This is a genomic window from Actinomadura rugatobispora, from assembly GCF_042656285.1.
GTDB classification, from domain to species: domain Bacteria; phylum Actinomycetota; class Actinomycetes; order Streptosporangiales; family Streptosporangiaceae; genus Spirillospora; species Spirillospora rugatobispora.
Genome location: NZ_JBHSON010000018.1, coordinates 1 through 55,467, shown reverse-complemented (window position 1 = coordinate 55,467; position 55,467 = coordinate 1). Strand labels below are relative to the sequence as shown.

The 55,467-nt window shown below is 72.3% G+C and carries 54 protein-coding genes and 2 riboswitches (1 of these 56 only partly in view); of the genes, 31 read left to right on the top strand and 23 right to left on the bottom strand.

The genetic code is table 11. The features are described from left to right. The 4 genes from ACFPZN_RS15150 to ACFPZN_RS15135 form a co-directional block, all read right to left on the bottom strand. Window positions 1–1,059, bottom strand: the 5' portion of a protein-coding gene (locus ACFPZN_RS15150; protein ID WP_378282583.1) for a cobyrinate a,c-diamide synthase. It extends 318 nt beyond the left edge of the window; 1,059 of the gene's 1,377 nt are visible here — the first part of the coding sequence; its start codon is at window positions 1,057–1,059; its stop codon lies beyond the left edge, outside the window. Next, window positions 1,056–1,658 (bottom strand): cob(I)yrinic acid a,c-diamide adenosyltransferase, encoded by a 603-nt coding sequence (gene cobO, locus ACFPZN_RS15145; protein ID WP_378282582.1) that lies wholly within the window; start codon window positions 1,656–1,658, stop codon window positions 1,056–1,058. Before cobO ends, ACFPZN_RS15150 begins: the two co-directional genes overlap by 4 nt. Window positions 1,659–1,665: 7 nt before the next feature. Continuing rightward, window positions 1,666–3,948, bottom strand: a complete 2,283-nt coding sequence (locus ACFPZN_RS15140; protein WP_378282581.1) for a magnesium chelatase subunit D family protein — start codon at window positions 3,946–3,948, stop codon at window positions 1,666–1,668. Between the two features lie 153 nt (window positions 3,949–4,101). Continuing rightward, a riboswitch (cobalamin riboswitch) is annotated at window positions 4,102–4,227 on the bottom strand. A 171-nt stretch (window positions 4,228–4,398) separates the two neighbouring features. After that, window positions 4,399–5,184 (bottom strand): ATP-binding protein, encoded by a 786-nt coding sequence (locus ACFPZN_RS15135; RefSeq protein WP_378282580.1) that lies wholly within the window; start codon window positions 5,182–5,184, stop codon window positions 4,399–4,401. Between the two features lie 219 nt (window positions 5,185–5,403). On the opposite strand from ACFPZN_RS15135, the gene ACFPZN_RS15130 reads away from it, so the two are divergent. The 5 genes from ACFPZN_RS15130 (at window position 5,404) to ACFPZN_RS15110 (ending at window position 9,381) form a co-directional block, all read left to right on the top strand. Then, window positions 5,404–6,246 (top strand): helix-turn-helix domain-containing protein, encoded by an 843-nt coding sequence (locus ACFPZN_RS15130; RefSeq protein ID WP_378282579.1) that lies wholly within the window; start codon window positions 5,404–5,406, stop codon window positions 6,244–6,246. Beyond that, complete coding sequence (locus tag ACFPZN_RS15125; RefSeq protein ID WP_378282578.1) at window positions 6,237–6,443, top strand: DUF397 domain-containing protein; 207 nt, start codon at window positions 6,237–6,239, stop codon at window positions 6,441–6,443. The genes ACFPZN_RS15130 and ACFPZN_RS15125 overlap by 10 nt, the downstream gene beginning before the upstream one ends. Before the next feature lie 312 nt (window positions 6,444–6,755). Next, a complete protein-coding gene (locus tag ACFPZN_RS15120; protein ID WP_378282577.1) occupies window positions 6,756–7,775 on the top strand; it encodes an LLM class F420-dependent oxidoreductase in 1,020 nt (339 codons plus the stop codon). A gap of 109 nt (window positions 7,776–7,884) precedes the next feature. Then, complete coding sequence (locus ACFPZN_RS15115) at window positions 7,885–8,565, top strand: thiamine pyrophosphate-binding protein (protein WP_378282576.1); 681 nt, start codon at window positions 7,885–7,887, stop codon at window positions 8,563–8,565. Window positions 8,566–8,655: 90 nt separating this feature from the next. Beyond that, window positions 8,656–9,381, top strand: coding sequence for a thiamine pyrophosphate-dependent enzyme (locus ACFPZN_RS15110; protein ID WP_378282575.1), 726 nt, complete (start codon window positions 8,656–8,658; stop codon window positions 9,379–9,381). A 31-nt stretch (window positions 9,382–9,412) separates the two neighbouring features. On the opposite strand, the gene ACFPZN_RS15105 is transcribed toward ACFPZN_RS15110, so the two are convergent. The 3 genes from ACFPZN_RS15105 to ACFPZN_RS15095 all read right to left on the bottom strand — a co-directional run bounded on the left by ACFPZN_RS15105 (window position 9,413) and on the right by ACFPZN_RS15095 (window position 11,536). Then, window positions 9,413–10,210, bottom strand: a complete 798-nt coding sequence (locus ACFPZN_RS15105; protein ID WP_378282574.1) for an alpha/beta fold hydrolase — start codon at window positions 10,208–10,210, stop codon at window positions 9,413–9,415. A gap of 143 nt (window positions 10,211–10,353) precedes the next feature. Further along, a complete protein-coding gene (locus ACFPZN_RS15100; RefSeq protein WP_378282573.1) occupies window positions 10,354–11,148 on the bottom strand; it encodes a class I SAM-dependent methyltransferase in 795 nt (264 codons plus the stop codon). Window positions 11,149–11,293: 145 nt separating this feature from the next. Then, window positions 11,294–11,536, bottom strand: coding sequence for a hypothetical protein (locus ACFPZN_RS15095; RefSeq protein WP_378282572.1), 243 nt, complete (start codon window positions 11,534–11,536; stop codon window positions 11,294–11,296). A 261-nt stretch (window positions 11,537–11,797) separates the two neighbouring features. Here ACFPZN_RS15095 and ACFPZN_RS15090 point away from each other — a divergent pair, with 261 nt between their 5' ends. The 4 genes from ACFPZN_RS15090 (at window position 11,798) to ACFPZN_RS15075 (ending at window position 14,876) form a co-directional block, all read left to right on the top strand. Continuing rightward, window positions 11,798–13,033 (top strand): sensor histidine kinase, encoded by a 1,236-nt coding sequence (locus ACFPZN_RS15090; RefSeq protein WP_378282571.1) that lies wholly within the window; start codon window positions 11,798–11,800, stop codon window positions 13,031–13,033. A gap of 13 nt (window positions 13,034–13,046) precedes the next feature. After that, window positions 13,047–13,700, top strand: a complete 654-nt coding sequence (locus ACFPZN_RS15085; protein ID WP_378282570.1) for a response regulator — start codon at window positions 13,047–13,049, stop codon at window positions 13,698–13,700. Between the two features lie 44 nt (window positions 13,701–13,744). After that, on the top strand, window positions 13,745–14,077 hold the full coding sequence (locus tag ACFPZN_RS15080; protein WP_378282569.1) for a hypothetical protein: 333 nt from the start codon (window positions 13,745–13,747) through the stop codon (window positions 14,075–14,077). A 118-nt stretch (window positions 14,078–14,195) separates the two neighbouring features. Beyond that, window positions 14,196–14,876, top strand: a complete 681-nt coding sequence (locus ACFPZN_RS15075; RefSeq protein WP_378282568.1) for a DUF4328 domain-containing protein — start codon at window positions 14,196–14,198, stop codon at window positions 14,874–14,876. Window positions 14,877–14,898: 22 nt separating this feature from the next. Here ACFPZN_RS15075 and ACFPZN_RS15070 read toward each other — a convergent pair whose 3' ends face one another. From ACFPZN_RS15070 to ACFPZN_RS15060, 3 genes are all read right to left on the bottom strand, one after another. Beyond that, on the bottom strand, window positions 14,899–18,315 hold the full coding sequence (locus ACFPZN_RS15070) for a DNA polymerase III subunit alpha (protein ID WP_378282567.1): 3,417 nt from the start codon (window positions 18,313–18,315) through the stop codon (window positions 14,899–14,901). Window positions 18,316–18,321: 6 nt separating this feature from the next. Continuing rightward, a complete protein-coding gene (locus ACFPZN_RS15065) occupies window positions 18,322–18,597 on the bottom strand; it encodes a DUF6504 family protein (protein WP_378282566.1) in 276 nt (91 codons plus the stop codon). A 228-nt stretch (window positions 18,598–18,825) separates the two neighbouring features. Next, on the bottom strand, window positions 18,826–19,098 hold the full coding sequence (locus ACFPZN_RS15060; RefSeq protein ID WP_378282565.1) for a hypothetical protein: 273 nt from the start codon (window positions 19,096–19,098) through the stop codon (window positions 18,826–18,828). 270 nt (window positions 19,099–19,368) lie between these two features. Here ACFPZN_RS15060 and ACFPZN_RS15055 point away from each other — a divergent pair, with 270 nt between their 5' ends. Continuing rightward, on the top strand, window positions 19,369–19,974 hold the full coding sequence (locus ACFPZN_RS15055) for a TetR family transcriptional regulator (protein WP_378282564.1): 606 nt from the start codon (window positions 19,369–19,371) through the stop codon (window positions 19,972–19,974). A 65-nt stretch (window positions 19,975–20,039) separates the two neighbouring features. Continuing rightward, window positions 20,040–21,740, top strand: a complete 1,701-nt coding sequence (locus ACFPZN_RS15050) for a serine/threonine-protein kinase (protein ID WP_378282563.1) — start codon at window positions 20,040–20,042, stop codon at window positions 21,738–21,740. A gap of 10 nt (window positions 21,741–21,750) precedes the next feature. Here ACFPZN_RS15050 and ACFPZN_RS15045 read toward each other — a convergent pair whose 3' ends face one another. Further along, window positions 21,751–22,701 (bottom strand): alpha/beta hydrolase, encoded by a 951-nt coding sequence (locus ACFPZN_RS15045; protein ID WP_378282562.1) that lies wholly within the window; start codon window positions 22,699–22,701, stop codon window positions 21,751–21,753. A gap of 85 nt (window positions 22,702–22,786) precedes the next feature. Here ACFPZN_RS15045 and ACFPZN_RS15040 point away from each other — a divergent pair, with 85 nt between their 5' ends. Next, a complete protein-coding gene (locus tag ACFPZN_RS15040; protein ID WP_378282561.1) occupies window positions 22,787–24,394 on the top strand; it encodes a serine/threonine-protein kinase in 1,608 nt (535 codons plus the stop codon). 2 nt (window positions 24,395–24,396) lie between these two features. Here ACFPZN_RS15040 and ACFPZN_RS15035 read toward each other — a convergent pair whose 3' ends face one another. Next, window positions 24,397–25,998 carry an FtsW/RodA/SpoVE family cell cycle protein gene (locus tag ACFPZN_RS15035; protein WP_378282560.1) on the bottom strand — a complete coding sequence of 534 codons (1,602 nt, stop codon included), beginning with the start codon at window positions 25,996–25,998 and terminating at the stop codon, window positions 24,397–24,399. Between the two features lie 93 nt (window positions 25,999–26,091). Here ACFPZN_RS15035 and ACFPZN_RS15030 point away from each other — a divergent pair, with 93 nt between their 5' ends. Then, complete coding sequence (locus tag ACFPZN_RS15030; RefSeq protein ID WP_378282559.1) at window positions 26,092–27,417, top strand: tetratricopeptide repeat protein; 1,326 nt, start codon at window positions 26,092–26,094, stop codon at window positions 27,415–27,417. Window positions 27,418–27,473: 56 nt separating this feature from the next. On the opposite strand, the gene ACFPZN_RS15025 is transcribed toward ACFPZN_RS15030, so the two are convergent. Continuing rightward, window positions 27,474–27,890 (bottom strand): ATP-binding protein, encoded by a 417-nt coding sequence (locus tag ACFPZN_RS15025; protein ID WP_378282558.1) that lies wholly within the window; start codon window positions 27,888–27,890, stop codon window positions 27,474–27,476. A gap of 124 nt (window positions 27,891–28,014) precedes the next feature. Here ACFPZN_RS15025 and ACFPZN_RS15020 point away from each other — a divergent pair, with 124 nt between their 5' ends. The 5 genes from ACFPZN_RS15020 to ACFPZN_RS15000 all read left to right on the top strand — a co-directional run bounded on the left by ACFPZN_RS15020 (window position 28,015) and on the right by ACFPZN_RS15000 (window position 31,193). After that, window positions 28,015–28,845, top strand: a complete 831-nt coding sequence (locus tag ACFPZN_RS15020; RefSeq protein WP_378282557.1) for a helix-turn-helix domain-containing protein — start codon at window positions 28,015–28,017, stop codon at window positions 28,843–28,845. Continuing rightward, window positions 28,823–29,017 (top strand): DUF397 domain-containing protein, encoded by a 195-nt coding sequence (locus ACFPZN_RS15015; protein ID WP_378282556.1) that lies wholly within the window; start codon window positions 28,823–28,825, stop codon window positions 29,015–29,017. The genes ACFPZN_RS15020 and ACFPZN_RS15015 overlap by 23 nt, the downstream gene beginning before the upstream one ends. A gap of 133 nt (window positions 29,018–29,150) precedes the next feature. Further along, the gene (locus ACFPZN_RS15010; protein ID WP_378282555.1) at window positions 29,151–30,377 is read left to right on the top strand and encodes an ISAs1 family transposase; all 1,227 of its coding nucleotides are present in this window, start codon (window positions 29,151–29,153) and stop codon (window positions 30,375–30,377) included. Window positions 30,378–30,480: 103 nt separating this feature from the next. After that, window positions 30,481–30,885: a hypothetical protein gene (locus tag ACFPZN_RS15005; RefSeq protein ID WP_378282554.1), complete on the top strand. Its 405-nt coding sequence runs from the start codon at window positions 30,481–30,483 to the stop codon at window positions 30,883–30,885. A 116-nt stretch (window positions 30,886–31,001) separates the two neighbouring features. Further along, window positions 31,002–31,193 carry a DUF397 domain-containing protein gene (locus ACFPZN_RS15000; protein WP_378282553.1) on the top strand — a complete coding sequence of 64 codons (192 nt, stop codon included), beginning with the start codon at window positions 31,002–31,004 and terminating at the stop codon, window positions 31,191–31,193. 115 nt (window positions 31,194–31,308) lie between these two features. On the opposite strand, the gene ACFPZN_RS14995 is transcribed toward ACFPZN_RS15000, so the two are convergent. The 3 genes from ACFPZN_RS14995 to ACFPZN_RS14985 all read right to left on the bottom strand — a co-directional run bounded on the left by ACFPZN_RS14995 (window position 31,309) and on the right by ACFPZN_RS14985 (window position 34,319). Beyond that, the gene (locus ACFPZN_RS14995; protein WP_378282552.1) at window positions 31,309–32,688 is read right to left on the bottom strand and encodes a carotenoid oxygenase family protein; all 1,380 of its coding nucleotides are present in this window, start codon (window positions 32,686–32,688) and stop codon (window positions 31,309–31,311) included. Window positions 32,689–32,927: 239 nt separating this feature from the next. Next, on the bottom strand, window positions 32,928–33,170 hold the full coding sequence (locus tag ACFPZN_RS14990) for a hypothetical protein (protein ID WP_378282551.1): 243 nt from the start codon (window positions 33,168–33,170) through the stop codon (window positions 32,928–32,930). Window positions 33,171–33,548: 378 nt separating this feature from the next. After that, window positions 33,549–34,319 (bottom strand): hypothetical protein, encoded by a 771-nt coding sequence (locus ACFPZN_RS14985; protein WP_378282550.1) that lies wholly within the window; start codon window positions 34,317–34,319, stop codon window positions 33,549–33,551. Between the two features lie 274 nt (window positions 34,320–34,593). Here ACFPZN_RS14985 and ACFPZN_RS14980 point away from each other — a divergent pair, with 274 nt between their 5' ends. After that, window positions 34,594–35,706 carry a hypothetical protein gene (locus ACFPZN_RS14980; protein ID WP_378282549.1) on the top strand — a complete coding sequence of 371 codons (1,113 nt, stop codon included), beginning with the start codon at window positions 34,594–34,596 and terminating at the stop codon, window positions 35,704–35,706. A gap of 182 nt (window positions 35,707–35,888) precedes the next feature. On the opposite strand, the gene ACFPZN_RS14975 is transcribed toward ACFPZN_RS14980, so the two are convergent. Further along, on the bottom strand, window positions 35,889–36,407 hold the full coding sequence (locus tag ACFPZN_RS14975) for a hypothetical protein (RefSeq protein ID WP_378282548.1): 519 nt from the start codon (window positions 36,405–36,407) through the stop codon (window positions 35,889–35,891). A 211-nt stretch (window positions 36,408–36,618) separates the two neighbouring features. On the opposite strand from ACFPZN_RS14975, the gene ACFPZN_RS14970 reads away from it, so the two are divergent. After that, window positions 36,619–36,969, top strand: a complete 351-nt coding sequence (locus ACFPZN_RS14970) for a DUF1622 domain-containing protein (protein ID WP_378282547.1) — start codon at window positions 36,619–36,621, stop codon at window positions 36,967–36,969. Between the two features lie 47 nt (window positions 36,970–37,016). On the opposite strand, the gene ACFPZN_RS14965 is transcribed toward ACFPZN_RS14970, so the two are convergent. Next, window positions 37,017–37,991, bottom strand: a complete 975-nt coding sequence (locus ACFPZN_RS14965; protein WP_378282546.1) for a hypothetical protein — start codon at window positions 37,989–37,991, stop codon at window positions 37,017–37,019. Window positions 37,992–38,109: 118 nt separating this feature from the next. On the opposite strand from ACFPZN_RS14965, the gene ACFPZN_RS14960 reads away from it, so the two are divergent. Further along, the gene (locus ACFPZN_RS14960; protein WP_378282545.1) at window positions 38,110–38,577 is read left to right on the top strand and encodes a hypothetical protein; all 468 of its coding nucleotides are present in this window, start codon (window positions 38,110–38,112) and stop codon (window positions 38,575–38,577) included. On the opposite strand, the gene ACFPZN_RS14955 is transcribed toward ACFPZN_RS14960, so the two are convergent. Beyond that, window positions 38,578–39,216, bottom strand: a complete 639-nt coding sequence (locus tag ACFPZN_RS14955) for a hypothetical protein (RefSeq protein ID WP_378282544.1) — start codon at window positions 39,214–39,216, stop codon at window positions 38,578–38,580. Window positions 39,217–39,397: 181 nt separating this feature from the next. Between ACFPZN_RS14955 and ACFPZN_RS14950 the strand changes: the two genes are divergently transcribed. Continuing rightward, window positions 39,398–40,414, top strand: a complete 1,017-nt coding sequence (locus ACFPZN_RS14950) for a hypothetical protein (protein ID WP_378282543.1) — start codon at window positions 39,398–39,400, stop codon at window positions 40,412–40,414. On the opposite strand, the gene ACFPZN_RS14945 is transcribed toward ACFPZN_RS14950, so the two are convergent. Together ACFPZN_RS14945 and ACFPZN_RS14940 are read right to left on the bottom strand one after the other, a co-directional pair. After that, the gene (locus ACFPZN_RS14945) at window positions 40,411–41,565 is read right to left on the bottom strand and encodes a methyltransferase domain-containing protein (RefSeq protein ID WP_378282542.1); all 1,155 of its coding nucleotides are present in this window, start codon (window positions 41,563–41,565) and stop codon (window positions 40,411–40,413) included. The genes ACFPZN_RS14950 and ACFPZN_RS14945 overlap by 4 nt on opposite strands. A gap of 213 nt (window positions 41,566–41,778) precedes the next feature. Next, window positions 41,779–42,561, bottom strand: a complete 783-nt coding sequence (locus ACFPZN_RS14940) for a phytanoyl-CoA dioxygenase family protein (RefSeq protein WP_378282541.1) — start codon at window positions 42,559–42,561, stop codon at window positions 41,779–41,781. 103 nt (window positions 42,562–42,664) lie between these two features. Here ACFPZN_RS14940 and ACFPZN_RS14935 point away from each other — a divergent pair, with 103 nt between their 5' ends. From ACFPZN_RS14935 to ACFPZN_RS14905, 7 genes are all read left to right on the top strand, one after another. Continuing rightward, entirely contained in the window at window positions 42,665–43,498 is an 834-nt protein-coding gene (locus ACFPZN_RS14935) for an alpha/beta fold hydrolase (RefSeq protein ID WP_378282540.1), read from the top strand. A gap of 87 nt (window positions 43,499–43,585) precedes the next feature. After that, window positions 43,586–44,158 carry an RNA polymerase sigma factor gene (locus ACFPZN_RS14930; RefSeq protein WP_378282539.1) on the top strand — a complete coding sequence of 191 codons (573 nt, stop codon included), beginning with the start codon at window positions 43,586–43,588 and terminating at the stop codon, window positions 44,156–44,158. Continuing rightward, window positions 44,151–45,062, top strand: a complete 912-nt coding sequence (locus ACFPZN_RS14925) for a CU044_5270 family protein (protein ID WP_378282538.1) — start codon at window positions 44,151–44,153, stop codon at window positions 45,060–45,062. Before ACFPZN_RS14930 ends, ACFPZN_RS14925 begins: the two co-directional genes overlap by 8 nt. Before the next feature lie 429 nt (window positions 45,063–45,491). Then, a complete protein-coding gene (locus ACFPZN_RS14920; RefSeq protein WP_378282537.1) occupies window positions 45,492–46,157 on the top strand; it encodes a GAF domain-containing protein in 666 nt (221 codons plus the stop codon). Then, the gene (locus tag ACFPZN_RS14915) at window positions 46,132–47,202 is read left to right on the top strand and encodes an AIR synthase related protein (RefSeq protein ID WP_378282536.1); all 1,071 of its coding nucleotides are present in this window, start codon (window positions 46,132–46,134) and stop codon (window positions 47,200–47,202) included. Before ACFPZN_RS14920 ends, ACFPZN_RS14915 begins: the two co-directional genes overlap by 26 nt. Further along, window positions 47,199–48,122 (top strand): radical SAM protein, encoded by a 924-nt coding sequence (locus ACFPZN_RS14910; RefSeq protein ID WP_378282535.1) that lies wholly within the window; start codon window positions 47,199–47,201, stop codon window positions 48,120–48,122. Before ACFPZN_RS14915 ends, ACFPZN_RS14910 begins: the two co-directional genes overlap by 4 nt. Then, a complete protein-coding gene (locus ACFPZN_RS14905) occupies window positions 48,115–49,137 on the top strand; it encodes a cytidine deaminase (RefSeq protein WP_378282534.1) in 1,023 nt (340 codons plus the stop codon). Before ACFPZN_RS14910 ends, ACFPZN_RS14905 begins: the two co-directional genes overlap by 8 nt. A 4-nt stretch (window positions 49,138–49,141) precedes the next feature. Here ACFPZN_RS14905 and cobN read toward each other — a convergent pair whose 3' ends face one another. Beyond that, a complete protein-coding gene (gene cobN, locus ACFPZN_RS14900) occupies window positions 49,142–52,810 on the bottom strand; it encodes a cobaltochelatase subunit CobN (protein ID WP_378282533.1) in 3,669 nt (1,222 codons plus the stop codon). Window positions 52,811–52,847: 37 nt separating this feature from the next. Beyond that, a riboswitch (cobalamin riboswitch) is annotated at window positions 52,848–53,019 on the bottom strand. A 28-nt stretch (window positions 53,020–53,047) separates the two neighbouring features. Continuing rightward, window positions 53,048–53,947 carry an Asp23/Gls24 family envelope stress response protein gene (locus tag ACFPZN_RS14895; RefSeq protein ID WP_378282532.1) on the bottom strand — a complete coding sequence of 300 codons (900 nt, stop codon included), beginning with the start codon at window positions 53,945–53,947 and terminating at the stop codon, window positions 53,048–53,050. 119 nt (window positions 53,948–54,066) lie between these two features. Here ACFPZN_RS14895 and ACFPZN_RS14890 point away from each other — a divergent pair, with 119 nt between their 5' ends. Next, complete coding sequence (locus ACFPZN_RS14890) at window positions 54,067–54,546, top strand: general stress protein (RefSeq protein ID WP_378282531.1); 480 nt, start codon at window positions 54,067–54,069, stop codon at window positions 54,544–54,546. Between the two features lie 263 nt (window positions 54,547–54,809). Continuing rightward, window positions 54,810–55,467, top strand: a 658-nt coding sequence (locus ACFPZN_RS14885; protein WP_378282530.1) for a serine/threonine-protein kinase, incomplete at its 3' end; no start/stop codon positions are given.

The window sequence follows — 55,467 nt, the reverse complement described above, 5'->3', positions numbered from 1 at the left end:
CTCGCCGTCCAGCTCCCGGCCCAGGTAGAGCAGCCCGGCGCATTCGGCGTACACCGGGCCGCCCCCGGACGCGAACGCGACCAGGGCGCGCCGCAGCGGCTCGTTGGCCGACAGCTCGGGCGCGTACATCTCGGGGAAGCCGCCGCCGATCACCACGCCGCGCGTGGCGTCCGGCAGCCGCTCGTCGCGCAGCGGGTCGAACCGGACCACCTCGGCGCCCGCCGCCTCCAGCAGCTCCTCGTTCTCCGCGTACCCGAACGTGAACGCCGGGCCGCCCGCGACCGCGATCCGGGGCCGCCCGCCGCCCGGCGGGGGCGCGGCCACCTGCGCGCCCGGCTCCCACCGCGCCGACGCGGGCAGCGGCGGGGCGCTCCGGGCCAGGGCCGTCAGGGCGTCGAGATCGCAGGACGAGGCGACCAGGTCACCGAGCCGCTCGACGGTCGCGACCGCCTCCACGCTGCGTTCGGCCGCCGGGATCAGCCCGAGGTGGCGGGACGGCGTCGCCACGTCGTCCCGCCGCCGCAGCGCGCCCAGCACCGGCACGCCCAGTTCCTCGACGGCCTCGCGGCACATCCGCTCGTGCCCGTCCGAGCCGATCCGGTTGAGGATGACGCCGCCCAGCCGCACCCGCTCGTCGTAGGTCCGGAAGCCGTGCACGGTCGCCGCCACCGAACGGCCCGCCGCTGCGGCGTCCACCACCAGCACCACCGGCGCGTCCAGCAGCCCGGCCACATGGGCGGTCGAGGCGAACCCGCCCTGCTCGGCGGCGCCGTCGAACAGGCCCATGACGCCCTCGACGACCGCCACCTCCGCCCCGGCGGCGCCGTGCAGGAACAGCGGGACGACCAGGTCCTCCGACGTCAGCCACGGGTCGAGGTTGCGGCCAGGGCGGCCGGTGGCGAGCGCGTGGTAGCCCGGGTCGATGTAGTCGGGGCCGACCTTGTGCGGCGACACGGCGGTGCCGCGGGCCGCCAGCGCCGCCATCAGCCCGGTCGCGACGGTCGTCTTGCCGCTGCCCGACGCGGGCGCCGCCACCACCAGGCGAGGGACCGGACTCACCACTCGATGCCCTTCTGGCCCTTCTGGCCGCGGTCCATCGGGTGCTTCACCTTGCCCATCTCGGTGACCAGGTCGGCGAGCTCCAGCAGCCGCGGATCGGCGTCCCGGCCGGTGATCACCACATGCTGCGCGCCCGGCCGGTCCTTCAGCGCGGTGAGGACGTCGTCGACGTCGATCCAGCCCCACTTCATCGGGTAGGTGAACTCGTCGAGCACGTAGAACCGGTACGTCTCGGCGGCCAGGTCGCGCTTGATCTGCGCCCAGCCCTCCCGGGCGTCGGCCTCGTGGTCGGCCTCGGTCCCCGGACGCTGGATCCACGACCAACCCTCGCCCATCTTGTTCCAGGTCACCGGGCCGCCCTCGCCGCTGTCGCCGAGGACGCGCAGCGCCCGCTCCTCGCCGATCCGCCACTTGGCCGACTTCACGAACTGGAACACCCCGATCGGCCAGCCCTGGTTCCAGGCGCGCAGCGCCAGCCCGAAGGCCGCGGTCGACTTGCCCTTCCCCGGGCCGGTGTGCACGATCACCAGCGGCCGGTTGCGGCGCTCCCTGGTGGTGAGCCCGTCCTCGGGCACGTACTCCGGCTTTCCCTGCGGCATCGCGTGCTCACGCCACCTTCCCGGACGCGTTCCTGACGTCCCTGACCACCCCGGCCAGGCCGCCGGCGGCGAGGTCCTCCAGCCGCACGGTCTCCGCGCCGAGCCGGGTCCCCAGCTCGGCCGCCATGCCGAGCCGCACCGGCCCGGACTCGCAGTCGACCACGACCGACGCCACCCCGGCCGCGGCCAGCAGCCCCGCCGCCGCGGACGGGTCGGGCCCGTGCGTGAAGCGGCCGTCGGTCACCACCACCAGCAGCGGCCGGCGGGACGGGTCGCGCACCCGCTCCACCCGCAGCGTCTCGGCGGCCCGCAGCAGCCCGGCGGCCAGCGGGGTGCGGCCCCCGGTCGGCAGCCGGCCCAGCCGCCGCGCGCCGGCCTCGACCGACGAGGTCGGCGGCAGCGCCAGCTCGGCCGCGGTGCCCCGGAAGGTGATCAGCCCGACCTTGTCGCGGCGCTGGTAGGCGTCCATCAGCAGGCTGAGCACCGCGCCCTTGACCGCGGTCATCCGCCGCCGCGCCGCCATCGAGCCGCTGGCGTCGACGACGAACAGCACCAGGTTGCCCTCGCGCCCGTCGCGGACCGCCTCCCGCAGGTCGCCGGCCTCGACCACGATCCCGGGACCGGTCCGGCCGCGCGCGTGCTGGTGCGGGGCGGCGGCGTGCAGCGTGGCGCTCAGGTGCAGGCCGCGGGCGCCGGGCCGGGCGCCGGAGACGCGCCCGAACGGGCTGCGCGCCTTGGAGCGGCGGCCGGGCGCGCCGGTGCCGGTACCCGGCACGGTGAACAGCCGGGGCCTGAATGTGGCGCCGGCCTGGGCGGGCTCGCCCTCGCCCGCGTCCCGCTCCTTGGTGGGCAGGCGCTCGTCGGCGGGCCGCTCGCCGTCGTTCACCGAACGGCCGTTGAGCAGGGCGTCCAGGACGCTCAGCACGCCCCCGCCCCCGCCCCCGCCGCCATCGAGGCCGCCCGGTCCGCCGCCGGGGCCGCCGCCCGGCCCGTCGTCGTCGGGCTCGTCGCCGTCGGCGGGCCCGGACCCGTCGTCGCCGGGCCCTTCCTCGGCCTCGGCCGACGCCGGTTCCGGCCGGGGCTCGGGCTCGGGCTCGGGTGGGGCGTCTCCGGGACGGTCCGGGGAGTCGTCGCCGTGCTCCTCCAGGATCTCGTCCAGCTTCTTCTCGTCCAGGCCCGGCGCGTCGAACGGGTCGCGGCGGCGCCGGTGCGGCAGCGCCAGCCGGGCCGCGGTCCGCACGTCCTCGGCGGTGACCACGGTGCGCCGGTGCCAGGCGGCCAGCGCCATCGCGGCCCGGGCCGTCACCAGGTCGGCGCGCAGCCCGTCCACCTCGAAGGCGGCGCAGACGGCGGTGATCTGGCGGAGCGCGGCGTCGGTGAGCTCCACCCGGGGCAGCCGGGACTGCGCGGAGGCGATCCGGGCGGCCAGCTCGGCCTCGGCCACGCCCCAGCGGGCGGCGAAGCGGACCGGGTCGCGCTCGTAGTCCAGCCGCCGCCGCACGACCTCGGCGCGCTCGGCGGGGTCGCGGGTCGCGGCGACCTCCACGGTGAGCCCGAACCGGTCGAGCAGCTGCGGGCGCAGCTCGCCCTCCTCCGGGTTCATGGTGCCGACCAGCAGGAACCGGGCGGCGTGCCGGACCGAGACGCCCTCGCGCTCGACGTGCGACTCGCCCATCGCGGCGGCGTCCAGGAGCAGGTCGACCAGGTGGTCGTGCAGCAGGTTGACCTCGTCGACGTACAGCGCGCCGCGGTGCGCGGCGGCCAGCAGTCCGGGCTCGTACGCCTTCACGCCCTCGGTGAGGGCGCGCTCGATGTCCAGGGAGCCGGTGAGGCGGTCCTCGGAGGCGCCGACGGGCAGCTCGACCAGCCGTGCGGGCCGCTGCTCGGCTCCGGCCGGCCCGACCGGCGCCGGAGCCGCGGGAGCGGCCGCACGGGCGCCGGTGTCGTCGGCCGGCTCATCGGCGGGCTCGGGGGCCGCGTCGAAGGCGCCGTCCTCGTCCGGCTCGCCGTCGAACACGGCGTGCGGGCCGTCCGGGCAGGCCGGGTCGGGGTCGCGGGGGTCGCAGGAGAACCGGCAGCCCGCCACCACCGGCACCGACGGCAGCAGGTCGGCCAGCGCCCGCACGATCGTCGACTTGGCGGTGCCCTTCTCACCGCGGACCAGCACGCCGCCCACGCCCGGAGAGACCGCGTTGACCAGCAGTGCGAGCTTGAGGTCGTCCATGCCGACGACGGCGGAAAAGGGGTAGCGCGCCTGGTGGGGCTGCCCGTCGGCGCCCGCGCGGCTCATCGGCCCATCAGATAGGGCGGCATGCCTCATCGTCCTTCCCTCGGGTGTCCACGCCCGTGGCTGTCCTTCCAAGGGACGCCCCCAGAGGCTCGGCGGTGCCCGCGAGTGGTGTCACTCGGTTCACCGCGGTCGCCCGCGTCCCTCCGACGGCCGGAGTCTCCTGGCTCCCGGATCGCCACTCCCCCTCAGCCTTCCAGCGTCGCCGCCGTGGCCGAACGCGAGGGGGAGCTCCCCATGGTCACAGTTGCGGGACAGCCCCGGATTCGCACCGGGTTCCTCCGCTTCCGTCGCCTGCACAGGATGGCATACCGGTAGGAACCGCCCAAGTCGCGGTGGGGTGAGAGCGTCCGGGCACCCGTGTCCGGAGGCGTGCCGGGAACGTGTTCTACCGCCGGCTCCGCGCGCCGGCGGCCGAGGTGGAGAAGGCGCGAACCGCCCGCCCCCGGCCGTTCAGCCGAGCGGCGGCGGCGCGGGCGCGGGGGCCGGGACGACGGCCCGGTAGGGCGCGCGGAGCAGGTCGGCCGGAAGCTGGACGGCGGCGGGCACGGTGAACCAGACCGCCTTGCCGCGCGCCCTCGGCAGGCACCGCGACATGGTCCGCAGCATGCCCCAGCGGCCCTCCGACAGCTCCTGGACGATGCTCAGCCCGCGGCCGTAGTCGCCGGAGGTCCAGGAGTAGCCGGGGAGGCGGGCGGCGGCGTCGCGGTCGAACACCGCGCAGCGCAGCTCGCCGCCGGACGCGCCGCCGGCGTAGAGCCACAGCTCGTGCGGGCCCCGGTCGGCGGCGTGCTGGTGGGCGTTGGTGGCCAGCTCGCTGGCCATCAGCTTGGCGTCGGCGATGGCCGCGCGGGACGCTCCGGCCTCGGCCAGCGCCTCGGCCAGGACCGAGCGGGCGTACCGGGCGCAGCCCGGCCCCTCGGGGAGCGCCCAGGCCCGCCCTAGCGGCGGCGGGCACTCCGACGGGACGACCGGTACCACCACCTCGTCGACGCGGGCCTCCGCGGCGCTCAGCCGGGCGCGCCACCCGGCGTGGCCCGCGTGGCCGGGGCGGCCCCCTCGGCCGTCGGGGCCCTCCCGGCGGTCGCGCCGGTCGCGGGCGTCGTCCCGGGCGCCCTTCCGGCCCGCCGTACCGGCGGAACGGAGCATCGGCGCCCCGCCTCCGGAGTCGTCGGCGGCGGCGACGCCGTCCGCGGAGCCCGCCGTCGCTGGTCCGGCTGTCTCTGGTGAGGTCTTCACGGGACCCTCCCGCATCACGTCCGTGGTGCCCGGACTCGCCAACACTGCCACTCGCCTGGCCTGTGCCACTACTGTCCCGTTACGTTCCGCTCACAGGCGATCACGTTTCCTCAGCTTCGCGTGAGAATCTCACTCACGCAACACGCTTCGCAAGATTGGCGTTACCGGCATGCTCGTTTGTGTTGAACGGAACGGACCGAATCGGGAGACTCTCGGCTCATGACGTATCGGCCCACCGTGCGCGGTCGCCGGCTGGCCCGGGAGCTTCGCAGGCTGCGAGAGGCGCAGGGTCTCACCCTGCAGGAGGTGGCGGACCGGCTGGACTGGTCGCGGGCCACCGTCTCGCGGCTGGAGACGGGGCAGACCCGGCCCAAGCCCAACGACATCGCGGACATACTCGATCTGTACGGCGTGCCCAGCCCCGCCCGGGACGCGCTCATCAACCTGGCGCGGGAGGCGGGCCAGCGCGGCTGGTGGACCGCCTATGCCGACGTGTTCACCGGCAGCTACGTGGCCCTGGAGGACGAGGCCTCGCAGATCCGCACCTGGGACCCCCAGCTGATCCACGGGCTGCTGCAGACCGAGGACTACGCCCGGTCCGTGATCACCGCGGGCCGGATGCTGCCCACCCCCGAGGACATCGAGCGCCGGATCGACGCCCGCAGGGCCCGGCAGGCGCTGCTGGAACGGGAGCAGGCGCCCCGGGTGCACCTGATCTTCGACGAGGGCGTGCTGCACCGGCCGATCGGCGGGCCGGAGGTGATGGCGGAACAGCTCGTCCAGCTGGGCGCGATGGCCTCCCGGCCCAGGATCACCCTCCAGGTGCTGCCGTTCGACGCAAAAGAACATGCCGGACTTGACGGACGTTTCACGATACTTTCGTTTCCCGACCCCGCAGACCCCGATATCGCCTACGTCGAGGGGACCATGGGCGACGTTTATCTCGAAAGCGCCGAGGCAATAGCAACACATGGGGACCGCTTCGCCCGTATCACGAAGGCGGCCCTCTCCCCCGAGGAATCCGCGCACCTCATAGCCGAGGCAGCAAGGAGATGCACGTGAACCACCCCTCCCCCGATATCACCCGAGCCCACTGGCGCAAGTCGTCGCACAGCGGCAGCGGCAACCAGTGCGTGGAGGTGGCCGCCCTCACCGGCGACCACCGCGCGGTGCGCGATTCGATGGATCCGCACGGCCCGGCCCTGATGTTCACGCGGTCCGAGTGGCACCGCTTCCTGGAGGCCGTCCGGCGCGCCTAGGCGAGCACTCGGAAGGTCTTCTTCCCGAGGGGTCGCGGCGATCTCGCCGCGGCCCCTCGGCCCGCCCGGCACCCTTCGCCGGGCCCTGCCCCTGCACAGGAAGTAGAACGTGTTCTAGAGTCTGTGTGTCAGGTGGCCGAGCCACTGCGCGAGCGCGTTACCTGCCCGGTGAGGCGACGCCGGAGGCGAGCCTCACCGGGCAGATCGCGAAGCGATGCCGCGCTCGCCCAACCTCGGTCAGGGTGCGAGCCGCCAGGCGAGCACCCTGGGCCGGGGTTGTGAAACACAGCGTCGAATGAGCGGAGGCGACCGATGACCGCGGATCTCAAGCTCGGCATCCACGTCGGGTACTGGCAGCGCGACCCCGAGGACCACACCGAGACCGTGCTGGCCGCCGAGCGGCTCGGCTACGACTCGGTCTTCACGGCCGAGGCGTACGGCTCGGACGCCTTCACCCCCCTCACCTGGTACGCCGCCCGGACCTCGAGGATCAGCCTGGGCACCGCCGTGGTGCAGCTGTCGGCCCGCACCCCGGCGGCCACGGCCATGCACGCGCTCACCCTCGACGCGCTGTCGGGCGGGCGGGTGATCCTGGGGCTGGGCGCGTCCGGCCCGCAGGTCGTCGAGGGCTGGTACGGCGTGCCCTTCCCCAAGCCGCTCGCCCGCACCCGCGAGTACATCGACATCCTCCGCCAGGTCTGGCGCCGCGAGGAGCCCGTCACCAGCGCGGGCCCGCACTACCCGCTGCCGTTCCCGGGCGGCGCCGGGCTGGGCAAGCCGCTGAAGTCCATCGTGCATCCAGCGCGCCCGGAGATCCCGGTCTACCTGGGCGCGGAGGGGCCGAAGAACGTCGCGCTGGCAGCCGAGATCGCGCAGGGCTGGCTGCCGATGTTCATCGACCCGGCGCAGGTGGACACGGTCTTCGGCGACTCGCTGGCGGGCCGCCCGGACGGCTTCGAGATCGCCGCCACCGTCACCGCGATCGTGACCGACGACCTGGACGCCGCGCTGGAGTTCGCCAAGGTGCCGCTGGCGTTCTACATCGGCGGGATGGGCGCCAAGGACCGCAACTTCCATCTCGACCTGATCGGCCGGCTCGGGTACGGCGAGCAGGCCGCCCGCGTCCAGGAGCTGTTCCTGGCGGGGCGGCGGGACGAGGCGATCCGGGCCGTGCCGGACGAGCTGGCCGACTCGATCTCCCTGCTCGGCCCGCTCGGCCGGATCAAGGAGCGGTTGCAGCTGTGGCGCGACAGCCCGGTCACCACGCTGCTGCTGGGCGGGCCCAAGGACGAGCCGACACTGCGCGCCCTGCGCGACCTGGTCCGCGGCTGACCCGTCCCTCCGGGGGACGTTCGGGCCGCGTCCAGGCGGGAATGCCCCGTGCGCCGCCGGTGCTGAGGCGGATGTCCGCCGAGATCGACGAAACGGGGAGAGGACGACGATGTCCGCGCAGGAGGACGCCGCCCGGCTGCTGGTCCGCACGCTCGAGGCCGAGGGCGTGGAGTACGTGTTCGGCCTGCCGGGCGAGGAGAACATCCACTTCGTCGACGCGCTCCGCGACTCCTCGATCCGCTATGTCCTGGTCCGGCACGAGCAGGGCGCGGCGTTCATGGCCGAGATCTACGGCCGGCTGACCGGGAAGGCCGGGGTGGCGTCGGCGACGCTCGGCCCCGGCGCGATCAACCTGCAGCTCGGCGTGGCCGACGCCACCACCAACAGCACGCCGGTCGTCGCGATCTCGGCGCAGGTCGGGCTGGACCGCATCTACAAGGAGTCCCACCAGGTCGTCGACCTGGTCTCGCTGTTCCGGCCGATCACCAAGTGGGCGGAGCTGGCGCCCACCGCCGAGGCGCTGCCGGAGATGGTCCGCAAGGCGTTCAAGACCGCGCAGACCGAACGGCCGGGCGCGGTCTACCTGGCCATTCCCGAGGACGTCGAGGCGGCCAAGGTGCCCTCCGGGCTCGGCCCCCTGCCGGTCAACGTGGTGCGCCCGCAGGAGCCCTCGCCCGCGCAGGTGGCGCGTGCCGCCGACGTCATCGCGCTCGCGAGCCGGCCGATCGTGCTGGCCGGGCACGGCGCGGCCCGCGCCGAGGCGTCGCAGGCGCTGACGGGGTTCGCCTAGGAGTTCGATCCGGCCAAGATCAACCCCGATGGCGACAAGAAGATCATCCACATCCACCGGTTCCCCGCCGAGGTCGACGACCACTACTCGGTGGAGGTCGGCATCCAGGGCGACATCTCCCGGACGCTGCACGCGCTGGCCGATTCGGTGCACCGCCGCTTCGACGTCAACGGCACCGGCCGCGAGATCCGGCGGATGCTGCGCGAGGAGTTCGAGCGGGGCGCCGCCGACGACGGCTTCCCGCTGTCGCCGCTGCGGGTGGTCTCCGACATCCGGCGGGCGATGGGCCGCCATGACATCGTGCTGGCCGACACCGGCGCGGTGAAGATGTGGATGGCCCGCACGTACCCGACCTACGAGCCGAACACGCTGCTGGTCTCCAACGGGCTGTCGTCGATGGGCTTCGCGGTGCCGGGCGCGCTCGCCGCCAAGCTCGCCCGCCCGGACCGGCGGGTGCTGGCGGCCACCGGCGACGGCGCCTTCCTGATGAACTCCCAGGAGCTGGAGACGGCGGTCCGGGAGGACATCCCGATCACCGTGCTGATCTGGGAGGACGGCGCGTACGGCCTGATCGAGTGGAAGATGGACCTGGAGCTGGGCCGCAGCACCTCGATCAGGTTCTCCAATCCCGACTTCGTGAAGTACGCGGAGAGCTTCGGCGCGAGGGGGTACCGTGTCGGCGCCGCCGGCGAGCTGCTGCCCACGCTGCGCGAGGCGCTCGCCGGCGACGGCGTCTCGGTCGTCACCGTCCCGGTCGACTACTCCCACAACCTGAAGCTCACCGACGCCCTCGGCGACCTGACCGGCCCGTTCTGACCCGCGCGCCGCCCCGGGGGCCTTCCGAGGCTCAGGCGGGGACGACGGCCTCGTCCAGGAACGGCATGACCGCGCCCAGGAATCGCGCGGGCGCCTCGGCGAACGGCGCGTGCCCGGTCGGCAGCCTCCGCCACGCCGCGCCTGGGATCGCCCTGCGCACGCCCGGCGCGTCCAGGCCGACCATCGGATCGCGGCTGCCCCACACCAGCAGCGTCGGCGCGGTGATCGCCGAGGCCCGGGACCGCAGATCGTGCTCGGGCGCGGCGAAGCTGCGCCACAGCGCGGCGGCCACCGCGTTGGCCTCCGGGTCGCCGCGCCGCGCGGCGTCCCGGGCGATGATCTCCCGCACCGCCTGGGTGCGGCCGCGCAGGTAGAAGCGCGGCAGCCGGCCCGCCAGCAGCCGCATCGCCGCCGGCCGTCCCATCAGCCGGATGAAGCCGCGGGTGGCGGGGTTGAGCGCGCTGAACCCGCCGCTGTTGACCAGCACCAGCGCCGTCACCCGCTCCGGCTGGGCGATCGCGAACCGCGCCGCCGCGTACCCGCCCACGCTGTTGCCGATCACCGCGACCCGGTCCAGCCCGAGCGCGTCCACGATCTCCGGCAGGATCTCCGCGTACGCCATCGCGGACGGCGCCGCCGTCGCCCCGGCCGACCCGCCGTAGCCGGGCCAGTCCACGCCGTAGGTGGTGTAGCGCTGCGCCAGCGCCGGAATCACCGCGTCGTAGTCGCGGTGGTCGCCGGGGTTGGCGTGCAGCAGCACCAGCGGCGGCCCCTCCCCCGTCACGCTCACCGCCACCGTCCCGAGCGCCGTCCGGACCCGTCTGATCATGTGGTTCCCCTCCCGGACATCGCACGTGGGGCGCCGCGCGGGTCCCTGGTGCGCATGCGGCCGAAGCTAGGCGGCCGCCGACCACCCGGTCAATTGACCCGACCTTCCGGTCATGCCGGAAAAGCGGTTGGGGTCGGTGGCGCTCAGGCGCGGCACAGGATCTCGCCGTGCACGACCGCGTACCAGCCGTCGTCGGCCGCGGCCCATTCCTTCCAGCCCGCGTAGACGCGCCGCAGGTCCTCGCGGGTCGCGTGGCCGCCCGCCACGGCCCGGTCCGCCACGCTCGAACGGAGCATGCGCCCGCCCCACGACTCGCTCCACCACTCGCGCTCCTCCGGCGTGGAGTAGCACCAGGCCGACGCGCTCGCGGTGACGTCGGTGAAGCCGGCGGCCCGCGCCCAGGACACCAGCCGGCGGCCCGCGTCAGGCTCGCCGCCTACCTCCCGCGCCACGGTGTAGTAGAGCGGCAGCCAGTCGTCCATGCCGGGCGGGCTGGGGTGCCAGACCATCCCGCCGAAGTCGGCGTCGCGCGCGGCGACCACGCCGCCGGGACGGCACACGCGGCGCATCTCGCGCAGCGCCCGCACCGGATCGGGCACGTGCTGGAGCACCTGGTGGGCGTGGACGACGTCGAAGGCGTCGTCGGGGAAGTCGAGCGCGTGCACGTCCGCGACCGCGAACGCGACATTGGCCAGGCCCCTGTCCGCGATGGTCCGCCGCGCCTGGTCCAGCACGTCGGCGGCGGCGTCGACGGCGGTGACGGTGCCGGGGGCGACGCGTTCGGCCAGGCCCGCGGTGATGGTCCCGGGCCCGCACCCCACGTCCAGGACCGCGAGCCCGGGACGCAGGCGGCCGACCAGGTAGGCCGCCGAGTTCTCGACCGTGCGCCACTGGTGGGAGCTCAGGACCGTCTCGTGGTGACCGTGGACGTAGCTCATGCTCCCGACCCTAGACCGGCCGCCCACTATCTGAGAAATGCGTCTTGGTATATGAGACACCCGAACATGGGAAACGGGAAGGGGCGGAGACGATCGGCTCGTCTCCGCCCCTCCCCGTTCTCGCTCTCTCGGCGGCCGGCGCGGGCTAGGCGGCCGTGGCCAGGACGCCGCGGCGCGCGGCGGGACGGGCGGCGGGGAGCTCCTCGACCAGGGCGAGCAGCGCGGCCTCCTCGGCCGGTGCCGCCACGGCCTGGACCGGCGCGGTGTCGGCGTAGGCGTTCATGGTCTGATGGGACAGCTCGGTGAGCCACGGCTCGATGACGGTCCGCTCGGCGGGCCCGTAAAGCCGCGGGTGAGAGAGGTGGAAGGTGCCGGTCGCTGCGCTCACTGCACTACCCCTTTCTGCGACCCGGCGATCGCGCCCTCCCCCTGAGGGCCCGTTCCGCCGGAACGGGATGTACCCGGAGGTACGCATCGAACAAGCTCACCGGTTCGATGCTTATTCCGAGGTGTACCCCGAATCACGCTGCTAACTTACGCCCCGCCACTGACATTTTTTCGAACGCGCGTTCCCCCCGCACCCGCCGGGCCGCGGCATCGGCCGAATGGCCGATCCGGGCTTCGGCCCGGAGCCGTACCCTGCGGTGCCATGGACGAGTGGGGACCCCGGCTGGAGCGCGTCGGGTCGGTCGGCGGCTGCCTGCTGCGCGCCGCCATAGGTGCCTGCGCGGCGCTGTACCTGGCCCTGTGCGTGCTCGGCACGGGCGGGAAGGTGTTCGGCTTGGCGACGATCGGGGTGGCGGCGTTCGCGGGGACGGGCGCGCTGCTGACCCGTGGGGCCGAGCGGTGGGCGGCGGCCGCGGCGGTGCTGTCGCTCGCCATCACCGGCCTGCTGGGGGCCACGGACGGGCTGGCGGGCAATCCGAGCATCCTCATCGAGGTCGCGGCGCTGCTGGTACTGCTCGCCCGGGTGGTGTGGCGGGCGCCGCGGCCTCGGCTGCTCGCGCTGGCCGCGCTGGTCGGCGGTGCGGTGGTGGTGCTGCCGCTGCGGGCGACCCCGCTGGCCTGGCTGGTGTTCTCGGCGCCGCTGGCGGTGCTGGTCGGGATCGCGCTGGGCGCCGGGCTCTACCTGCGGGCGGTGGACGCGCGGCGGGCCCGCGCGCTGTCGGACGCGCGCCGCGACGAGCGCCTGGAACTGGCCCGCGACCTGCACGACTTCGTCGCCCACCACGTGACCGGGATCGTGGTGCAGGCGCAGGCCGCCCGGTACACCGCCGGTACGGCGGCCGCGCAGGACCCCGAGCGGCTGGACAAGATGCTCGGCGACATCGAGGCCGCCGGCACCGAGGCGCTGACCTCGATGCGCCGCATGGTCGGCCTGCTGCGCGAGGCCCAGCAGTCCCAGGGTGCCGGACCTGCCGGGGAGGCCCCGGACGGCGCGGGCGGCACCCGTCCCCTCGCCGGGATGGAGCAGGTGCGGGAGCTGGTCGCGCGGTTCTCCGATCCCCCGGCCACGCTGACCGTGGACCCCGGCCTGGGCGCGCTGGCGCCGGAGGTGGCCACCTCGCTGCACCGCGTGGTGCAGGAGGCGCTGACCAACGCGCGCAAGCACGCCTCCGACGCCACCTCCGTCCGGGTGAGCGTGGCCCGGCCGCGCCACGAGCCCGGCGCCGTGGAGGTGGCGGTGCGCGACGACGGCCGGGGCCGGGGGCGCCGCCTGCCGTCCGGCGGGTTCGGGCTGGCGGGCCTGTCGGAACGGGTCGTGGCGATCGGCGGCGAGCTGCGCGCCGGGCCGCGTCCCGAGGGCGGCTGGGAGGTCGTCGCGGTCGTCCCCGCCCTGGGCGCCGACGCCCCCGGAGAGGTCCGGAGGCCCCGGGAGAGCTGAGAGAATCGGCGCCGTGACCCTCCGCGTGCTGATCGCCGACGACCAGGAGATGGTCCGCACCGGATTCCGGATGATCATCGACGCGCAGCCCGGCATGGAGGTGGTCGGGGAGGCCGCCGACGGGGCGCGGGCGGTGGAGCTGGCCCGGCGGCTGCGCCCGGACGTGTGCCTGTTCGACATCCGGATGCCGCGGATGGACGGTCTGGAGGCCACCCGGCTGCTGGCCGGCCCGGAGGTGCCCGACCCGCTCCGGGTCGTGATCGTCACCACGTTCGACACCGACGAGTACGTCTACGGCGCGCTGCGCGGCGGCGCCGCCGGGTTCCTCCTCAAGGACGGCGGCCCGGCGCTGCTGGTCGAGGCCGTGCGGGCCGCGGCCGGCGGGGGCTCGCTGGTCTCGCCGTCGGTCACCGTCCGGCTGCTGGAGCGGCTGGCCGTCCCCGCCCCGTCCGGGACGCGCCCGCCCCGCGAGGCGCTGACCGGGCGGGAGCTGGACGTCGTACGGCTGGTCGCGCGGGGCCGTACCAACGAGGAGATCGCCGGGGAGCTGTTCGTCTCGCTCTCCACCGTGAAGACCCACCTGGGGAGCGTCCAGCGCAAGCTCGACGCCCGCAACCGGGTCGAGGTCGCCGCCTGGGCCTGGGAGACGGGCCTCATGAAGGGCTAGGAAAGGGATAGGAACTGCTACCGGAGTCATTCCACGGCATTCCCGTGGCGCTCCTGGGCTTGTGGCTGCTCGCCGCCATCGGCTGGGGCGCGATCGCGGCGGGCCTGCGCCGCGGCCTGTCCGGCTTCACCCGCCGAACCGCGCTGACCGCGCACGCCATGACGGCCCCCGGCATGGTGCTGTTCTGCGCGGTGCTGGGGTTCGGCACCCTGTACGGCACGATCGCGCTCACCGCCGAATGGTGGGCGCTGATCCTGGCCACCGGGCTGCGCCCCGAACGGCTCGTGGCGTCGGGCTCGCTGCCCCGGCTGGCCGCCTGGTCGGTCCTCACCGTCCTGGCCGTGGCGGTCGTCACACCCGTGGTCCTCCGGGCCTGACCGTGCCAGCCTTCCCTCGGCGGAGGGCGAACCGCCGTTGGGCGGCACGGGTCAAACGTACGTAGGATCCTCGACAACGGGCGGCAAAGTCCCCGTCCCCGGCGGCCGGAGGTGGATCATGCCGTGTGCGTTGTGCGGCGACATCATCCCTACCGAGGTCGCCCGCTGCCCGGCCTGCGGGGCCTGGGCCCGCCGCCGGGACTTCCGCGCGGTCGGCGTCGCCGTCTTCATGCTGCTCGGGTTCAACGCCTTCGTCGCGCTCGGCTCGGGCATCAGCCTGGTCCGGTTGCTCCAGCCGCTGCACCAGGCCACCCACGACACCTATGACCCGGTCGTCACCGAGCGCGTGCTGGCGCCCTACACCGACGTCTTCCTGATCTGCGCGATCATGGCCGGGATCACCGGGCTGCTGTACCTGGGCTGGCTGTGGCGGGCGTACGGGCAGTCCCCGGGCCCGCACCGGCACCGGCGCGCCTGGGTGCTGTTCGGCTGGATCACCCCGCTGGCCAACCTGTGGGTGCCGCCGCGGCTGGTGTACGACGTGTGGGTCAACAGCGGGCGCTTCCGCACGACCCAGCGGCACGCGGTCGGGGCGGTGGTCGCGGGCTGGTGGGGGTTCGTGCTGCTGGGCGTGGGCCTGGCCCGGCTGTTCGCCGTCACCGGGGTGCACACGCTGGCGGAGGCGCGGTTCTCGGTGCACGTGGGGGTGGCGGCGGCGGCCTGCGAGGCGCTGGCCGCCGCGCTGTGCATGGCGTCGGTGTTCGAGATCACCCGCCTCCAGATCGCCCGCGACGCGTAGGCCCCCAGAACCTCGGACGGATTCAGGACGGGGTGGTCGGGCCGGAGCTGCCGCCGCTGGCGTGCCAGAGCCGGCTCGGCGGCCGCTTGACCGCCTCCCCCGCGTGGCCGATGTCGGAGTAGGGGGACATCGCGAACCCGTTGGCGTACAGGACGCGGCGGGGCGAGGGGCGCGCCCGGCCGCCGTCGCGCCGCACCGGGGCCATCGCCCGCCGCAGCGCCTCGTCGCCGCCCTCCCGCCACGCCTCGTACAGGGCGGTCAGGTCCCAGCAGTCGAAGCCGGTCAGCGACACCGCCCGCTCGCCCGGACGGCGCAGCCGCCCCCGCACGACCATCAGCCAGGACCCGAAGACGGTGGCGGCGCAGCGGTCCTGCACCGACTCGAAGAAGGCCAGGTCGACCGGGCCGGTGGAATCGTCCAGGGTCGCGAAGATCACCCGCTGCCCGGACCGCACCGCGGGCGTCTGGGTGGCGACCTTGACCCCCGCGACCAGCAGGTCCTCGCCGGCGCGGCGGCGGGGCAGGTCGCGGGCGCGGACGACGCCGAGCCGGTCGAGCAGCCCGTCGTAGAACGAGAGCACGTGCCGGCTGACGTCCATGCCGAGGATCTCCAGCTCGGCCTCGACCATCTCGCCGGGCGTCATCGGCGGCAGCTCCCCGATCGCCAGCGGCTCGAACGTCCCGCCCCCGTCGAGGCTGGGAGCTCCCGCGCCGTCGAGCGGGAGCTGGCCCTCGACCACGCCCCGGCCCGGCCGCACCGACGAGCGCTCCAGCGCCCCGACCCGGATGAGCAGGTCGCGCCGGGACGGCACGCCCTCGACCGGTTCGGGGGACCCGCCGATGCCGTAGAGGGCGTCGAACCCTCCGGCCAGGACGAGCCGTTCGGTGACGGGACGGGAGACGCGGGCGCGGTGCCAGAAGTCGGTCAGCGAGCGGTAGGGGCGCCCGGCGACGAGCCGTCCGGTCTCGGCGTCGCTGATGCCGCGCACCTCGCCCAGCGCGACCCGGATCCCGAAGCCGTCCGGGGAGCCGGGCACCGGCTCGATCCGCCAGGCGTCCTCCGAGCGGTTGACGTCCAGCGGCAGGATCGGGACGCCGAAGTGCCGGGCGTCGTCGAGGATGACCCGTTTGGGGTACATGCCGGGGTCGTGGGTCAGGACGCCCGCGTAGAACGCCGCCGGATGGTGCCGTTTGAGCCAGGCCGACTGGTAGGTGGGCAGGGCGAAGGAGGCGGCGTGCGCCTTGCAGAACCCGAACGCGCCGAACGCGGTGAGCGTCCGCCACACCTTCCCGACCGTGGCCTCGTCGTAGCCGCGGGCCAGGGCCGCCTCGCGGAACCACTCGCCGACCTCGGCCTGCCCCTGCTCGTCGGCCAGGGCGCGGCGGGCCGCCTCCGCGTCCGACAGCCCGCAGCCGGTCATGACGTCGAGGACGCGCAGGACCTGCTCGTGGAACACCACCACGCCGAGGCTCTCGCGCAGGGGCCCGGCCAGGTCGGGGTGCGGGTACGCGGGGGCGCGGCGGCCGTGGCGGGCGTCCAGGAACGGCGACACCATGTCGGAGTTGACCGGGCCGGGCCGGAACAGCGAGATGTCGATGACCAGGTCGTCGAGGGTGCGCGGCTGCAGCTTGCCGACCAGCTCGCGCTGGCCCGGCGACTCGATCTGGAAGCAGCCCAGCGTGCGGGAGGTGCGGATCATCGCGTAGGTGGCGGCGTCGTCGTGCGGGATCGCCTCCAGGTCGACGCGGCCGCCGCCGGCCCGGTCGATCTCGTCCACCGCGTGCGCCATCGCCGACTGCATCCGGACGCCGAGGACGTCGAGCTTGAGCAGCCCCATGGCCTCGACGTCCTCCTTGTCGAACTGGCTCATCGGGAAGTCCAGCAGGCTCTGCTCGACCGGGCTGCGGTCGCGGAGCGTGGCGTTGGACAGCAGGACGCCGCAGGGGTGCATGGCGATGTGGCGGGGCAGGCCGTCGAGCCGCTCGGCGATCCGGAACAGCACCTCCAGCCGCCCGTGCGCCAGGTTGCTCTGCCGCAGCTCGGGCAGGTCGTGCAGGGCGGTGCGGATCTGCCGGGCCCGCACCCGCGGGAACGCCTTGGCGATCGCGTCGATCTCGGCCGGGGGCAGCCCGACCGCGCCGCCCACCTCGCGGATCGCGCTGCGCGCCCGGTAGGTCTCCATCATCGACACGCACGCGACGGCGTCGGAGCCGAACCGGTCGAACAGGGCCCGGTAGGCGTCCAGCCGCCGCGCCGACTCCACGTCGAGGTCGATGTCGGGCAGGCCGGGGCGGCTGTCGGCCAGGAACCGCTCCATGACCAGGTCGTGCCGGAGCGGGTCGAGGTCGCCGATGCCGAGCAGGTAGTTGACCAGGCTGCCCGCGCCCGAGCCGCGGATGGCGCAGCGGATGCCCAGGGAGCGGATCAGCCGGGCGGCCTCGGCGACGGTGAGGAAGTAGGAGGCCAGGCCCTTGCGGGCGATGATGCCGAGCTCGTGCGCGAGCCGCCGGGCCGCCTCGGCCGAGCGCTCCAGGCCGCGCCGCGCCAGGCCCTCCTCGCACCGGGCGACCAGCCGCCCGTGCGGGTCGTCGCCGGTGTCGGGCAGGTGGACGTCGTCCATGCCCAGGTCGCGGCCGGGGTCGAGGGCGCAGCGCTCCGCCAGCCGCCTGGTCTCGGCGAGCAGCGCGGCGGCCTCGTCGCCGCAGCTCAGCTCCGCGACCCGGCGCATCTCGGGGACCGACTTGAGGTAGGCGTGACCGGTCTGGTCGTCCAGGTGGCGGCGGTGCAGCGGGGCCAGCCTGCGCGCCACGTCGAGCACCTGCGCGACCGGGTAGTCGGACGGGTCGCGGTAGCGCACCGCGTTGCCCAGCACGGCGGGGACGCCCGCCTCCCGGGCCAGGGCGAGCATCCGCGCCGCGCGGTGGCCCTCGCCCCTGCCGTGGTGGTCGACGATCTCGACCACCGTCTCGGCGGCCTCCCGCCAGGCCGCCAGCCGCGCCGCGGCCAGGTCGGGACGGCGCATGGCGACGGCCCGGCCCACGTCCGAGCGCGGCCCGAGCAGGACCACCAGCCCGCCGGAGTGCGCACCGACCAGCTCCCGGGTCACCACCGGGGCGCCCCGCCCGCCCTCGGCGTGGGCGGCGGTGACCAGGCGGCACAGCGAGGCCCACCCGGTGGCGCCGGTGGCCAGGACCACGATCCGCTCCTCCGGCTCGGGCACGTTCGCGCCCGCCTGCGGCCGGACGGCGAGGTCGGCGCCCAGCACGGGGCGCAGGCCGGTCGCCCGGCACGCCCGCACGTGCTTGACGGCGCCGTACAGGCCGTCGCGGTCGGTCAGGGCGAGGGTCTCCATGCCCAGCTCGGCGGCGCGTTCGGCGAGCGCCCGCGGGGGCGCGACGCCGTACCGCAGCGAGTAGGAGGAGGCGACATGCAGGTGCACGGCTGCTCAGTCCCACACCCGGGACAGCATCCAGCCGTCGGTGGCGGCGTCGTAGCGCAGCTCGTACACGCCGATCTCCCGGTCGGGCGTCGCCTCGACCCGCCAGAACTCCCGCTCCCCCGTCACCTCCGCCTCCGGCTGCTGCTCGCGCCACCAGTCCCGGGTGGTGACCCAGTGCTCCAGCACCCGCCGGACGCTGTAGAGCCGGCCCCGCCACACGAACCGGACCGGGCGCCCGTCGGTCGTCCACACCTCGACCGGATCGCCGAACACGCGCGTCATCCGCCTTCCCCGCCCTCTGTGTCGTATCGATCACCGCACAGGGGAAGGCATGCGGCCTGTCTCGAACATACGTTCGCGTCCGAGTCTAGGGAAGTCGACCCCCGGGCGGCAAGGCGGGATCACCACGGATATTCCCGGCGCCTACCCGCAAAAGCGCAGGTCAAACCGCCGATTAATGGACAGACCGGATCGGGGTGAGGGCCTGGTGGGACGGCCCGGCCGAGCGGCTCAGCCGAGCAGCCGGGCGAGCCGGTCGGCGACGCCCATGACCTCGGTCACATCGGCGATCCCGCCGCCCGTCCACAGGTAGCTCCAGCCGTCCCCGGCCGGGGTGGCGACCACCATGGCCTGCCGGCGGGTCCGCGGACCCAGCACGGTCAGCACCGACTCCTCGGGGCCGGCCAGCCGCCACAGCAGCCCGCGCCCCTCGACCTCGTACGCGAGCACCGCGAGGTGATGGCGCCGGACCTCGGCGAACTCCTGCGCACCGACAACTGCCACGATCATCCGCCTCTGGGTGTGGGGCCCGGGCCGCCCGGCGACGCGCGGCGTCCGGGCGGCGACAACCGGCGCCGCCCCTCCAGCATGGCCCGTGGCAGGTGATCCCCTCGGGAAATCCGGGAAGGTGGCGCCCTCGTCTTTGATTCTGCCCTCACTCTCCGTGACCTGCCCGTTACCAAACGCCACGGGATGCTTACGCCTCCCGGAGCACCCCAGGTGGGGATGCGGACCGGCGCCCCGCGCGCACACGCTCCGTGATACACAACCCCTGTGAGGCGCGAGCTGAAGAAGCTGCGGACCCGGACGGCCCTGGTGGACGCGGCCCTCGAACTCTTCCTGGAGAAGGGGTACGAGGCGACGACGATCGACGAGATCGTGGCGGCCGTCCAGATGTCCCAGCGCACCTTCTTCCGCTACTTCGCCACCAAGGAGGACGTGGTCACCGGCTTCCTCGCCGAGTACGACGAGGTGATGAAGGAGGCGCTGGCCGCCCGCCCGCCCGGCGAGCGGCCCCTCACCGCGCTGTACGAGTCGCTGCGCGCGGTGCTGGCGGCGATCGCCGAGAGCGAGCCGGAGGCCGCCGCCCGCTTCCGCAGGGTCCGCCAGGTGATCGAGGCCAACCCGCCGCTGGTGGCCGCGCAGATGGCCCGGCACGCCGCGGCGGAGGGCGAGCTGGTGACGCTGGTCGCGGGGCGGCTGGGGACCGATCCGGCCGACGACGTCCGGCCCCGGCTGATCGTCGCCTTCCACACCGCCGCCGCCCGGGTGGCGTTCGAGGACTGCGCCCGGCACGGCGTCTGGGAACCCGCACAGGTGGCCGCCCGGGTCGAGGCCGTCATGAAGCGGGCCCGGGACGAGCTGCCCCGCTGGATCTGACGCCCGCTCCGGCCGTCCCTATACAAGCGCGACATTCCAGGACTTGCCGCTAAGGTTTGCAGACGATGACCACGCATCTGGGCGCGAACTCCGGGGCGCTGCGGCCGGAGGATCCGCGCGAACTCGGCCGGTACCGGCTGCTGTCGCGGCTCGGCCGGGGCGGCATGGGCACCGTCTTCCTGGGCTCGGACGACGCCGGCCGCAAGGTCGCCGTCAAGGTGATCAACCGCGAGCTGGCCAGCGAGGACGCCTTCCGCGAACGGTTCCGCCGCGAGGTGACCGCGGCCCGGCAGGTCCGCCGCTTCTGCACCGCCCCCGTGCTGGACGCCGAACTCGACCGCGACCCGCTCTACGTCGTGACCGAGTACATCGAGGGCCCCAGCCTGGAGAGCGCGGTCGCGGAGCGCGGCGCGCTGCCCGGCTCCGACCTGGAGGGGCTGGCGGTCGGGGTGGCGACCGCGCTGGCGGCCATCCACGGCGCCGGGATCGTGCACCGCGACCTCAAGCCCGCGAACGTGCTGCTGTCCGCGACCGGCCCGCGGGTGATCGACTTCGGGATCGCGCGGGCGCTGGACGCCGCCGACGGCCCGACCCGTACCGGCCAGTTCGTCGGGACGCCCAACTACCTGCCGCCCGAGCTGCTGCGCGGCCAGGAGGTCACGCCCGCCGCCGACGTGTTCTCCTGGGGCTGCGTGGTCGCCTACGCCGGTACGGGACGCGCGCCGTTCGCGGGCAGCACCGTCCCGGAGATCTTCTACCGGGTGGCGCACGACCCGCCCACGCTGGACGGCCTCGACCCGGGGCTGAAGGACGTGGTCGCCGCCGCGCTCGACAAGGACCCGCAGCGCCGCCCGTCGGTGCAGGAGCTGCTGCAGCGGCTGGTCGGGCACGCGCAGGCCGACCCGGCGCGGCTCGCCGAGACCGTCCAGGCGAGCTGGCACGGCCCCGCCACCGCGCCGCCGCCGCCGTCCACGCCGCCCCCGCCGACCGCCGGGGCCACGCGCGGCGACACCCCGCCCCCGTGGAGGCCGCCGGGCCGGGCGCCGGAAGGCCGCGGGGGCGCAGGCGTCCCGCGCAGGCCGCTGATCATCGGCGCGGCGGCCCTGGCCGCCGTCGTCGCGGGCGCCGCGCTGCTGTTCACCGTCTTCGGCTCGGACGGGCCGCCGGAGCAGGTGGCCACCGAGTTCGCCGACGACTTCTCCAACGAGGGCTCCGGCTGGGGCGATTTCACCGGCCAGTACGACTACAAGGACGGCAGGTACCGCCTGGAGACCAACAGCCTCGACCAGTCCCGCGAGCGCTGGGTGCCCAAGGAGAAGGCCGAGCAGCTGCCCCAGCGGATGCTGGTCTCCGCGACCACCGCCGTCGTGGCGGGCGGTCCCGACAGCCGGTACGGCCTGACGTGCCGCGGCAACGAGTCGACCTCCAGCCAGTACGGGTTCCTGATCCGCAACGACGGCAAGGGCGCGCTGCTGCGCAAGAAGGCCGGCGACCAGGGGACCAAGGAACTCGACAACGTCGACACGGTGCCCGGCTTCAAGGAGAAGGGCGCCAACCGGCTGCAGATCGCCTGCGAGCCCGGCGAGGGCGGCAAGGACATCAGGCTGCGGCTGTGGGTGAACGGCGAGCAGGTGATCGACTACACCGACGCCGACCGGCCGCTGCCCCACGGCTGGGCCGGGCTGTTCATCGAGCGAGGCGGGAACGCGGCCCAGAGGACCGCGGTGGACTTCGACGACTTCGACCTGTCGAAGATCCTCGGCTGAGCGTCCCGGCTCAGCCGAGGTAGCCGGTGATCCAGCGGTCCAGCTCGGCGAAGACCCGCTCCCTGGCGGGCTTGGCCGACAGCACCAGGTCGTGGAGGCCGCCCTCGATCCGTACCAGCGTCACGTGGCGGCCGAGGCGGGGCGCCCAGCGCGCCATGTGCTCCACGTCCAGGACGGCGTCCGCGCCGCTCAGGTCGGCGACCCCCGGCTTGGGCCTGACGCTGCGGTCCGACGACATCACCAGGACGGGCACGTCGATGCCGAGCCCCGCGTGCACGCGCAGCTGCCCGCGCCGCACGGCGGCCAGCCACGCGGCCCGCACCGGGAAGCCGAGCAGCGGCTTCCACTCCAGGTCGAACTCCCACTCGCCCTCGTGGTCGCGGTGGATGCTGCGCGGGTAGAGGTCGGACACCCCGGCGGGCAGCTTCGCCGCCGGGAACCGCCGCCCGAGCACCCTGGCCAGGCCCGCGCCCAGCTTCCGCATCACCAGCGGCTCGTTGATGTCGAGGAACGGGCTGTTGAGGAAGAGCCCGTCGACCAGCCCCCGGCCCTTGACCCGGTCCGCGTACAGCGCCGCCACCAGGCCGCCGGTGGAGTGGCCGTTGAGGAGCAGAACGTCGTGGCCGTCCTCCTCCCGGACGATCCGCACCGCCTCGTCGATCTCCGGAAAGTAGTCGGTGAGGCTGTTGACGAAGTTGGGCGTCTGGTGGGGGCGCAGCGACCGCCCGTACTTGCGCAGGTCGAGGGCGTAGAAGTCGAAGCCGCGCTCGACGTAGAAGTCGGCGAGGTGCTTCTGGAAGAAGTAGTCGATGAAGCCGTGCACGTACAGGACGGCGCGGCGGCCGGGGTCGGTGCGGCGGCGCCTGACGAGGGTGGCGACGACCTCGCCCTCGGCGTCCTCGCCGAGCGGCAGCTCGATCGCCTCGTACCCGGAACCGAGCACATCGGTCGTCACGTCCATGAATCGCGCCCCCTCAGTTGAATCCGGCCTGCATGGCTGGAAATCTAACCTCCTGCCGCCCCCGTATCCTCCCAGGAGCCGCACGATGCCGAGCCCGCTGCGCGACAACGACCCCAGGCGGCTGGGCGAGTACCGGATCGTCGGGAGGCTGGGCCGCGGCGGCATGGGCACCGTCTTCCAGGGCGAGGACGCGGCGGGGCGGCCGGTCGCGGTCAAGGTCATCAACGCGGAGCTGGCCGACGAGCCCGCCTTCCACGAGCGCTTCCGCCGCGAGGTGACGGCCGCCCGGCGGGTCCGCCGCTTCTGCACGGCGCCCGTGCTGGACGCCGAACTCGACCGCGACCCGCTGTACGTCGTCACCGAGTACGTCGACGGCCCGTCCCTGGACGAGGCGGTCAAGGAGAACGGGCCGCTGCACGGCGGCGGCCTCGACGGCCTGGCGGTCGGCATCGCGACCGCGCTGGGCGCCATCCACGACGCGGGCATCGTGCACCGCGACCTCAAGCCCGCCAACGTGCTGCTGTCCCCCACCGGCCCGCGGGTGATCGACTTCGGGATCGCGCGGGCGCTGGACGCGGTCGACGGCCCCACCCGCACCGGGCAGTTCGTCGGCACCCCCGCCTACATCGCGCCGGAGATCTTCCGATCCGAGGAGATCACTCCCGCCGTCGACGTGTTCTCCTGGGGCTGCGTGATCGCCTTCGCGGGCACGGGCCGGTCGCCGTTCGCCGACTCGACCGTCCCGGCGATCATGCGGCGGGTGATGACCGAGCCGCCCGTGCTGGACGGCCTCGACCCTGCTCTCCGCGACCTCGTCACCGCCGCGCTCGACAAGGACCCGCGCAACCGTCCCACCGTGAGCGACCTGCTGACCCGTCTCACCGGACGCCAGGAGCCGCCCGCACCCGCACCCGCCCCGGCGCCGCCGGAGCAGACCGCCGTACAGGAGCCTGCCCCGAGAAGCCGGCGGCCCTCCGGCTCGCCCAAGCTGCTGATCTTGACGGTCGCCGTCGTGCTCGCGGTCCCCTTCACCATCTTTCAGGCCAGGGACTGGCTCAGCGACCCGGACGAGGCGGTCCCGGACGACACGCGCAGCGTCTTCACCGACGACTTCTCCGACCGGCGGTCGGGCTGGGGCAACAGCGACTACAAGGAGGGCTCGCTCATCGGCTTCGGGTTCAAGCCGGGCGGTACCTACGGGCTGGACGCGGGAGGGATGAACCCGGTCAAGCTCAGGATGTCGCCCGTCACCCGGGAGCGGATGCCCGAATCGGTCCTGGCCACGGTGACGGTCAAGGCCGCGCAGGGCCCGCCGCACGGGATGTTCGGCCTGATCTGCGCCGAGCAGTACGACAACGGCGCCAGCGGCTACCGGTTCCTGGTCCGCCGCGACGGCCAGGGCGCGGTGGTCCGCAAGGTCACCAAGGACCGCGGTTCCAAGGAGCTGGCGCGAATCGGCGAGGTCACGGGCTTCGACACCGCCGGCCCCAACCGCGTCCAGATCGCCTGCGAGCCCGACGGCGACCAGATCTGGCTGCGGATGTGGGTGAACGGCGAGCTCGCCGCCGACATCGACGACACCGACCGCCCGATGCTCAAGGGCAACGTCGGGCTGATCGCCGCCCAGGAGACCGGGGCCGCCGAGGTGCGCGTCGACTTCGACGACTTCGAGATGGCCGAGATCCTTTACTGACCTCACGGCTCGGGCGCTTGCCGCACGTTCACGACCTGGGTCATGCCCTCCTCCTGGATCGCCTGCGGGGCGGGCTTGCGCGCGTCGTGGCTCATCCGGACCAGGATCGCGACCAGGATCCAGTTGGCCATCAGCGAGGACCCGCCCTGGGCCAGGAACGGCGTCGCCAGGCCCGTCAGCGGGATGAGCCTGGTGACGCCCCCGACGATGAGGAACACCTGGAGCGCCAGGATGAACGACACCCCGCCCGCGAAGAGTTTCAGGAACGGATCCCGTGCCGCGACGGCCGTCTTCATCCCCCGCTGCACGAACAACGCGTACATCACCAGCAGCGCCATCAAGCCGGTGAGCCCGATCTCCTCCCCGAGCGAGTCGAAGATGAAGTCGCTGAACGACAGCGGAGTGCGCCACGGCTGCCCCTGGCCGAGTCCGGTGCCCAGTACCCCGCCCGCGCCGAGCGCGTACAGGCCCTGCAACAACTGCGCACTGTCGGCGTACTTGCCATGCAGTTTCGTGCAGGCGCGCAGCCCCGCCCCCAGGTCCCGGCCGGAGGCCGCGGCCTCCTGCTTGTACAGCTCGGTGTCCGGGTTGACGGGGATGACCCTGGCGCCGATCTGGCAGCCGCCGTCGAAGTAGGGCTTGGGGTTCTGCCAGATGTCGATCCGCTGGTTCACGTGGCTCATGAACGGCAGCACGGTCGCGAGGGCGATCCCGGCCGCCAGCAGCCCGACGCCGATCAGCACCCACGAGGTCCGCTGGGTGGCGATGTAGAGCATCGAGATGAACAGGCCGAAGTACAGCAGGGCGGTGCCCAGGTCCTTCTGGACGAACAGCACGCCCAGGCAGACGATCCAGATCACCAGGATCGGGCCCAGGTCGCGGGCGCGCGGCAGGCTGACCGGCCCGATCCGCCGGCCGATCAGCGACATCGCATGCCGCTTGTTGACCAGGTATCCGGCGAAGAGGACGACCAGCATGATCTTGGCGAACTCGCCCGGCTGCAGCGAGAACCCGCCCACCCGGATCCACACCCGGGCCCCGTTGATGGACGCGCCGATGCCCGGCACGATCGGCAACAGCAGCAGCACGACCGCGCTGAGGCCGATCAGGTAGGTGTAGCGCTGCGTGGACTTGGGCGTGAACGACAGCCGGGCGCCGGGCTTGGCGCCGTCCCGCATGATGAGCACGGCGGCCACGAAGAGCGCGATGCCGACGAACGTCCACATCAACTGGCTGGGCGCGTCGGCCGCGTCCTTGGCCACCTCCCCGGTGCCCAGCGCCGCCTGCTTGTCCGCGCTGGTGTCCAGGTCGAGCCGGTAGATCATCGCCAGCCCGAGGCCGTTCAACGCCACCGCCAGCGGCAGCAGCAGCGGATCGGCGTAGGGCGCGAACCTGGCCTGCGCCATGAACGCGATCAGGGCGAGCAGCGCCAGAGCACCCCCGTAGAGGGGCAGGCCCAGCGGGAGCCGCCCGTCCCGTGCGAGCCCGACCTCGGCGAAGGCCGCCAGCGTCAGCGCCATCGCGAAGACGAGCATCCCCAGGCAGGCGGCGTTGCTCTTCTGGAACAGCGGCCCTGCCTTGACCCGTTCCCCGATCCTGTTCACTCGCGATCAACCTCCCCGTGGACGGCCGGGGGTCGGTCATGTTCGGTTGTTCCTCCGGCGGCGCGTCCCATGCCGCCGTTATCGTCCCTTGTCGTGAACGCCACCGAGTTGGACCGACGGGCCCGCACCTACGACGGATGGGTCCCGCCCGAGCTGGTCTCACTGCTGATCGAGCACGGCCACGTGGACGAGGTGCGCGTCCAAGCGCAAGGCGGGGATTGGTACTGCGCGCGCGGGTGGGCGCAGGTGTTGATCGAACGGGATCAGCAAGACGCGGCCCTGGCCGTCCTGGCGCCGTTCGTGGACGCGGGCTGGTCAAAAGCGGCCCGAAGCGTCGCCGACCTCCTCGACGGCTGGGGACGCGGGGACGAGGCGATCGCCCTGCTCCGCCCCCACGCCGGTGATCGGCTAGCCCTGCCGGACCTGGCGAAACTCCTGTCCCGGCACGACAGGACCGCCGAGGCGTTCGACCTCCTCTACCCGCACACCAAGGACTGGTTCCTCGCACAGGCCCTGGTCGACGTGACCGCAGGAACGGACCGGGACGAAGAAGTCGCCCACCTCCTGGAGGCGTACGTCGCCGACGTCCACAGGTTCGAAGCGGAGCCCTGGAACGCCGAGCCGTCGAACGCCGTCGACCTGCTGGCCACGGTCCGCGAGCGGCAGGGGCGGATCGACGAGGCGATAGCTCTCCTGCACACCCGCCACGTGGGCGTGGTCAACAACCGCGATCAGCTCGCCGACCTCCTCGTGCGGCACGGCCGGCACGACGAACTGCGGGAGTACGTCGCCGGGGAAGGAGGCGAAGCGGCGGCCTACTGTCTGGCCGAGCTTCTGGAGGAGCGCGGAGACGTGGAAGGCGCCGTCGAGGTGCTGCGGCCGCTCGCGGACGGTTCACCGAACGCGGCGTTCGCGCTCGCCGAACTGCTGGCCCGGCACGGCCGGGCCGACGAGGCGATCGAGGTCCTCCGGCCGGTGCCGCGCTCGATGGGCGGCGACCCCGAGTGGGTCGTCCGGAAGCTCGGAACACTGCTGGCCGACGAGGGCCGCCTCGACGAGGCGCTGGCGTTCATCGACGCCTTCGACGGCAGGTCGTGGGAGCTGGCCTACGAACGCGCCTGGCTGCTGTCCTACTGCGGCCGGACCGATGAGGCGGTCACAGAACTACGCGCCCACCCCGAGGCGGCCACCTGGTACGGGGCCTGGCTCATCTCCGGCCTCCTGGCCGATGCCGGTCGACTGGACGAGGCCATCGAGGTCCTGCGAACGGGCTCTGATGCCGGGACGAACGCGACCGCCCTGGCCGAACTGCTCATCCGCCAGGGACACGTCAAGGACGCCATGACCGCCCTGCACCAGCGGACGACCGTCGTCCCGTCCTGGACTCCACCCGACCTGTCGGAGAACCCGCCCTTCTGACGTGGGCCTCCGAGCGGGCAACGGAGGGGAGGACGACCGCGCCCACTCGGAGGTGATCAGGGCAGGTCGAGGAGCGCGTAGACGGTCTTGGTGCCGTCCCCTTCGGGCCGCTGCCCCCAGTGCCGCGCGATCTGGTCCACGATCCACATCCCGCGCCCGGACTCGTCCAGCGCGTCCGCCTCGCGGCACACGACCCGTCCCGTACTGGAGTCGCGCACTTCGATCACCAGCATCGTCGGCCACCGCATCATGCGGAATCCGATCGGCGTCCCGGGCGCGGCCGCGATCGCATTGCTGACGAGTTCGGAAATCACCAGGAGCGCATCGTCGGCCAGTCCGTTGAGCCCCCATTTGTCCAGATGGGCATTGGCCAGATCCCGCAGCACCCCATTGGACGAGGGCGCCGCGAGCACTTCGCGTTCCACATAAAGGCCGGAGGGCGGGGTTCCTTGCTCCTGATACATGATCGTCATTCGTTTCGTCCTGGGCGCGAGCCGGGTTCCTTTTCGTTCGGGCCACCCACAATGACGATCCGCGTCGTACTCTGGGAACGCAATCGAATGGTACCCACCCCCGTACCTGCAAGGAGCCCCCCAAATGCCCCCATGTACGCATATTGACCCTCGCGAGAGCCTGCGCGCCCAACTCGCCTACACCCTCCGCACGATGCGCACTCTCAAGGGCCTCAGCCAGGAGCAACTCGCCAAGGAACTGTTCCTCTCCCGCGAGGCCATCACCGCGTACGAGACCCAGCGCAACTTCCCCGACCTCGACACGTGCAAGCAGTTCGACGAGTTCTTCGGCACCGGCGAACTCTTCCAGGCCCAATGGGCCCACGCCCAACGCGAACACGTCCACGAGTGGTTCGAGGCCTACCTCACCCACGAACTCGAAGCCATCCAGATCAAGACCTTCCAGCCCTTGCACATGCCCGGACTACTTCAGACCGAGGAACATGTCAGATCGAACGGCATGCCCAGCCCTCAGATCGAGGATGACATTTCCAAACGACTGGCAAGGCGCGATATTCTCACCCGAGAAGCTGACCCAGCCTTCCTCTTCGCGATACTCGACGAGTCCGTCATACGTCGCCCTATAGGTGGCGCAGAGGTAATGAGGAAGCAACTCCAACATCTCCTCACACTGAGTGAGCTCCCCAACGTCACGATCGAAATCGTCAGAGAACAGGCAGGCTGGTATTTTGGCCTGGACGGCGCCCTAGTCTTCCTGACCAAGCCTGACAACACGTCGGTCGGCTACGTGGAAGCCCAGTTCGGGGGCAGACTTCTCGAGGAGCCGACCAGGGTGGCTAAACTTGGGTTGCGGTTCGATCTGATCAGGGCACGAGCTCTGTCAGAGGACGCCTCCCGCACCCTGATCCGCAAGACGATGGAGACGATTGCAGATGATTCAGTGGCGGAAGAGTAGACACAGCCAAAGCAACGCACAGGGCGAATGCATCGAAGTCTCGATCAATCTCGCCTGGACGACACTCATCCGCGACTCCAAGAACCCTCAGGGCCCCCGCCTGACACTCACACGGAGCGAATTCACCCAACTCATCCACACCATCAAAGCCAGGGCCGTTCCAAGATCGTGAGTGTTGGGTGAGCTGTGCCGTGTCGCGGGATGTCGCGATCTGATCCCGTGCGGCGTGGCGGGCCGGAAATGGGACGAAGCCCCGGCTATGACATGGGTCCTCTCACAGATCCTGTCATTGCTGGAGCTTCGTCGTGGTTCAGTGTGTCACTGCCGCCGCCGAGCCGGGGCTGGCGGCGGCGATTGTTTCGACGCCCGTCGTAGATGTGTGCTGTGACCTGCTGGAACTGCTGGGCGGGGTGTCGGATGGGCGGCCGGGCCAGGGCAGGGATCATCCGGTCGCGGCGGTCCTGGCGCTGGCCGCGGCGGCGGTCGTGGCTGGGATGAGGGGCTACACCGCGATCACCGGGTGGGTCGCCGATGTGCCTGCTGGGGTGCTGGCGGATCTGTACATGCGGGCCGGTGCCGCGCCGGCGAGACCACCATCGAAGTCCACGATCTGGCGGGTGCTCACCGACGCCGATCCCGACGCCTTCGACACCGCGATCGGCAGGTGGCTGATGGGCGGTCTGGCCGCCCGCACCGACCTGCAGGACACTGGTGAACAAGACCCTGGTGAAACGGCATTGATGCAGATCCGGCTGGACGGCAAGACTGTGCGCGGCGCCAAGAAGGCCGACGGGAACCAGCTGCATCTGCCGGCGGCCCTGGCCGGACCTGACGCACAGACCTCGGTGATCGCGGCTCAAGCCCAGGTGCCGGACGCCAGAACCAAGGAACCAGCCGCCGCCCGGGCCATGCTCGGCCAGCTCGACCTCAGTGGCCAGGTCATCACGGCCGACGCCCTGCACACGGTGAAGGCCACCGCCAAGCTCATCTGCGACCGCGGCGGCGAGTTCGTGCTCCCGGTCAAGGAGAACCGGCGAGCCCTGGTCGATGCGCTGGACGCACTGCCCTGGTGCCAGGCCCGCATTGCCCACACCGCCACCGACCGCGGGCACGGCCGGATCACCACCCGCACCACCCAGGTTCTGCCGGTCCCCGACAACCTGCCGTTCCCGCACGTCAGCCAGGTGTTCCTCATCGAACGCCACGTCACTGCCACCGACGGCACCCCGATCTCGGCCGTCGCCCAACTCGGCGTCACCAGCCTCGCCACCCAACAGGCGTCCCCAGCGGATCTGGCCCGATATGTCCAAGGACAGTGGGCCATCGAGGCACTTCACTGGATCCGCGACACCCTCTACCGCGAAGCCCACTCCACCATCCGCACCCGCTCCGGTCCCCGTGTCATGGCCTCCCTGCGCAACCTGGCCATCGGCGCCCTCCGCCTGTCCGGACGCACCGGCATCACCGAAGCCACCCGCTGGGCCGGCCGCTACATGACCAGGCCCTTCACCGTCCTCGGCCTCGCCTATTGATCTCAAACGGCCGCGCTACTTCTCGACGCGGTCGCGGCGTGCGCATTTGTCGGAAGCCTGCGATAGGTTCGCTGGATATCCGCGCAACCGACCTGGAGGCGAAATGACCGACGATCCCGCACAGTCCGACGACGATGATGAGGTGTTCTTTAACGACGACCTCGTGGGGCGGGAGGGCTTGGTGTCGATTTGGCTGAACGTCGGCTTCGGGGAGGACAACAAAGTCATTGGCTGGTATGACCACGACTATCTGGAAGGTAGCACCATCGGCCGCCCGCAGCCGATCCGCCAGGCGCTGATCTCCGGGGGCAGTTACTGGGAGACCTGGCTCGATGCCGCAGTACAGGCTGCTGAAGGGCTAGGTATCACCGAGGCATACAATGTCTGGATGCTGTTCGACCACGAGTATATGGGTTCTCCAGGTCGTTTCGAGCTAGCGACCGGAGCCGAGGGGGTCGACGACCTGCCCCCCTACTATTTGGGTGCATTCCGCTACACCCGCCATTGACCGAGGCCCAGCAGAATCTCCGCCGCAACTCCACTCTGGGCCGAGCGCCAACGGCGCCCCCTTCTCACCTCATGATCTTGAAACGGCCGTGCCATCAAAGCCGACGGTGACACAACGTGACCCAGTGGCGGAAGAGCACCCACAACCAGGAAGAGATCAACACCGAATGCGTGGAGGTCTCGGCCAACACCACCAACGCCACTCTCATCCGCGACTCCAAGGACCCGGGTGGGGCGCGGCTGTCTCTTACTCGGAGTGAATTCGCCAACCTCATCGGTACGCTCAAGGCTGGCGGCTACAAGGTGTGACGGGCTCTGGCCTGGGTGGTACGGCGTGGCCGTTTGACGGCGGACGGGCCTTCCGGATGTGGGGGTCGCCTTCGGGAGCGGGACGCCGTGTAGAGCGGCGATGGGATGTCGGCCGTCACCGATCAGCGCGTTGGTGTCCCGATGCTCGGACCGGGATCCAGTTGCCGTGGAAGCCCGCGGGAATGCGCACCGGGACGTGCACCTCGGCGATCGGGGGCGCGGCGAGGTCGGCGGCGTCCAGAATGGCCAGGTAACTCGTACCGGCGCCGCGGTCGTGGGCGAACGTCATCAGGTAGCCCTCGTTCTCACCGGTCCCCGCCCGGGGCACGAAGACGGCCTCGCCGCAGGTGTGGCCCGCGGGCAGGCGGTGCGCCGCCCGTACGCCGCCGCTGGTGAGGTCGTAGGCGTAGATCTGTGACCGATCGGGTTCGGCGTCAAGGCTGAAGCTCGTCGTGTAGCCGTAGCGGTGGGGGAGCCCGAGGATCGAGTCGGCCACCCGGGGGTATTCGCTGGGCGCGTCGTCGAGCGGCTCCTCGGCGACCGCGCCCGACCTCAGGTCCAGCGTCCAGCGGTACACGACCGGGAGCCCGCCCTCCAGGTCGTCGGCGCCGCCGCGCCACAGCGTGGGGACGCGGGTGCCGGTGACGGTGATCGTGTCGCCTTCGGGGTCCTCGAAGGCGTTCATGGTGTGCCACACGTAGCAGGGGGCGACGTCGAACCAGCGTACGGGCGCGTCGTCGCCGGCCGTACGCGCCAGCACGCCGAACCGGGCGCGGTGCGCGTCGTCCCAGCGCCACGGCGGCCCGCCCGCCGCGGCCTGGGCGGCGTCGAAGACGACCGGCAGGTCCATGAAGATCACGTGGTTGCGGGTGATGGCGAAGTCGTGCATCATCGTCGCCCGCGGCACGTCCACGACCCGCGTCTGCACCACCTCGGCGGCGGCCGAGGCGCGGTAGCAGGTCAGGTACGGCGGGCGCAGCCGGTAGCCGAAGAACAGCAGTTCTCCCGTGATCGGGCAGGTCTTCGGGTGCGCGGTCATCGGGCTCTGAAGGGCCCCGTCGAAGGTGTGCGCCCCGATCGTGGCGAGGCCGGGCGTCACCTCGTACGGGAAGCCGCCCTCCTCCAGGGCGAACAGTCGGCCCGCGTGCGTGATCAGGTGGGTGTTGGCCGTGGTGACGCGGTAGTCGATCCGGCCCGTTTCCTGGTCGAAGGCGAGGGCGAAGCGCGACTCGCCGGGGTGCTCGTACAGCGGCGTGCGCACGTACCGGTTGCGGTACCAGCACGCCCTGCCGCCGTCGAGCGCGATGGTGTGGATCATGCCGTCACCCGCGAAGGAGTGCGGCGACCAGCCCGTACGCGGGTTGGGCCCGTTGCGGAAGAACTGCCCGCTCAGCTCGGCCGGGATCTCGCCGACGACCTTGGACGGCTCCAGGGTCACCTCTTCGGGGACCGGCGCGTTGTTGCCCGCCAGGTGCAGCGGCACGGCTTCGGACACGTTGGAACTCCTGTCGGCAAGCGGTGGAGACGCCGACAACCGTGCATGAGAAATCCCGCGGACAACAGTCTTGTTCTTTCCGCCCGCCTCGGCTGCCCGAAAAGGGCCCAGGTGAGGGCGGCACAGGAAACCCTGGGCGGGGCCGTTCTCCGTTCGGCAACGCGGCAGCTCAACGTGACCGGTACCGCAGATGTCAGGCCGTTATCTGCGCCAAGACTTCAAGCTCCGCGCACGCTCGTTCAGTCACGGACCTCGCGTTGGCGCTGTTCGGCTTCGAGTTCGTCCGCGAGAGCCGAGCGCTCGGCCTGGTGACGACGAAGGGTCTCGGCACTGAACTCCGTCCACGCGGCGTCCTGCTCGTCGGTCATCTGAGCCCCGTGAACCTCGGATTCGACATCCGGATGGGCGTCGAGGAATCGCGCGAACAGCGACCCCATCTCCTGGCTGTGCCGCCGGTTGAGTGCGATGCGTCGCGGATCCATGATCCTCACCTCCAACAGCCAGCACCCTATGTGGCCCGCCGGGACGGCCGAGTCACGCACCCTGATCCGGAAGACGATGGAGGCGACGCAACCGCGGCTACAAGGCATGACGGGCTCCGCGGCATGGGAGAGCGGACACGTACCTGGGCGGAGTGCGTGGCGCGGCTGCTCCCCTACCGGGAGGAGCCACGGCCGGTGAACCTGGCCGGGGACGCCTGAGCGTCCGTCCCGCTTCCGGGGGCCGACACTGGGACGACTTCGTCCCCAAGTACCTCTACATGAACCGGCCGACGGACGAACCGCTGCCGGACGCCGACCTGGCGGCCCTGGCCGGAAGGGCGTCGCGGGAAGCAGCGCACCAGGGCATGTTCTTGGAGTTCAGCCGCGCCACCACGGGGCGCGGATCACGTCGTCGGGATCGGCGGCGCAGTTGGTGCCGTTGGCCACTTCGGCGTGGTTGACGTCCCAGCCGACGACGCCGCTGGGCCTCCGTTGCAGCGTGATCATCCGGTCCCGCTGGGGGCCGGCGCCAAGGTTGACGTCGCACCACACCACGCTGGACCAGGACCGTCCGTCCAAAGCGGCCATGAAGGCGAGTGCGGGCAGCACGGCCAGGCTGAGGACGATCCCGATGATCCTCACGGCATCCGCCGTGCGCTGGGCGGAGGTCTCGGCCCGTGTCCCGGCACGTTTGCCGGTGGCGGCCTCACGCCGGCCTGTGGCGAACTCGACCACCACGCCGACACGCATGAGGTAGCCGAGGACACCGCAGGCCACGCCCCACCACAGGCCGAAGACGCCGCCGACGGCCACGGCCAGGCCGACCGGGACGATCGCGGCGTACGCGGCGGACTTGGCCGGCGGGACGTCCTGGTGGGCGGCGGCCCCGCCCCGGCCGGCGAAGTAGACGTAGGTGGTGCGGGAGACGACCACGGCCAGCGCGGTCACCAGCAGCGGCTGGTCCAGGCACATGCCGGTGACGATGTCGAGCCAGTTCGCCGGGCCCGTCGCGTCCAGCACCTCCCGGGCGGCATGATCGCTGCCGAGGGTCCAGGCCAGCTTCAGCGCCGGCACCGCGAGCAGCACCGACAGCACCATCACGTGCGTGGCGCCGCCACGCCAGTCACTCCGGGTCTCCTGCTCGCTCACACCGCCAACCTACGGCCGCCTGGAATAACTCCTGATCACGACACACTGTGCGCCACCCCGTCGGCCGTCCCCGGCGCCGGGCCACCCGCCCGCGCGGTCACGTCGGCCCAGCCCGCGAATTCGGCTCGACCACGTTGGTCACCCGGCCGAACCAACGCGCGCCGACGGTTGAGGGTCGGCCGGGCCGGAGGCTCCGTCATCCTCCGACCGGACATTCTCCGGACAGAGCCGCGTTCCCCGCTCAGCGCCGCACCCGTGATGCACGATCAAGAGCATGACGACCACGCCCCCCACGGCGGCCCGCAGGCTCCCTGCCCAGGCGGGCGTTCTCATCGGCGGCTTCGGGTCACTGTTTCTGATCTTCCTCTGCGCGCTGCCCTGGATGTGGTGGCGGCTGGACATGGCCTTGGCCGTCGGCGAGGAGGACGCCCCCGCGCCGCTCCACCCGGGTCTCATCCTGGGATGGGCGATCCTGGTCGGCGGGCTGACGGCCGGCGCGGGCGCGGTGCTGTGCCTGCCCCGCTTCTTCCGCCGCGCGCCCGGCCTGGGCCCCCTGATGATCTTCAGCTGGGTATTCGTCTCGCTGGTCTCCCAGGGCACCTTCACCGGCCTCCACCCCTCGCTCTACGACACGATGCGCGAGCCCGACTCGTGGCGGAACAGCGACACCGGCACCGACCCCGACGTCCTGGCCGGACGGGTCGACCGCCTGCTGGTGGACGCGCTCTCCGCCGCACCGGGAACGGTGGTCTCAGCACGACCCGCCTTCGCGGGCCAGGGACGGAAGACGGGCGAGAGCTTCGGCCTGCGGGCCGGCGGGGTGATCGTCCCCGCCAAAGGACAGGAGCCCGCCGGCTGGGAGGCGCTGGAATCGTGGCTCGCTCACCGCCTGACCAGGCTGAGCGACAAGGCGGCCGCCGGGGGCGCGGCCTTCAAGCTGGACGAGGACATCGTCGTCGAACTTCAGATGAGCGACACCCGCGACCTGTTCTCGCTGACGATCAGCACGCCGAAACTCGACCGCCGCTTCACCGGGAACCGGCAGCGCACACCCGGAGACGCCGCGACGGCCGCTCAGGTCGTCGCGATGGCCCGCACGCTGGATCCGAAAGCCGCACCTGCGATGCCTCAGGGCGCGACCACCATTCCGTGCAGCGGCTCGGCGGGACGTGCCACCATCTATTCCGCCCAGGACGATCTCAGCGAGCCCGTATCCTCGACGCTGCTGGTCAAAGGCAGCGCCGCCCTCACCGGCGGATCCGGCCGACGCGGAACGCTCACCCATATCACCGACTTCGGAGCGCGCATCGCGGTGGGCACGATCGACGGACTCCATGTGGGCGTCCACGCGGGCGATATCGTCTCCGTCTTCCAGCGGTGCCGTTGAGGGACCCTCCTCGGCCGTCCGGCGCCGTGATCACTCGGCCTGCCGGGTGGACTTCATGCCGGATGGCGGCACGCCCTACTGCGCCTGCGCCCGCGACACAGTCGCCCGGGACAAGGCCGCCGTGTACGAGGCGTCCGGGGCGAGTCCGGGCCGTCCTGATGGGACGGCCGGACTCGCCAAGGTCACGCTTCGACGCGTGCGATGTCCGCCATGGACGTGAACGCCCAGTCCTGCCACATGAACTCGTCGTCGATCAGCACCAGCGTGCGGCTGCCGCCGCCCATGCAGAAGGGGCCGCTCCGCAGGCTCTGCACCAGTTCCCGCCACCGGTCGAAGTCCTCGTACTTGAGCAGCTGGGAGGCGTCGGCGACGACGACGCACTCGCCCCGCGAGGACGGCCGGTCGGCCAGGGCTTCCATGAAGTCGCCCCAGCCCCGCGCCGCCGTGTACGGCAGTTGCAGCGCGGCGACGAACTGGTCGACGGCCTTGGCCGCGGTCGTGCACGCCGAGCCCAGCACCAGCCGCGCGGCGATGTCGAAGACGTCGTCGCCGTACACCTTGTCCAGGGCGATGTCGAGGCGCCGGACGAACTCCCCCACCTCGTACGGGGGCAGGTTCAAGGTGATCGCTCGGCCGGGCCTGTCCATGACCCGCGCGACGAGCGCGTCGACGCGGTCGGCATGCTCACGATCTTCGGTCATGGTTCATTGTGCAGAGCACCCGGTCCGATGGTCGACGCCTTATCGGCTTGTTTGCACACCTGGAGCACGGGTACCCGCTGCCAGTCGGCCGGAATCGTGCAGCTCAGGAGCTGATCGAGCCATGGCCCCGGCACTGACAGGCGTCCACCGCCCTTCGACGAGTACGGGTCGGAGATCGCGGTAACGCCGGGCAGGCGACGGAGGAGGAGTGGTGGAGTTCCAACACGTCGTGGACCTGGCGGGCAACGGCATCGACGCGGTCGGCGTGGCGACGATCGTCGTGGGAGTGCTCGCCGCCACCTTGTCCGCGGCTCGCGGGCTCGCCCAGCGCCAGGTGGACGTTTACGACGCCTACCGCCGTCGTCTCGGGCGATCGATCCTGCTCGGGCTGGAGTTCCTCGTCGCCGGAGACATCATCCGGACCGTCGCGGTCTCACCCACCTTCACGAATGTCGGCGTGCTCGCGCTGATCGTGGCCATCCGCACCTTCCTCAGCTTCTCGCTCGAACTGGAGATCACCGGGCGGTGGCCCTGGCAGAAGAGCCAACCCTCGGGCAAGTAAGGGCACCCAGCGGTACGGCACAGCCGGGGATGCCTGGCGGCCACGGCCTAGGACGGGGAAGGGGGCGGGCTCTCCCAGATGTAGCCGAAGCGGGAAACGTGAAGCCTGATGGGATACCCGGTCGCCGTCCCGCCACCGGACATGCTCAGTCCGCGCGCCCGCAGCCCGGCGAGGAAGAACGGCAGGTTGGCCGCCCACATCACCACCGTGGCGATCAGTCCGCCGAGCAGGAACGTGCCGGTGCCCGCGACCTCCAGGGACGGGCGCAGCGCCGTGCTGAACCACGACACCGGCCACAGCACCAGCGCGTTGGCGACCAGGGAGTACACGGCCAGTATCAGCATCCCCCTGCGCAGGCGGCGCCGGGTGTGGGCCCACGGGAAGGTGCTGGACATCGAGATCCGCAGGTTGACGACGTTGAACAGCGCGGCCAGCACGACCGTGGTGAGCAGCGTCCGCCACCACTGCCCGGCGGCGAGACGCACACCGTCCAGGACGGCCACCAGAAGCCACAGGACGCCCAGGCACGCGGCGAAACGGATCGGTTTCCCCAGCTCGCCCGGCTTTCTCAGGTCGGCCGCCGATCGCAGCAGGAACCCGATGACGGACTTCACCAGGGGAGCCGCGACGAACACCCAGAGACCCGACATGTGCAAGGGCAGGTCCAGGGCCCGGCACACCGCGTCCGCCGCCCACCACGCGAACGGTTCGAGCACGACCGCCAGGGACAGGGATCCGACGAAGAACGCGGACACGGTGGTGCCTGGATGACTCCGGATCCAGCGTTGACGCCACAACCGCCTGTCCTGGAGTTGGCGCACGCCTTGCAAGGCCAGCCACCCCAGCAGCCTGGACAGCAGAAGAACGACCAGGACCGCCGCGGCCTGGCGTCCGGCCGGGCCCTCCAGCCGGACATCGCGCAGGATCTGTGCGGCGCACCAGATCGCGATGCCGTCCCGGACCAGCACGACCGTCCAGGAAACGGGCCCGCTCGCCCGCTTCTCCTCACCCGTCTCGGCCATCCCTCGCACTCCCCATCGCCGCTACCGCTGATGTTCCCGCGTGGCGGCACGACCGCCTGGCCGACAGTGGACGAAGCACCGCGGCCTGCGACAATCGGTGCCGAGCGACGGGGGCGAGATGATCGAGATCAAGTCCTATCTCCAGACCCGCGACGGGCGCCTCGTCGAGATCGGTGCCGCGTCCGAGACCCTCCGCGATGAGCGCTACATCGACGGCGCCCTCGAGATGACCGTCAACGGCGTCCGGATCATCGATGTGGCCATGTGGGACTACATCGACCAGCTCTGGGCCTACATCTGCACGATGGCGGCCGACCTTCAGGCGACGGGCGAGGCGTCCACCGGTTTCCCCGACCAGGCGCTCAAGCTGTCCTTCGAGCGGCAGGGCAGGAACCGGGTGCTGGTGACCCTGACCGGCACGAACGTGCACCGGGCCGCCTCGGCCGCGGAGGATGAACTGGTGGCGGCCCTCCGCGAAGCCGGCTCGGCCTTCTTCACCGAACTGGCACGCGTCCTGCCGCACGACGGCGGATCGTACGCGGGCGCCCTGGCGACCCTCCTGGGCACCTCGCCCCCCAAGACCTGATCACCCTTGTCGCCGAGGCTTCCGGCGGTGGCCTTCGGGAGTGAAGGTGAAGGTCTCGCCGAACGGGCCGTCTCCGAAGCGCACGGCGAGGAGGACGGCCTCCTCCTCGCGTTCGGGGCCGTTCCACAGGTGGAAGAACACGACCGGGGCGTCCGGGTCCTCGGTCAGGTAGCCGAGCACCTTGCCGTAGCGCGGATTGCCGCCTCCCAGGCGCACGGACGGCGGCCCGAACTCGGCGGTCACGTCCGTCCACACGCGGTCGCGCTCCGCCCACGGGCGGGCCGCGGCACGCAAGGCGGCGTACTCCTGCGCGCTCAGGACCCGATCGGGCTTGAGCCAGCCGCGGGCACGCGCGTACTCGGCGTACACCGACGCCATGTCATGGTCGTGAGGCTTGGGCAGCAGCCACCAGAACGCCCCCGTCACGCCCGTGCTCGTCCAGATTCCGCGCTTCTCCCATGCGCGATGGCATTCGGTCAAGTCGTCCCGGTCGCGTTCCACGAACAGCAGGTGGCCCAGCAACAGCTCGAGGGCCACCTCGCCGCCGTACATTCCGGGACGGCGCAGGGCCAGGTTCATCTCGTCGATGAGATACGCGCGTATCTCGGTCGCGGGCGCGAGTTCGGGCGACGCGGTCATGGCTCCTTCAGATGCCCGGTAAGTGTCCGACGGCCGCCCTGCTGCGGTCATCTCCGGTGCTGAAAGATCAGCCCAGCGAACCCGTCATACCGCACGGAGGGAGAGGGCACTGGCAACCGTAGCGAGCAGGAGCCTGCGATCCGCATGCGCGGCCCTGGGGACGGCCGCCCTGGTCGGTGGCATGACCGCCACCGCCGGCGCCGCGTCGCGGGCCGAGACCTACGCGATCGCGTACGGGATCAGCGACAGCGGTGTGATCGCCGGCCAGACGTCCCGCGCGGCGCGCTGGGAGACCGGCGGGCAGATCACCGTCCTGCCCGACTTCGCGGGCCCCCGCACGGCCTTGGCGCACAGCGTCAATGACGCCGGCGTCACCGTCGGGATCGCCGCCACGGGCGCCGTCGCCCACGCGGTCCGGTGGGGCGCGAACGGGACGATCACCGATCTCGACGCCGCGAACGTCACCGGTCTCAGCAGCGCGCTGGACGTCGACTCGGCCGGGGAAGCGGTCGGCTGGGCGGGCGACGACGCGGTGCGCTGGGGCACCGACGGCAGGCCCACCGTCCTGCCCGGCCTGCCGGGCGGGGACGCGGCCGGGGCGGCCGGCGTCAACGAATCCGGTGCCGTGGCCGGAACGGCGTCCAACTCCAGTGGTGCCTGGCAGGCGGTGCGCTGGGCGCCTGACGGGCGCGTGACCGCCCTCGCTCTCGTCCCGGGACAGACCGAGGCCGTGGCGAACGAGATCAACGACTCCGGCACCGTCGTCGGCCAGGTCACGGTGTCCGGCGCCGACCGGGCGGTGCGCTGGTCGCCGGGCGGAGGCGTGACCGTCCTCGGCGCACTCCCGGGGCATGTCGAAAGCCGTGCGCTGGACGTCAACGGCGCCGGCGTCGCGGTCGGCGTGTCCCAGGCGTCCGACGGCACGACGCGGGCGGTGCGCTGGGACGCGAACGGGACGATCACCGACCTCGGCACACTGCCCGGAGCCGCCCGGAGCGAGGCGGCCGGCATCAACGACTCCGGTGCCGTCGTGGGCCACGCGAAGGTGGGCGAGCAGTACCGCGCGCTCCGCTGGGGGCCGGACGGGACGATCACCGAGCTCCCCGCGGCCTCGAACCGCACCACGACGGCACGGCTCGCGAAGGCGGCGTGCCCGACCGGCGCGTCCCCGCTCGTACGCCGCGTCTGCGACCGCTAAGCAGCGGTCAGCACGTTCGCCGGGTCGTCGCGCCATACCTGCTGGCCCTCCGGCCCGACGGTGAGGCCGAACCGCTCGCGTCCCGGGCTCCCCCAGCTCACCCAGCGCAGGTAGGCGGCGGCGACCTCGTCCCACAACCGGCGGTCGCCGCTCTGGCGGACGAGGTGTTCGCGGGCGCCCGGCCGGTGCTCGCAGGTGGCCGTCGACGTGCCCGCCGTGTCGGCCAGGACCAGGGCGTAGCGGCCGTCCACCGTGGTCCGCTCGACGCCGAGCACGTCGGGCAGCATCCCGGCGATCGCGACATCGGCGCCGTCGGAGTCGCCGGTGACGGTACGCGGGTCGAGCCTGGTACCCGACTCCGTACCGTCGCCCGGCGCGGGCACTCCCCGCCCGCGCTGCGCGCGCAGCATCATGTACGACACCGAACCGTGGAAGCCCCCGACCGCGCGGCCGTCGCCGGTCACCGTCAGGCGCGTCTTGTGGCCCCCGGCGAACTCGGGCATCCAGGGAAGAACCAGGACGCCGCCGGGCCGGGTCTGCTCGACCCAGGCGTAGGGCACGGTCGTCACGCCGCAGGTCACGTGGACACGGTCGTACGGGGCTCCCTCGGGTGCGCCCTCCGCGCCGTCCCCCGTCACCAGGGCGGGGACGAACCCGGCCGCCGCCAGATTGGCCGCCGCCTGCTTCGCGACCTCCTCGTCCACCTCGACGGACGTGACGCGTCCGGGGCCGAGCCGGGCCGTCAGCAGCGCCGCCGTCCAGCCCGTGCCGGTGCCGATCTCCAGGACGCGGTCGTGGTCGCGGGGAGCCAGCAGTTCCAGGAAAGCCGCGACGGGTCCGGGCGCCGACAGCGACGACGTCCAGGGCCCCTGGCCTGTGGCGGGGTCGCCGTCGCCGTCGCGCACCTGCGTGATGACGGCCGCGTCGGCGTACACCCCGTCCCACCACGTGTCGGGGTCGGCGGCCCGATCGATGGCGTGCCCCTCCCCCGGCCCGTCCGCGACGCACCACGCCCGGTCAGGGGCGAAGAGGTGACGAGGCGCCTGGTGTATCGCCCGCCGCCATTCGGGACGGGTCAGGTCACCGGCCGCGGAAAGGCGATCCGCAAGCGCCGCGATCCGCACGTCCACATCCCCGGCAACTGAGTTCATGCGCCCCTCTTACCACCGCCGCCGCTGTTGTCATCGTCCTTCTTGTCCAGCGGTATTGGAGCTCACCGCTACGATTCGCAACTCCATTCTAACCGTGTGTGGCCACCGCGCCGGGAAAGGGACGAGACGCACGGTTTCCACGTCGCCGTCCGCCCGGACCATGGCCTGGACGGCCGCCCAGTGGGCCGGCCCCGCCCCCGAGCAGGGCCGCGGTCACCGTCCGAGGGCGCGCCTGATCGCGGTTTCGACGGGTGAGCGGGCCCCCTCCGCGCGGTCGGGCCGGATCGGCTCGGACGGGGCGAGTTTCGGCTGGCCCAGGAAGCGCGGCTCCCGTCCCAGATGCGGTTGGCCTGCGTGCACCAGGAACGGGTGGCACAGGTAGACGTCTCCGGCACGGCCCGTGGCGTACGCCGTCGGACGGTGCGCGGTGGCGGCCTCGGCGCGCCGGGCCAGTTCCCGGGCGTCCAGGCCGTCCTCGCCCTCGGGTTCGAGGACGCGCGCCACGTCCAGGTGGGAGCCGACGCGCAGGCGGGTGGGCGCGTCGTGCTCGCCCACGTCCGAGAGCAGGAAGAACATCAGCAGCGCGCGGTCCCTGGACGCGGCGTTCGCGCGCCAGGTCATGTAGTCGTGCGGGTCGGAGCCGGGGCCGGGGAAGCTGACGTCGACGTGCCAGCCGTCGACGGCGGCCGGTTCGTCGCCGGGGAAGCGGATCACGAAGCCGCCCAGGCTCGTGCGCGGCGTCCAGCGTCCCTCGCCCACGAGGGCGTCGAACGCGGCGTGCAGGCGCGGGGTGTTGGCCGCGGCCGCGAACGGCGGCTGCGCGTGGTCCGGGCGTGCGGCCACCGGCCGCGGCCAGGTCGCCGGATCGGCGGGGTCGGCGCCGAGGTCCCGCCAGATGATCGCGCGGCATTCGTCCGCGAGCCGCCGGGGGAAGGCGTCTCCGATCCGGACGAAGCCGTCCTCGATGAAGGCGTTCACCTGCGCGTCGTCGAACATGATCACAGGATGGCGGGCGGGCCGCCCTCACCACCAACCCTTTTCTTTCCCGCGGCTGGGTATGCCGGGAACCAATGAACGTCAAGGAGAGGAGAGGGCGGTCGTGCCGGAATGGAATCTGGGCAGGACGTACCGCAGCACATCGGGGACGGTCCGCTGGGACCGTCTCGGCGAGCCGGAGGGCGAACCCGTCGTGCTGCTGCACGGCACTCCGTTCTCGTCCTACATCTGGCGCGGCATCGCGCGCTCGCTCGCCCCTCACCACGCCGTGTACGTGTGGGACATGCCGGGCTACGGCGCGTCGGAGCAGTCCCCCGGCCAGGACATCTCGCTGGCCGCCCTGGGCCGGGTGTTCACCGAGCTCCTCGACCACTGGGGGCTGTCGGAGCCGCTGGTGGTGGCGCACGACTCCGGCGGCGCGGTCGCGCTGGGCGCGCATCTGCTGCACGGCGTCCCGTACCGGCGGCTCGCCCTGGTCGACGCCGTCTCCCTGGCGCCCTGGGGAAGCCCGTTCTTCTCCCTGGTGGGCGAGCACGCCGCGGTGTTCGAGCGGCTCCCGCCCGCGGTGCACGGCGCCTTGGTGCGCGAGTACGTGAGCTCCGCCAGCAGCCCCGGCCTGCACCCGTCCACGCTGGAGGCGCTGGTCGCGCCCTGGCTCGCCGACGGCGGCCAGTCGTCGTTCTACCGGCAGATCACCGCGCGCCTGGACGACCAGCGCTACACCGGGTCGATGCAGGAGAACTACGCGACCATCGGCGTTCCCGTGCTGGTGTGCTGGGGCGAGGACGACACCTGGGTTCCCGTGGACCGGGGCCGTGAACTGGCCTCGCGCATCCCCGGCGCGCGCCTGCGCACCATGGCCGGGGCCGGCCATCTCATCCAGGAGGACGCCCCCGCCGAGCTCACGGCCGCCCTGATCACCTTCCTGGACGCCTGAGGGACGGGAAGAAGAACCGGGCGTGCGGCGAAGTGTGAGTGACAGTCGAACACTCACCGGGAGGTTCCGCATGACCGGGATCGGTACGTGACCGCAGGGGTGGGCGAGCGGGCGGCGGACGCCGAGCTGGCCGGCCGCTTCCGCCGGGACCCGCAGGAGTTCACCACCGTCCACGACCGGTACTTCCGCGACATCTACCGGTACGTGGCCGGGCGGCTGGACGAGCAGGCGGCCGAGGACATCGCCGCCGAGACGTTCCTCCTGGCCTTCGACCAGCGGGACCGCTTCGACGCCGAGCGCGGCGGGCTGCGGCCCTGGTTGTTCGGCATCGCCACCAACCTGGTGGCGCGGCACCGGCGCAAGGAGGCCCGCCACTACCGGGCGCTGGCGCGGCTGGGTCCCGAGCCCGCCGCCGAAGGGCCCGAGAGCCGGATCGTCGCCTCGGTCGCCGCGGGGCGCCTGCGGCCGTCGCTGGCGAGGGCGCTGGCCGGGCTCACCCAGGGCGAACGCGACGTCCTGCTGCTGGTGGCCCTGGGCCAGCTCGGCTACGAGGAGGTCGCCCAGGCGCTGGGCATCTCGCCGGGGACCGTCGGCTCCCGGCTCAGCCGGGCCCGCGCGAAGCTTCACGACGTTCTCGACCAGGAGGCAATCAATGGATGACGACCTGCGGACGATCGCCGCCGTGCTGGCCCCGCCGGAGCCGTCCCCTGGCACGGTCGAGCGCAGCCGCCGGCGCCTGGAGGACAGGACGGCGCGCGCCTCGGCGGTGCGGCGACCGCCGTGGAGGCGGCCAAAGCTGGTCTGGCCCGCGTCGGCCGGGCTCGCGCTGGCGGCGGCGGGCACGGCGGCGGCGATCGCGGTCTCCTCGGGCCCGGCGCCGACGCCCCTCCCGGTCGACGGCCCGCCGCCGTCGGGCCAGGCGTCCGGGCGGCAGGTCCTGCTCGTGGCCGCCACGGCGGCCGAGCGGGCACCGGCCGGTTCCGGGACGTACTGGTACGTCAAGATGACGACCGACACCTTCGGCTACGAGACGTGGGCCCGGCGCGACGGCCAGGAATGGATGCGCGGGGACAAGACGCAGGGCAGGCTGATGAAGTCCCCGCTCCCGGCGTCGTTCGTCCTGGCCGGGCAGGACCTGAGTGTCGCGCGGATCGAGCGGCTGCCGACGAGCCCCTCCGGGCTGAGGGCGGCGGTCACCGACATCGTCCGCAACAGCGACGCCCGGGACAGCGCGGGCCGGCGTCCCGCCGACCGGCTGGAGCAGGAGACGCTGCTGGCGCTGGTCTCGCTGGTCTCGCAGCTGCCCGCACCGCCGAAAGTCCGCGCCGCCGCGCTCCGGGCGATCGCGAAATCCCCCGGCGTGGAAGACCTCGGCGAGACGGACGGCGGGCGCGGCGTGCTGCTCCCCCTGCACGGCGACCAGGTGCGGCTGGTGGTGAACATGGCGACGGGCCAGGTGAGCGGCACCAGCTTCCTGATGACGGCCGACGGGGCCGAGATGCACATCGGGCAGGGAGGCACCGCCACGGTCACCGCCCACTGGACCGACCGCCTCCCCCGGTAGAAGAGGCCGTGCGTTCTAATAGTGAATGAAACAAGGTAAACGGGCAGAGCGAAAACCCCCTGCCAGAATTGGAGCGCGCCAAGTCGGCGACCGTGGATCTATTCCCTCTGAACGCGCCACCCGCACCCGCCCCCGCCGCCTCAGGCGGGCGCTCCGTCCAACCATGATCGCCCATATGGCCGACCGCGGCGTCACCGCCTCGACATCACGCTTCGACTGGACGGAGCGACGTCCGAACCCTGCCTCCGAAAGGCCGCTCGATCACGACTGACGCTGTTAAGATAATGACACCATGATCTGACAGCGGTCGGAGGGATACCGATCTTGCCTGGTCGGAGTGGCCGTCCCGGCCTGGTCGCGCGAAATGAAGGCTGGATCTCGGTAAGCGCCTCGGCCGGTGCCGCGACCGTACTCTCCATCTATACGGGCATGCTGACCGCGGGGGCACCGCCGCAGGCGTCGGCCTCGTCACTTCTCCGGCACGCCGTCGACCTGGGCTGGGCCAACGTCCTGATCGCCATCGGCCTGGTCCTCATCATCCTGCAGATCATCTCGGCCGCCCTGCGGTCCCGGCTCACCGCGCGGCACGGACGGCGCGAGGGCGAGGAGCTGTGCGAGGTCCTGCTGAGGGACGTGGTGGCGCTGCTGGCCGCCCAGCGCCCCTGGGTCACCTACCGCAGCCTGGTGACCATCGTCGACGAGAGCAGGACCAAGCGATACACGGTCTGCGGCGCGTTCATCCGGACGGATCCGGAGTTGACGCTGGAGGTCCCGATCGATTTCGGAATCGCCGGACGGGCCGTGACCACCAAGGCGATGTCCGCGGGCGATCTGGACGACGCCACCAGAACCCGCGGCCCGGACGGTGCCGAAATCGCGGGAATATGGCCCAGCGTCGCATCGGTTCTGGCCTTTCCGCTGTGCTCCGAGAACGGCGAGGCCTTCGGTACGGTGAACTTCGACACTGATCACAAGCTCGCCGAATCGGGCTTGGGAGACCGCAAAGTGCAGGACATCCTCGGATCAGTCGCCGAAATGGTCGGCTACTTCATGAGAGGGCACAGTTCGGATGGAATTGCCCGACTCCCTCGCTGAACTGGGGGAATATGCACTGCATGCCCAGATAGCGGCCATTCTCAACACTTCCTCGTCCGGGCGGCTGGTCGGCGACGACGCGGCGATCCTGCCGCTCGGGGACGGCTCCGATCCGCTGCGGCTGATCGTTTCGGTGGACCGCCTCGCGCAGAACGCGGCGCCGGGAGTGCGCGCGAGGCTGCTGGTCACGCAGACGCTCTCGGACGTCATCTGCACCGGCGGCACACCGCTGGCGATGCTGCTGGCCGTCCAGGTGGAGCGGCACACGGACCCGGCGGAGGTCGTCGACCTGGTGGAGTCGGTCGAGGCCGTGTGCCGGGAGTACGGCTGCCACCTGGTCGGCGGCGACACCAAGGAAGGCGACGCGTTCTCGGCCGTGGGCGTGGGGCTCGGGACGGCACAGGCGTCCCGGGTGATCCGCCGTGTGCCGGTCGTGCCCGGCGACCTGGTGGGGGTGACGCTCGCCGGAGGAAGGAGGTGGGGCCGCCGCTGGGGGCATCACCTCGTCGAGCACTTCGCGCTGCCGGTCGGCGAAGGCGTGCGCGCACTGCTGGCGGCGAGCGAGGACGACATCATGCTCCCCGTCGCGGAGACGGCCGCGCTGCTGGCCTCCGGAGTCACCGCCGGGCTCGATCTGTCCGATGGTCTCGGTGCGTCGCTGCGGATTCTCGCCACGGCGAACTCCGTCGGCTTCACCGTGCTCCCCGACGCGCTGGACGAGATCGTGGACGAGGCCGCGGTCGCCCCGGTCGCGGCGCACCTGGGCATCCGCACGCGCGCTTTCGCGATGAGCCCTGGTTACGTGTGGAACAACATGTACGCCGTCCCCGCGGAACGGGCCGAGCAGGCTCGCGCGGCGGCCCGCCGGGCCGGCGGTGACTTCGTCGTCGTGGCCAGGGCGCGGCCGGGCCCTCCCGAGGTTCGTTACGGCGACGACGACGCGGGGGCGCTGATCGAGGCGGCCTCGGACGAGAAGTTCCGCCGCTGGGCGTGGTCGGACCGCACCGAGCACTGGCTGGACGTCATGCGGAGCGCCAAGCTGTGAACGCCCCGGCGATCGAGCTGCGCCTGCTGCTCGCCGAGCGGTGCGATCTGGCCTGCGTCTTCTGCCACAACGAGGGGCAGCCGGGCCGGGACGCCCTGCTGGCGGCCACGCCCGACCAGATCGCCCAGATCGTCGGCGATCTGCGGGCGTGGGGAGAGGTGCGGGTGAAGTTCTCCGGGGGAGAACCGACGCTGCATCCCCGGCTGGGAGAGTATCTGGCGGCCGTCAACGCCCAGGGCGTGACCGACGCGACACTGATCACCAACGCCAACGATCCCGGCGCGTTGGGGCGCCTGGCCGGACGCCGTCCCTTCCGCGTCAGCGTCAACCTGCCCGCCGCCCTGGCAGAGGACTACGCGAACCTGACCCGGGGCAGTTTCCAGGCCGTCATCGCCAGCTGCCGGCTCCTCGCGGAGTCCGGCGTCGAGTTCGCGTTGAACTCCTACTGGCCCCTGCGCCGCGCGCCCGCCAGGCTCGTCCCTCTGGTAGAACTGGCGCGCGAACTGAAGGGCACCCTCAAGATCCTTTGCCCGTGCCAGGTGACCGACCCCGATCAGCAGCGCCGGGTTCTGGCTCCGCTGGCCGAGGTGCTGACCGGCCTCGGCTACACCGGCGTCCGGCAGGAAGACCACAAGTGGTTCTTTCAGCGCGGTGCGCACGTGATCAGGCTCCAGACGCCCTGGTGCCCGGTCGTCTGCACGGCCCGGCGGAAAGAGAGGCGTTCGGTCCGCATCACGGCGGCCGGGCTCATCCACGGCTGCCTGGACAGCAGGACCCAGTACTTCGGATCGATCTACGCGGACCGGGAGCAGCGACGGCGGCAGCTGGGCCGCGCCCTGGACGCGGCCGGCGCGTCCTGTGCCGGTTCCGGCATGCGGGTCGCCGTTCTCAGACGAAGGGAGAACACTGCACGTGATTGAGACCGAGCGGCGTTTCCGGCTGAATGCGCCCGAGACCGAAGCGCTGAAGAGCGCCATCGAGTTCTCCAGCCCGATCCGGCTCACCGACATCACCTTCGGCCCGCACGGCGCCCAGTCCATGGACAAGGACGGCTGGATCGTCCGGCTCCGTCTCAGCGGCGACAAGGCGCGGATCGAGCACAAGAGGAAGCTGCCCGACAGTCGCTGGCAGGAGATCGGCCTCGCCGTGGACGCGCCCGGCTCGGCCGTGCGCCTGCTCACCGCGATGGGCCTGCGGCCGGGACTGCTGATCCGGCGGCTGCGCAGTGCCTCCACGTTCAAGGGTGCCGAGCTGGCCCTGGACGACCTGGACGGCCTGGGCACGTTCCTCGAGGTGGAGTTTCCCAGAGAGACCGCAGGCGACCGGACGCTGCACGAAACGGTGGCAGGGCTGCAGGCGCTCGGCGTGTCGCTCACCACGCCGGCACCCCCTTACGGCGACCAGATCAACGCGGCGATCGAGCAACGGGAGGAGTTCGCACACGAGCACGACCGCCGCATGCGCGAACTGCTCACCGAACTCGGCGGTGACCCGGCGGTCGCCGTGTTGACGAAGACGCACGCGACGCGGTCGGCACCGTCCGGCCCCCGGGAGAACTACGAGCGGGCGCTGAGGAACCGGGGGATGTCGTACTGCCGGTACTCCTCGTACCCGGTCGGCGCGGTGGCCGTCGCCGCCGACGGGCGGATCTTCGATGGCTGCAGCGTCGAGAACGGCTCGTTCGGCCTGACGATATGTGCGGAGAGGGCGGCGTTGACCGCGGCGGTGCTCGGGGGATCCGCGAGCACCGCCGGCCGCGAGATCACCGCCATCGTGGTCGCCGGTCCCGACGGGCGCTCCTGCTCGCCCTGCGGAGCGTGCCGCCAGTTCATCGCCGAACTCGCGCCGGACGCGGACGTCACCTTCTGGTGGGAAGGCGAACTGGTCACGGTGAGCGCCCGCGACCTCATGCCCATGGGCTACGTATACGAGTGACCCGTCAGTCCTCTGCTTCGAGGTCGCCCTCCAGTTCCAGGTACTGGGCGCGGAGGCGGTTCAGGACGTCCGGGTCCGGCTCGGCCCACAGGCGGCGCTCGGCGGCCTCGAGGAGGCGTTCGGTGATGCCGCGCAGCGCCCACGGGTTGGACTGCTCCATGAACTCCCGGGTCTCGTCGTCGAAGACGTACTCCTCGGCGAGGCTCTGGTACATCCAGTCGTCCACGACCCCGGCGGTCGCGTCGTACCCGAACAGGTAGTCGACGGTGGCGGCGAGTTCGAACGCGCCCTTGTAGCCGTGCCGCCGCATCGCCGCGATCCAGCGCGGGTTCACCACGCGCGCCCGGAACACGCGGTGCGTCTCCTCGGCGAGGGTGCGGGTCTTCACCTGGTCGGGCAACGCCGAGTCGCCGACGTAGGCGGCGGGGCTCTTCCCGGTGAGGGAGCGGACCATCGCGACCATGCCGCCGTGGTACTGGAAGTAGTCGTCGGAGTCGACGATGTCGTGCTCGCGGGTGTCCTGGTTCTTGGCCGCGACCGCGATGCGGCGGAACGAGGACTCCATGTCGGCGCGGGCCTCGCGCCCGTCCAGGCCCCGGCCGTAGGCGTAGCCGCCCCACACCGCGTACACCTCGGCCAGGTCGGAGTCGTCGCGCCAGTTGCGGGCGTCGATCAGCGGCAGCAGCCCGGCGCCGTACGCGCCCGGCTTGGACCCGAAGATCCGGGACGTCGCGCGCCGCCAGTCGCCGTGCCGGGCGTGGTCCTCGGCCGCGTGCCGCCGCAGGTGGTTGGCCTCGGGCGGCTCCTCCAGATCGGCGACGGCCGTGATCGCGTCGTCGATCAGCGCGATGACGTGCGGGAACGCGTCGCGGAAGAAGCCGGAGATGCGGACGGTGACATCGATCCGTGGCCGTCCCAGCTCCTCGGCCGGGACGATCTCGAACCCGGTGACCCGGCGCGAGGCGTCGTCCCAGACCGGGCGGCAGCCGATCAGCGCCAGCACCTCGGCGATGTCGTCGCCCTGCGTCCGCATCGCGGAGGTGCCCCAGACGGTCAGGCCGACGCTGGACGGATACTCCCCGGTGTCCTCCAGGTGCCGGGCGATCAGCGAGTCGGCGAGGGCGACGCCGACCTCCCACGAGTTGCGGGACGGGATCGCCTTCGGGTCGACCGAGTAGAAGTTCCGGCCGGTCGGCAGCACGTTCACCAGGCCCCGGGTCGGGGACCCGGACGGCCCGGCGGGCACGTACCCGCCGTCGAGCGCGTGCAGCACCGCGCCGATCTCCCCGGACGTGGCGTCCAGCCGCGGCACCACCTCCGCCGCGCCGAACTCCAGCAGCCGCACCACGTCCGGGATCTCCCGCCCGAACACGCCGTCGCAGACGGTCTTGGCGCCCGCGACGTCCCAGCCCGCGGCCTCCATGCCCTCGACCAGCGTGCGCGCGAGCCGCTCCAGGAGGTCGACGGCGTCGGAGGCGGTGCGGGCGGGGCCGTCGGCGAGGGCGGTCAGCGCGGACAGGTCGGCCTCGACCCGGCGGCCCGGGTCGGCCAGCAGCGCCTTCTCGTCCAAGCCGAACTCGGCGGCCAGCACCGCGCGCAGCCCCGGCATCGCGCCCGCGACCCCGCCCCACACCTGCGCCGCCCGCAACACGGCCAGCACCAGGTTGACGCGCGCCTCGTCCACCGGCCGCCGCCCCAGGATGTGCAGGCCGTCGCGGATCTGCACGTCCTTGATCTCGCACAGGTACCCGTCGATGTGCAGGATGAAGTCATCGAACTGCGACTCGTCCGGCATCTCGTCCTGGTGCAGGTCGTGGTGCAGCTGGGCGGCCTGCACCAGCGTCCAGATCTGCGCCCGGACGGCCGGGAGCTTGCCCGGATCGAGGTCGGCGACGGTGGCGTACTCGTCCAGCAACTGCTCCAGCTTGGCCAGGTCGCCGTACGACTCGGCGCGCGCCATCGGCGGCACCAGGTGGTCGACGACGGTGGCGTGGCCGCGCCGCTTGGCCTGCGTGCCCTCCCCGGGGTCGTTCACGATGAACGGGTAGATCAGCGGCAGGTCGCCGAGGACGGCGTCGGGGGCGCAGCCGTCCGACAGCCCGAGGCCCTTGCCGGGCAGCCACTCCAGCGTGCCGTGCTTGCCCAGGTGGACGACCGCGTCCGCGCCGAACTCCTCGTCCAGCCAGCGGTAGGCGGCCAGGTAGTGGTGCGACGGCGGCAGGTCGGGGTCGTGGTAGATCGCCACCGGGTTCTCGCCGAAGCCCCGCGGCGGCTGGATCATCAGGATCACGTTCCCGAACCGCAGCGAGGCGAGCACGATGTCCTCGCCGTCCACGTACAGCTCGCCGGGCGGCTCGCCCCAGTGCTCCCGGACGCCCTCGCGCAGCGGCCCCGGCAGCGCCTCGAACCAGGACCGGTAGTCCTCAAGCCGGACCCGCGACGGTGCCTGGCTCAACTGCTCCTCGGTGAGCCACTCCACGTCGTGGCCCCCGGCCGCGATCAGCCGGTGGATCAGCGGGTCGCCGTCGTCGGGGTCGCGCCACAGCTCGTCGTCGCCGCCCAGGTCGTACCCGGCGGCGGCCATCTCCCGCAGCAGCCCGACCGCGGACACGGGCGTGTCCAGCCCGACCGCGTTCCCGACCCGCGAATGCTTGGTCGGATAGGACGACAGGACGACCGCGACCCGCTTCTCCCCGTTCGGCCGGTGCCGGAGCCGGGCGTGCCGCACCGCGATCCCCGCCACCCGGTCCGCCCGCCCCGGATCGGCCACGTACACGGGAACGCCGTCCGGGCCCTCCTCCTTGAACGAGAACGGCACCGAGATCAACCGGCCGTCGAACTCGGGAATCGCGACCTGCATGGCCGCGTCCATCGGCGTCAGCGCCCCGTCCGACGCCTCCCACACCGCCCGGCTGGAGGTCAGGCACAGCCCCTGGACGACCGGCACGTCCAGCCCGGCCAGCGCGCCCGCGTCCCAGGAGTCCTCGTCACCGCCCGCCGACGCGTCCGCCGCGACCGCGCCGCCCCCGGCCAGGACGGTCGCGACCAGCGCGTCCGCCCGTCCCAGCAGCTCCAGCAACCCCTCCTCCGCACCCCGCAGCGACCCGCAGAAGACCGGCAGCGCGTTGGCTCCCCGCGCCTCGATGCGCTCGCACAGCACGTCCACGAAGGCCGTGTTCCCCGACAGCTCGTGCGCCCGGTAGAAGACGACCCCCACCGTCGGGCGGCCCGGCTCCACCCTGGGCTCGCCGTGCAAACCGTACGATGGCATCGGAACCGGCGGCGCGAACCCCTCACCCGTCAGCAGCACCGTGTCGCTGAGGAAACGGGCCAGTTCCCGCAGGTTGGTGACACCGCCCTCGCGCAGGTAGTCCAGCGCCTCCGCCGCCACTCCGGCCGGGACGGTCGACAGCGCCATCAGCTCGGCGTCCGGATCGGCCTCCCCGCCCAGCAGCACCAGCGGCAGGCCCAGCCCGCGCAGCCGCTCCACGCCCTCCGGCCAGGTCTTGCGCCCGCCCAGCAGCCGCACGACGGCGACGTCGGCGCCCTCGGCCAGGGCCGCGAGCTCGTCGAGCCCGATCCGGACCGGATTGGCGGTCACATATCCCGCGTCCGCCGCCCGCGCGGCGAGAAGTTCGGTGTCGGCCGTGGACAGCAGCAGGGCACGCATCATCGGCAAGCCTCCCCCGGGGTCTCCGCGCCCCGGCTCGGTGAAGAGGTCGGCGACGGCACGGAGTCTCCTGGCTCCCGGATCGGCGTCCTCCCCCGGCCTTCCAGCGTCTCCGCCGTGGCCCTGAGCGAGAGAGGACTCCCCGGTCACAGTTGCGGGACAGCTCCGGATTCACACCGGATTCCTCACCCGCCGTCGCCCGCCATCGTAGCCCGCGCCCCATATGCGAAGTCAGCACCCCTAGGCGCGGGCCCGCTGCTTCTCCCGGACGCGCCGGAACACATGATCGAGGCCGCGCCGCTCCTCGAAGTACACCCCGAGCAGGTAGGGCTGCCAGCCGCCGTCCCGGTGCGGCACATGCAATGGGTGCACCTCGCGCTGGGGGTCCGCACCCAGTTCCTCCAGGCAGCCGCCGCACAGCGGGCGGGGCCGGGCCTCCTGGCCGTACACCGCGGTCGCGGGTCCGTGCAGGGGGTTCAGCCAGCAGAACGGCACGTTCCCGTCCACGGGGACGCCGGTGTCCAGCACCATCCGCGCCACCCGGCACAGCACGACCGCCACGAAATGATCCGGCCAACCGCCCGTGTACGCGACCGCCCGGGGTGCCAGCTCCTTCGTGATCGTGTCGGCCGCCTCCAGGCACGCGACCGCCTGCTCCCGCGCGGGCCCGCCGGGAACCCCGGCCTCCAGCCGCTCCCGCAACGCGTTTCGCTCCTCCTTGAACCGCCCGCGCAGCTCCCCGGAGCCCAGCTTCTCGAACGGGCTGTACGGGGTCTTTCCTCGCACCACCATGACGATCTTGCGCAGCACCCACAGCAGGATGATCATCAGCACGCCGAGCACGACCCCGACGATGATCGCCCCGTCCCGCAGGCCGGTCCAGAACGGCTCCTCCAGGAGCGCGGCGCCCTCCGTCGCCTGGAGATGCAGCATGAACCCGGCCAGGCCCACCGCGATCAGGACGACCGCCAAGCCGACCATCCCGCCGTACCAGGTGCCCCGCACCTCATCGGTCCGCTCGGTGGCGAACCCGCGCCGCCACACCGGGACGTACCCCGCCACCAAGGCGATCAGCAGCGGCACCCCGCCCACCGCGACCCCGGCGAACCGCCGGTACGACTCCAACTCCTGCGCGTCCAACGCCCGTCACTCCCCGATGTCGCGCCGCCCTGGACCGCAGGCTACGCGCCTGGACGATCAAGGAGGGACAAGACCGCCCGAACAGGTGCGTCCGGGAAATCCCTGGGTAGGGGGACGGCATGTCCACCCAAGCGGTCCCTCCCGCGACCGACCGTCCGGTCGTCGGGTCCTACGGCAAGTACGAGGGCGCTCAGCGAGCGGTCGACTTCCTGTCCGACGAGAAGTTCCCGGTCGAACGAACGGCGATCATCGGCTCCGACCTGAAGATGGTCGAGACCGTCCTGGGCCGCCTCACCAAGGGCCGCGCCGCCCTCGCCGGCGCGGGCAGCGGCGCCTGGTTCGGCCTACTGGTCGGCCTCCTGCTCACCCTGTTCACCGCCAACCACAGCGACGTGTTCGGGCTGCTGCTCGGCGGCGTCCTGTTCGGCGCCGTCTTCGGGGCGGTCTTCGGCTTCATCGCCCACGCCGTCACCGGCGGCCGCCGCGACTTCACCTCCCGCAGCCAGATCGTCGCCGGCCGCTACGACGTCGTCGCCGACGCCGAGGTCGCCGAGGACGCCAAGAACATGCTCATCAAGCTCGCCTGGCGCGAAGACTGACCGGACGCGATCCCACGACGGCCGAGCACCCTCCGACCTGTGAATTCCTGGGGAATTGCGGTTCCGGGGCAGGATCGTTGGATTGTCCGCTTGCTCCCGGGTCCCCATCCGCTGACCACCGTTCCGATTCTCCGCACGGCTCGAACCGGTTGACCGCCTACTTTGCGGCTCGTCGTGGCTTTTGGGCTCCTGGGCCGTAGGTTGGGGTCGGGTCTTTGGCGGTTTGGAGCCGTTGCCAGCGGATGTGGGCCGGAGGTTGCGGGTTGCTGGTTGAGGGTGCCGTGGTGGCGGACCGGTATCGGGTGGCCGAGCTGCTGGGTGAGGGCGCCATGGGCCAGGTGTGGCGAGGCGAGGACCTCCGGCTGGACCGGCCGGTGGCGGTCAAGGTGCTGCAACCGCATCTGATGCACGGCTCCCTCCGGGAGCAGGCGCTGGCCCGGTTCGAGCGGGAGGGGCGGGCGGCGGCGCGGCTGGCGCACCGCAACATCGCCGTCGTCCATGACGTCGGCGAGCATGACGGGCTGTCCTATCTGGTGCTGGAGTTCCTGCACGGCCGTGATCTGAAGAGCCTGCTGCGCGACCATCCCGGCGGGCTGCCGATCGAGGATGTGCTGGAGTACGGGGCGCAGGCCGCCGAGGGCCTGGCCGCCGCGCACGCCGCCGGGATCGTTCACCGCGACGTCAAGCCCGCCAACCTCATGCTCAGTGGCGACGGGACGGTGAAGGTCTGCGACTTCGGTATCGCCCGGCTGCACGGCGCCACCACCGGCCTGACCGGCGATGCCAGTATCGGCACCTTGGCCTACATGGCGCCCGAGCAGATCATGGGGCAGCCCGTCGACCACCGCGCCGACCTGTACGCCCTCGGCGCCACCGTGTTCCAGTTGCTGACCGGCCGCCACGTCTTCACCGGCGACGACG

What these genes read in the sequence shown, in the direction of transcription:
- ACFPZN_RS15105 (WP_378282574.1), bottom strand. Translation starts at nt 10,210, where the DNA reads ATGATCAGACGGGTCCGGACGGCGCTCGGGACGGTGGCGGTGAGCGTG.
- ACFPZN_RS14965 (WP_378282546.1), bottom strand. Translation starts at nt 37,991, where the DNA reads ATGGCCGAGACGGGTGAGGAGAAGCGGGCGAGCGGGCCCGTTTCCTGG.
- ACFPZN_RS15020 (WP_378282557.1), top strand. Translation starts at nt 28,015, where the DNA reads ATGCCCCCATGTACGCATATTGACCCTCGCGAGAGCCTGCGCGCCCAA.
- ACFPZN_RS15130 (WP_378282579.1), top strand. Translation starts at nt 5,404, where the DNA reads ATGACGTATCGGCCCACCGTGCGCGGTCGCCGGCTGGCCCGGGAGCTT.
- ACFPZN_RS15015 (WP_378282556.1), top strand. Translation starts at nt 28,823, where the DNA reads ATGATTCAGTGGCGGAAGAGTAGACACAGCCAAAGCAACGCACAGGGC.
- ACFPZN_RS15045 (WP_378282562.1), bottom strand. Translation starts at nt 22,701, where the DNA reads ATGGACGTGACGACCGATGTGCTCGGTTCCGGGTACGAGGCGATCGAG.
- ACFPZN_RS15115 (WP_378282576.1), top strand. Translation starts at nt 7,885, where the DNA reads ATGTCCGCGCAGGAGGACGCCGCCCGGCTGCTGGTCCGCACGCTCGAG.
- ACFPZN_RS14960 (WP_378282545.1), top strand. Translation starts at nt 38,110, where the DNA reads ATGATCGAGATCAAGTCCTATCTCCAGACCCGCGACGGGCGCCTCGTC.
- cobN (WP_378282533.1), bottom strand. Translation starts at nt 52,810, where the DNA reads ATGATGCGTGCCCTGCTGCTGTCCACGGCCGACACCGAACTTCTCGCC.
- ACFPZN_RS15125 (WP_378282578.1), top strand. Translation starts at nt 6,237, where the DNA reads ATGCACGTGAACCACCCCTCCCCCGATATCACCCGAGCCCACTGGCGC.
- ACFPZN_RS15050 (WP_378282563.1), top strand. Translation starts at nt 20,040, where the DNA reads ATGACCACGCATCTGGGCGCGAACTCCGGGGCGCTGCGGCCGGAGGAT.
- ACFPZN_RS14980 (WP_378282549.1), top strand. Translation starts at nt 34,594, where the DNA reads ATGACGACCACGCCCCCCACGGCGGCCCGCAGGCTCCCTGCCCAGGCG.
- ACFPZN_RS15005 (WP_378282554.1), top strand. Translation starts at nt 30,481, where the DNA reads ATGACCGACGATCCCGCACAGTCCGACGACGATGATGAGGTGTTCTTT.
- ACFPZN_RS14890 (WP_378282531.1), top strand. Translation starts at nt 54,067, where the DNA reads ATGTCCACCCAAGCGGTCCCTCCCGCGACCGACCGTCCGGTCGTCGGG.
- ACFPZN_RS15100 (WP_378282573.1), bottom strand. Translation starts at nt 11,148, where the DNA reads ATGAGCTACGTCCACGGTCACCACGAGACGGTCCTGAGCTCCCACCAG.
- ACFPZN_RS15120 (WP_378282577.1), top strand. Translation starts at nt 6,756, where the DNA reads ATGACCGCGGATCTCAAGCTCGGCATCCACGTCGGGTACTGGCAGCGC.
- ACFPZN_RS14990 (WP_378282551.1), bottom strand. Translation starts at nt 33,170, where the DNA reads ATGGATCCGCGACGCATCGCACTCAACCGGCGGCACAGCCAGGAGATG.
- ACFPZN_RS14920 (WP_378282537.1), top strand. Translation starts at nt 45,492, where the DNA reads ATGCTGACCGCGGGGGCACCGCCGCAGGCGTCGGCCTCGTCACTTCTC.
- cobO (WP_378282582.1), bottom strand. Translation starts at nt 1,658, where the DNA reads ATGCCGCAGGGAAAGCCGGAGTACGTGCCCGAGGACGGGCTCACCACC.
- ACFPZN_RS14950 (WP_378282543.1), top strand. Translation starts at nt 39,398, where the DNA reads ATGACCGCCACCGCCGGCGCCGCGTCGCGGGCCGAGACCTACGCGATC.
- ACFPZN_RS14925 (WP_378282538.1), top strand. Translation starts at nt 44,151, where the DNA reads ATGGATGACGACCTGCGGACGATCGCCGCCGTGCTGGCCCCGCCGGAG.
- ACFPZN_RS15065 (WP_378282566.1), bottom strand. Translation starts at nt 18,597, where the DNA reads ATGACGCGCGTGTTCGGCGATCCGGTCGAGGTGTGGACGACCGACGGG.
- ACFPZN_RS14945 (WP_378282542.1), bottom strand. Translation starts at nt 41,565, where the DNA reads ATGAACTCAGTTGCCGGGGATGTGGACGTGCGGATCGCGGCGCTTGCG.
- ACFPZN_RS14975 (WP_378282548.1), bottom strand. Translation starts at nt 36,407, where the DNA reads ATGACCGAAGATCGTGAGCATGCCGACCGCGTCGACGCGCTCGTCGCG.
- ACFPZN_RS14940 (WP_378282541.1), bottom strand. Translation starts at nt 42,561, where the DNA reads ATGTTCGACGACGCGCAGGTGAACGCCTTCATCGAGGACGGCTTCGTC.
- ACFPZN_RS15025 (WP_378282558.1), bottom strand. Translation starts at nt 27,890, where the DNA reads ATGACGATCATGTATCAGGAGCAAGGAACCCCGCCCTCCGGCCTTTAT.
- ACFPZN_RS15075 (WP_378282568.1), top strand. Translation starts at nt 14,196, where the DNA reads ATGCCGTGTGCGTTGTGCGGCGACATCATCCCTACCGAGGTCGCCCGC.
- ACFPZN_RS14955 (WP_378282544.1), bottom strand. Translation starts at nt 39,216, where the DNA reads ATGACCGCGTCGCCCGAACTCGCGCCCGCGACCGAGATACGCGCGTAT.
- ACFPZN_RS14915 (WP_378282536.1), top strand. Translation starts at nt 46,132, where the DNA reads ATGGAATTGCCCGACTCCCTCGCTGAACTGGGGGAATATGCACTGCAT.
- ACFPZN_RS15090 (WP_378282571.1), top strand. Translation starts at nt 11,798, where the DNA reads ATGGACGAGTGGGGACCCCGGCTGGAGCGCGTCGGGTCGGTCGGCGGC.
- ACFPZN_RS15040 (WP_378282561.1), top strand. Translation starts at nt 22,787, where the DNA reads ATGCCGAGCCCGCTGCGCGACAACGACCCCAGGCGGCTGGGCGAGTAC.
- ACFPZN_RS15140 (WP_378282581.1), bottom strand. Translation starts at nt 3,948, where the DNA reads ATGAGCCGCGCGGGCGCCGACGGGCAGCCCCACCAGGCGCGCTACCCC.